The sequence below is a fragment of the Pseudomonas moorei genome (assembly GCF_008801475.1).
In the GTDB taxonomy this organism is placed as follows: Bacteria; Pseudomonadota; Gammaproteobacteria; order Pseudomonadales; family Pseudomonadaceae; genus Aquipseudomonas; species Aquipseudomonas moorei.
On the sequence record NZ_VZPP01000024.1, the window covers coordinates 1 to 53,861 of the forward strand.

60 protein-coding genes and 3 pseudogenes are annotated in these 53,861 nt (G+C 58.4%); 27 read left to right on the plus strand and 36 right to left on the minus strand.

What is annotated here, in order from left to right; all coding sequences use genetic code 11:
* Window positions 1-901 precede the first annotated feature (901 nt).
* Both F7R06_RS29100 and ligD read right to left on the minus strand, forming a co-directional pair.
* The gene (locus F7R06_RS29100; protein ID WP_011005856.1) at window positions 902-1,177 is read right to left on the minus strand and encodes a hypothetical protein; all 276 of its coding nucleotides are present in this window, start codon (window positions 1,175-1,177) and stop codon (window positions 902-904) included.
* A 30-nt stretch (window positions 1,178-1,207) separates the two neighbouring features.
* Window positions 1,208-2,158: a non-homologous end-joining DNA ligase gene (gene ligD, locus F7R06_RS29105; protein WP_011005855.1), complete on the minus strand. Its 951-nt coding sequence runs from the start codon at window positions 2,156-2,158 to the stop codon at window positions 1,208-1,210.
* Between the two features lie 137 nt (window positions 2,159-2,295).
* Here ligD and F7R06_RS29110 point away from each other — a divergent pair, with 137 nt between their 5' ends.
* Together F7R06_RS29110 and F7R06_RS29115 are read left to right on the plus strand one after the other, a co-directional pair.
* Window positions 2,296-2,727: a LexA family protein gene (locus F7R06_RS29110; RefSeq protein WP_011005854.1), complete on the plus strand. Its 432-nt coding sequence runs from the start codon at window positions 2,296-2,298 to the stop codon at window positions 2,725-2,727.
* Window positions 2,717-4,003 (plus strand): Y-family DNA polymerase, encoded by a 1,287-nt coding sequence (locus F7R06_RS29115; protein WP_090315698.1) that lies wholly within the window; start codon window positions 2,717-2,719, stop codon window positions 4,001-4,003. Before F7R06_RS29110 ends, F7R06_RS29115 begins: the two co-directional genes overlap by 11 nt.
* Window positions 4,004-4,019: 16 nt before the next feature.
* Here F7R06_RS29115 and F7R06_RS29120 read toward each other — a convergent pair whose 3' ends face one another.
* From F7R06_RS29120 to F7R06_RS29165, 10 genes are all read right to left on the minus strand, one after another.
* Window positions 4,020-4,754, minus strand: coding sequence for a hypothetical protein (locus tag F7R06_RS29120; protein ID WP_011005852.1), 735 nt, complete (start codon window positions 4,752-4,754; stop codon window positions 4,020-4,022).
* Window positions 4,755-4,775: 21 nt separating this feature from the next.
* Window positions 4,776-6,050 (minus strand): DUF1173 family protein, encoded by a 1,275-nt coding sequence (locus F7R06_RS29125; RefSeq protein WP_011005851.1) that lies wholly within the window; start codon window positions 6,048-6,050, stop codon window positions 4,776-4,778.
* Between the two features lie 173 nt (window positions 6,051-6,223).
* The gene (locus F7R06_RS29130; RefSeq protein ID WP_011005850.1) at window positions 6,224-6,733 is read right to left on the minus strand and encodes a hypothetical protein; all 510 of its coding nucleotides are present in this window, start codon (window positions 6,731-6,733) and stop codon (window positions 6,224-6,226) included.
* Window positions 6,723-7,016, minus strand: a complete 294-nt coding sequence (locus F7R06_RS29135; protein ID WP_011005849.1) for a hypothetical protein — start codon at window positions 7,014-7,016, stop codon at window positions 6,723-6,725. The genes F7R06_RS29130 and F7R06_RS29135 overlap by 11 nt, the downstream gene beginning before the upstream one ends.
* A 28-nt stretch (window positions 7,017-7,044) precedes the next feature.
* Complete coding sequence (locus tag F7R06_RS29140) at window positions 7,045-7,599, minus strand: helix-turn-helix domain-containing protein (RefSeq protein ID WP_062378612.1); 555 nt, start codon at window positions 7,597-7,599, stop codon at window positions 7,045-7,047.
* Between the two features lie 456 nt (window positions 7,600-8,055).
* Complete coding sequence (locus F7R06_RS29145) at window positions 8,056-8,691, minus strand: recombinase family protein (RefSeq protein ID WP_011005847.1); 636 nt, start codon at window positions 8,689-8,691, stop codon at window positions 8,056-8,058.
* 282 nt (window positions 8,692-8,973) lie between these two features.
* A complete protein-coding gene (locus tag F7R06_RS29150; RefSeq protein ID WP_011005846.1) occupies window positions 8,974-9,381 on the minus strand; it encodes a hypothetical protein in 408 nt (135 codons plus the stop codon).
* The gene (locus F7R06_RS29155; protein WP_011005972.1) at window positions 9,378-9,728 is read right to left on the minus strand and encodes a TrfB-related DNA-binding protein; all 351 of its coding nucleotides are present in this window, start codon (window positions 9,726-9,728) and stop codon (window positions 9,378-9,380) included. The genes F7R06_RS29150 and F7R06_RS29155 overlap by 4 nt, the downstream gene beginning before the upstream one ends.
* Window positions 9,725-10,669, minus strand: coding sequence for a ParB/RepB/Spo0J family partition protein (locus F7R06_RS29160; protein WP_011005971.1), 945 nt, complete (start codon window positions 10,667-10,669; stop codon window positions 9,725-9,727). Before F7R06_RS29160 ends, F7R06_RS29155 begins: the two co-directional genes overlap by 4 nt.
* 10 nt (window positions 10,670-10,679) lie before the next feature.
* Complete coding sequence (locus F7R06_RS29165) at window positions 10,680-11,447, minus strand: ParA family protein (protein ID WP_062378610.1); 768 nt, start codon at window positions 11,445-11,447, stop codon at window positions 10,680-10,682.
* A gap of 1,005 nt (window positions 11,448-12,452) precedes the next feature.
* Between F7R06_RS29165 and F7R06_RS29170 the strand changes: the two genes are divergently transcribed.
* The 15 genes from F7R06_RS29170 to F7R06_RS29240 are packed head-to-tail and all read left to right on the plus strand — an operon-like array spanning window position 12,453 to window position 24,344.
* On the plus strand, window positions 12,453-12,914 hold the full coding sequence (locus tag F7R06_RS29170) for a TrbC/VirB2 family protein (RefSeq protein ID WP_011005968.1): 462 nt from the start codon (window positions 12,453-12,455) through the stop codon (window positions 12,912-12,914).
* Between the two features lie 8 nt (window positions 12,915-12,922).
* Window positions 12,923-13,219 carry a VirB3 family type IV secretion system protein gene (locus F7R06_RS31635; RefSeq protein WP_011005967.1) on the plus strand — a complete coding sequence of 99 codons (297 nt, stop codon included), beginning with the start codon at window positions 12,923-12,925 and terminating at the stop codon, window positions 13,217-13,219.
* 28 nt (window positions 13,220-13,247) lie between these two features.
* Complete coding sequence (locus F7R06_RS29180; RefSeq protein WP_082060712.1) at window positions 13,248-15,890, plus strand: VirB4 family type IV secretion/conjugal transfer ATPase; 2,643 nt, start codon at window positions 13,248-13,250, stop codon at window positions 15,888-15,890.
* Window positions 15,887-16,579: a TrbJ/VirB5 family protein gene (locus F7R06_RS29185; protein WP_062378606.1), complete on the plus strand. Its 693-nt coding sequence runs from the start codon at window positions 15,887-15,889 to the stop codon at window positions 16,577-16,579. The genes F7R06_RS29180 and F7R06_RS29185 overlap by 4 nt, the downstream gene beginning before the upstream one ends.
* 28 nt (window positions 16,580-16,607) lie before the next feature.
* Window positions 16,608-16,820, plus strand: coding sequence for a hypothetical protein (locus F7R06_RS29190; protein ID WP_011005964.1), 213 nt, complete (start codon window positions 16,608-16,610; stop codon window positions 16,818-16,820).
* Window positions 16,813-17,205 carry a hypothetical protein gene (locus F7R06_RS29195; protein ID WP_011005963.1) on the plus strand — a complete coding sequence of 131 codons (393 nt, stop codon included), beginning with the start codon at window positions 16,813-16,815 and terminating at the stop codon, window positions 17,203-17,205. Before F7R06_RS29190 ends, F7R06_RS29195 begins: the two co-directional genes overlap by 8 nt.
* The gene (locus tag F7R06_RS29200; protein WP_011005962.1) at window positions 17,193-18,056 is read left to right on the plus strand and encodes a TrbL/VirB6 family protein; all 864 of its coding nucleotides are present in this window, start codon (window positions 17,193-17,195) and stop codon (window positions 18,054-18,056) included. Before F7R06_RS29195 ends, F7R06_RS29200 begins: the two co-directional genes overlap by 13 nt.
* Window positions 18,056-18,721, plus strand: coding sequence for a VirB8 family type IV secretion system protein (locus F7R06_RS29205; protein WP_062378604.1), 666 nt, complete (start codon window positions 18,056-18,058; stop codon window positions 18,719-18,721). The genes F7R06_RS29200 and F7R06_RS29205 overlap by 1 nt, the downstream gene beginning before the upstream one ends.
* A gap of 25 nt (window positions 18,722-18,746) precedes the next feature.
* Window positions 18,747-19,532 carry a TrbG/VirB9 family P-type conjugative transfer protein gene (locus F7R06_RS29210; protein ID WP_011005960.1) on the plus strand — a complete coding sequence of 262 codons (786 nt, stop codon included), beginning with the start codon at window positions 18,747-18,749 and terminating at the stop codon, window positions 19,530-19,532.
* 2 nt (window positions 19,533-19,534) lie between these two features.
* Window positions 19,535-20,800 carry a TraB/TrbI/VirB10 family type IV secretion system protein gene (locus F7R06_RS29215; protein ID WP_011005959.1) on the plus strand — a complete coding sequence of 422 codons (1,266 nt, stop codon included), beginning with the start codon at window positions 19,535-19,537 and terminating at the stop codon, window positions 20,798-20,800.
* 9 nt (window positions 20,801-20,809) lie between these two features.
* Window positions 20,810-21,841, plus strand: coding sequence for a P-type DNA transfer ATPase VirB11 (gene virB11 / locus F7R06_RS29220; RefSeq protein WP_011005958.1), 1,032 nt, complete (start codon window positions 20,810-20,812; stop codon window positions 21,839-21,841).
* Entirely contained in the window at window positions 21,825-22,742 is a 918-nt protein-coding gene (locus F7R06_RS29225; protein WP_062378601.1) for a lytic transglycosylase domain-containing protein, read from the plus strand. The genes virB11 and F7R06_RS29225 overlap by 17 nt, the downstream gene beginning before the upstream one ends.
* Window positions 22,743-22,770: 28 nt before the next feature.
* Complete coding sequence (locus F7R06_RS29230; RefSeq protein ID WP_011005956.1) at window positions 22,771-23,106, plus strand: TrbM/KikA/MpfK family conjugal transfer protein; 336 nt, start codon at window positions 22,771-22,773, stop codon at window positions 23,104-23,106.
* 22 nt (window positions 23,107-23,128) lie between these two features.
* Entirely contained in the window at window positions 23,129-23,698 is a 570-nt protein-coding gene (locus F7R06_RS29235; protein WP_090315695.1) for a phospholipase D family nuclease, read from the plus strand.
* Window positions 23,699-23,711: 13 nt separating this feature from the next.
* Window positions 23,712-24,344 (plus strand): KfrB domain-containing protein, encoded by a 633-nt coding sequence (locus F7R06_RS29240; protein ID WP_011005954.1) that lies wholly within the window; start codon window positions 23,712-23,714, stop codon window positions 24,342-24,344.
* A gap of 113 nt (window positions 24,345-24,457) precedes the next feature.
* Here the strand turns inward: F7R06_RS29240 and mobF are convergent, their stop codons facing one another.
* The 3 genes from mobF to F7R06_RS29255 are packed head-to-tail and all read right to left on the minus strand — an operon-like array spanning window position 24,458 to window position 29,339.
* Window positions 24,458-27,394: a MobF family relaxase gene (gene mobF, locus F7R06_RS29245; protein ID WP_011005953.1), complete on the minus strand. Its 2,937-nt coding sequence runs from the start codon at window positions 27,392-27,394 to the stop codon at window positions 24,458-24,460.
* Window positions 27,395-27,405: 11 nt separating this feature from the next.
* A complete protein-coding gene (locus F7R06_RS29250) occupies window positions 27,406-28,956 on the minus strand; it encodes a type IV secretion system DNA-binding domain-containing protein (RefSeq protein ID WP_011005952.1) in 1,551 nt (516 codons plus the stop codon).
* Entirely contained in the window at window positions 28,956-29,339 is a 384-nt protein-coding gene (locus F7R06_RS29255) for a hypothetical protein (RefSeq protein WP_011005951.1), read from the minus strand. The genes F7R06_RS29250 and F7R06_RS29255 overlap by 1 nt, the downstream gene beginning before the upstream one ends.
* 433 nt (window positions 29,340-29,772) lie before the next feature.
* On the opposite strand from F7R06_RS29255, the gene F7R06_RS29260 reads away from it, so the two are divergent.
* From F7R06_RS29260 to F7R06_RS29280, 5 genes are all read left to right on the plus strand, one after another.
* Complete coding sequence (locus tag F7R06_RS29260) at window positions 29,773-30,228, plus strand: hypothetical protein (protein ID WP_011005950.1); 456 nt, start codon at window positions 29,773-29,775, stop codon at window positions 30,226-30,228.
* Window positions 30,225-30,944 (plus strand): StbB family protein, encoded by a 720-nt coding sequence (gene stbB / locus F7R06_RS29265; protein ID WP_011005949.1) that lies wholly within the window; start codon window positions 30,225-30,227, stop codon window positions 30,942-30,944. Before F7R06_RS29260 ends, stbB begins: the two co-directional genes overlap by 4 nt.
* Window positions 30,945-30,947: 3 nt before the next feature.
* Window positions 30,948-31,340: a hypothetical protein gene (locus F7R06_RS29270; protein ID WP_011005948.1), complete on the plus strand. Its 393-nt coding sequence runs from the start codon at window positions 30,948-30,950 to the stop codon at window positions 31,338-31,340.
* Window positions 31,341-31,469: 129 nt separating this feature from the next.
* Entirely contained in the window at window positions 31,470-32,261 is a 792-nt protein-coding gene (locus F7R06_RS29275; protein ID WP_062378597.1) for a SprT-like domain-containing protein, read from the plus strand.
* A gap of 166 nt (window positions 32,262-32,427) precedes the next feature.
* Window positions 32,428-32,913: a hypothetical protein gene (locus F7R06_RS29280; protein WP_062378595.1), complete on the plus strand. Its 486-nt coding sequence runs from the start codon at window positions 32,428-32,430 to the stop codon at window positions 32,911-32,913.
* 365 nt (window positions 32,914-33,278) lie between these two features.
* Here the strand turns inward: F7R06_RS29280 and F7R06_RS29285 are convergent, their stop codons facing one another.
* The 4 genes and pseudogenes from F7R06_RS29285 to F7R06_RS31640 form a co-directional block, all read right to left on the minus strand.
* Window positions 33,279-36,245 (minus strand): Tn3 family transposase, encoded by a 2,967-nt coding sequence (locus F7R06_RS29285; RefSeq protein ID WP_011005944.1) that lies wholly within the window; start codon window positions 36,243-36,245, stop codon window positions 33,279-33,281.
* A gap of 3 nt (window positions 36,246-36,248) precedes the next feature.
* Entirely contained in the window at window positions 36,249-36,809 is a 561-nt protein-coding gene (locus F7R06_RS29290; RefSeq protein WP_001161490.1) for a recombinase family protein, read from the minus strand.
* A 264-nt stretch (window positions 36,810-37,073) separates the two neighbouring features.
* A complete protein-coding gene (gene merR, locus F7R06_RS29300; protein ID WP_090315691.1) occupies window positions 37,074-37,487 on the minus strand; it encodes a mercury resistance transcriptional regulator MerR in 414 nt (137 codons plus the stop codon).
* Between the two features lie 210 nt (window positions 37,488-37,697).
* Window positions 37,698-37,989 (minus strand): annotated as a pseudogene (locus tag F7R06_RS31640) (transposase); the annotation flags it as partial.
* Between the two features lie 59 nt (window positions 37,990-38,048).
* Here F7R06_RS31640 and F7R06_RS29310 point away from each other — a divergent pair.
* A complete protein-coding gene (locus F7R06_RS29310; RefSeq protein WP_023082810.1) occupies window positions 38,049-39,086 on the plus strand; it encodes an IS5 family transposase in 1,038 nt (345 codons plus the stop codon).
* Window positions 39,087-39,201: 115 nt separating this feature from the next.
* On the opposite strand, the gene F7R06_RS31280 is transcribed toward F7R06_RS29310, so the two are convergent.
* Together F7R06_RS31280 and F7R06_RS29320 are read right to left on the minus strand one after the other, a co-directional pair.
* Complete coding sequence (locus F7R06_RS31280) at window positions 39,202-39,330, minus strand: hypothetical protein (RefSeq protein ID WP_023082812.1); 129 nt, start codon at window positions 39,328-39,330, stop codon at window positions 39,202-39,204.
* Window positions 39,331-39,377: 47 nt separating this feature from the next.
* On the minus strand, window positions 39,378-39,737 hold the full coding sequence (locus tag F7R06_RS29320) for a hypothetical protein (RefSeq protein WP_010953870.1): 360 nt from the start codon (window positions 39,735-39,737) through the stop codon (window positions 39,378-39,380).
* 118 nt (window positions 39,738-39,855) lie between these two features.
* On the opposite strand from F7R06_RS29320, the gene mreA reads away from it, so the two are divergent.
* The 3 genes and pseudogenes from mreA to F7R06_RS29335 form a co-directional block, all read left to right on the plus strand.
* Window positions 39,856-40,143 (plus strand): metal-sensing transcriptional repressor MreA, encoded by a 288-nt coding sequence (gene mreA / locus F7R06_RS29325; RefSeq protein WP_010953869.1) that lies wholly within the window; start codon window positions 39,856-39,858, stop codon window positions 40,141-40,143.
* Window positions 40,144-40,153: 10 nt separating this feature from the next.
* Window positions 40,154-41,287, plus strand: coding sequence for a Ni(II)/Co(II) efflux transporter permease subunit MrdH (mrdH, locus tag F7R06_RS29330; RefSeq protein WP_010953868.1), 1,134 nt, complete (start codon window positions 40,154-40,156; stop codon window positions 41,285-41,287).
* A 4-nt stretch (window positions 41,288-41,291) separates the two neighbouring features.
* Window positions 41,292-41,705, plus strand: a pseudogene (locus F7R06_RS29335) (YqaA family protein); the annotation flags it as partial.
* Window positions 41,706-41,847: 142 nt separating this feature from the next.
* On the opposite strand, the gene tnpC reads toward F7R06_RS29335, so the two are convergent.
* Both tnpC and F7R06_RS29345 read right to left on the minus strand, forming a co-directional pair.
* Window positions 41,848-42,210: a Tn3 family transposase post-transcriptional regulator TnpC gene (gene tnpC / locus F7R06_RS29340; RefSeq protein WP_010953865.1), complete on the minus strand. Its 363-nt coding sequence runs from the start codon at window positions 42,208-42,210 to the stop codon at window positions 41,848-41,850.
* Window positions 42,211-42,218: 8 nt separating this feature from the next.
* Window positions 42,219-45,224: a Tn3 family transposase gene (locus tag F7R06_RS29345; RefSeq protein ID WP_023082813.1), complete on the minus strand. Its 3,006-nt coding sequence runs from the start codon at window positions 45,222-45,224 to the stop codon at window positions 42,219-42,221.
* A 154-nt stretch (window positions 45,225-45,378) separates the two neighbouring features.
* Between F7R06_RS29345 and F7R06_RS29350 the strand changes: the two are divergent.
* Window positions 45,379-45,642, plus strand: a pseudogene (locus F7R06_RS29350) (LysR family transcriptional regulator); the annotation flags it as partial.
* A 214-nt stretch (window positions 45,643-45,856) separates the two neighbouring features.
* Here the strand turns inward: F7R06_RS29350 and F7R06_RS29355 are convergent.
* The 13 genes from F7R06_RS29355 to F7R06_RS30925 all read right to left on the minus strand — a co-directional run.
* A complete protein-coding gene (locus F7R06_RS29355; protein WP_011005881.1) occupies window positions 45,857-46,279 on the minus strand; it encodes a helix-turn-helix domain-containing protein in 423 nt (140 codons plus the stop codon).
* Window positions 46,280-46,566: 287 nt separating this feature from the next.
* Window positions 46,567-47,133: an OsmC family protein gene (locus F7R06_RS29365; RefSeq protein ID WP_004574805.1), complete on the minus strand. Its 567-nt coding sequence runs from the start codon at window positions 47,131-47,133 to the stop codon at window positions 46,567-46,569.
* A 14-nt stretch (window positions 47,134-47,147) separates the two neighbouring features.
* Window positions 47,148-47,924 carry an SDR family NAD(P)-dependent oxidoreductase gene (locus F7R06_RS29370; protein WP_004574804.1) on the minus strand — a complete coding sequence of 259 codons (777 nt, stop codon included), beginning with the start codon at window positions 47,922-47,924 and terminating at the stop codon, window positions 47,148-47,150.
* Between the two features lie 59 nt (window positions 47,925-47,983).
* Window positions 47,984-48,568 (minus strand): TetR/AcrR family transcriptional regulator, encoded by a 585-nt coding sequence (locus F7R06_RS29375; RefSeq protein WP_004574803.1) that lies wholly within the window; start codon window positions 48,566-48,568, stop codon window positions 47,984-47,986.
* The gene (locus tag F7R06_RS29380; RefSeq protein ID WP_004574802.1) at window positions 48,565-49,245 is read right to left on the minus strand and encodes a cupin domain-containing protein; all 681 of its coding nucleotides are present in this window, start codon (window positions 49,243-49,245) and stop codon (window positions 48,565-48,567) included. Before F7R06_RS29380 ends, F7R06_RS29375 begins: the two co-directional genes overlap by 4 nt.
* A 703-nt stretch (window positions 49,246-49,948) precedes the next feature.
* Entirely contained in the window at window positions 49,949-50,383 is a 435-nt protein-coding gene (locus tag F7R06_RS29385; protein ID WP_011005879.1) for a hypothetical protein, read from the minus strand.
* 18 nt (window positions 50,384-50,401) lie between these two features.
* On the minus strand, window positions 50,402-50,716 hold the full coding sequence (locus tag F7R06_RS29390; protein ID WP_011005878.1) for a TrfB-related DNA-binding protein: 315 nt from the start codon (window positions 50,714-50,716) through the stop codon (window positions 50,402-50,404).
* A 16-nt stretch (window positions 50,717-50,732) separates the two neighbouring features.
* Window positions 50,733-51,164: a hypothetical protein gene (locus F7R06_RS29395; RefSeq protein ID WP_011005877.1), complete on the minus strand. Its 432-nt coding sequence runs from the start codon at window positions 51,162-51,164 to the stop codon at window positions 50,733-50,735.
* Window positions 51,165-51,224: 60 nt separating this feature from the next.
* Window positions 51,225-52,052, minus strand: a complete 828-nt coding sequence (locus F7R06_RS29400) for a DUF932 domain-containing protein (protein ID WP_011005876.1) — start codon at window positions 52,050-52,052, stop codon at window positions 51,225-51,227.
* Window positions 52,053-52,289: 237 nt separating this feature from the next.
* Window positions 52,290-52,472 carry a hypothetical protein gene (locus F7R06_RS29405; RefSeq protein ID WP_062378630.1) on the minus strand — a complete coding sequence of 61 codons (183 nt, stop codon included), beginning with the start codon at window positions 52,470-52,472 and terminating at the stop codon, window positions 52,290-52,292.
* A 20-nt stretch (window positions 52,473-52,492) separates the two neighbouring features.
* Window positions 52,493-53,035: a single-stranded DNA-binding protein gene (locus F7R06_RS29410; protein ID WP_011005875.1), complete on the minus strand. Its 543-nt coding sequence runs from the start codon at window positions 53,033-53,035 to the stop codon at window positions 52,493-52,495.
* Window positions 53,036-53,059: 24 nt separating this feature from the next.
* Window positions 53,060-53,452: a regulatory protein RecX gene (locus F7R06_RS29415; RefSeq protein ID WP_011005874.1), complete on the minus strand. Its 393-nt coding sequence runs from the start codon at window positions 53,450-53,452 to the stop codon at window positions 53,060-53,062.
* A 170-nt stretch (window positions 53,453-53,622) separates the two neighbouring features.
* Window positions 53,623-53,861: hypothetical protein (locus F7R06_RS30925; protein WP_212613255.1), on the minus strand; the 239-nt coding region annotated here is incomplete at its 5' end.

Genomic DNA, 53,861 nt, shown 5'->3' on the forward strand with positions numbered 1-53,861 from the left:
ACGCGGTAAGCCCGGACTATCCAGAGCCAGGCCGCGTGCAAGGGGTCGTGGAATACCGCAGAGAGCGCAGCGAACAAGGATATGCCGCGAAAGCCCCTTGCAGGCAAGGCCTGGTGGCGGATAGGCCATTGGGGCGTCCGCTTCCTGCCGATGGTTGCTGAGCTAGCCGCAGTGGTTGCCCTGCAACGACCGGCAAGCGGAGCGCGCAGGCGCAGGCCGGAGGCGTGAGGATGGAAGCCCGAAGGGCCAAGACCTGGCGTGCTTTTGGCCAGGGCTTGGTTCACGACAGCCGCCCCCCGAAGGGGGCACGCACTGACACGTTTTGCCCAGTATTTACTGGTGAGTTGCTCAAAAAAGAGTTGCCATGCACGTCAACTTTTGTGAAGATGAACCCAGTCAGATGATCTTTGCGAGACCTGGCAAAGCGGCTACTAACCGCGATGCCGAAAAAAACCGCCCTACTAAGGCGGTTTTTTTTCGCCTTGAGAAAAGTAGAGATTTGCGCCTGCAGTAATGGCACTGCGACAGCCAAGCAGGTAAGATCCGTTCGTCGATGTGACCTGTGCGCCGGGTGGGGTGCTTCCCGTCTAAAGATTCACTTCTGGGGACGCGGGCCTAGTAATCCGCGCGGATTTGATCCCTGGTTAACACCAGCCCTGCCCGCGTCTCGCAAAGATCATCTGACCATGCTCTTGTCGGCGCCATGTGTTCCGGAAAAGCGCTGATAGGGACAAAGGCCCTTACTCGGGAGCCTTGGTATGAAAAAGTACCTGAAGGATCTCTCTATCCAGGTGATTGCAAAATTCCTGGTAGAGCTGATTCGCGATAGTTGGAACGGCTAACACCTGACTGACGGAGAAAACCCGCTGCGGCTTCGGCTAACGCGGGTTTTCTTTTGCTCCTACCCTCCCCGTTCGCCGTCCAGCTGCATCCAAAGCTCGTCCTCGATGAACTCGGCGTACCTGTCCACCAGCTCGGCGCAGCCGTTGCGCCCTAAATCACTGGGATGCCCTTCTGTGTCGTACGCCACACCGGATATCACCCGGAATTCCAGCTCGCGGTAGCCTTGCGCATCCCAGTCGCTCGTCCAGAGTCCTGGGTTAGGTTCGGCCTCGATCACATCCAGGATCTCGCATTGGATGACGCATGACTCGGCATCGATATGCACCTCATACACGCTCGCCTCCCGGCCCACATGGGCCGTGGGTCAAACAGGGTCGGTGTCACTTTCCAGGCTGATTGCGGAGGCGGGCTTATCCTCGCGTAGCGCAATGTAAACCGCATGGCGCACCTTGCCTGCAGGTGTCAGTTCAGCGAATTTCACTTCGCACACCAGCACTGGCTCTGCCCACACCACGGCGCCGCTGAGTTTTGGCGGCGCCTCCATTGCCGGCGTAGTCCGCACCAATGGGCGTAGCCGTTCCTTGAGCCTATCCAGCTCGCGCCGAGTGAAACCGGATCTGACACGACCGGCGTACTGCAGCTGGCCGGCGTCATTATGCAGGCCGATCAGCAGCGACCCGATGCCTGCTGAGCTGCGAGTGAAGCCCAGGATGATGAACTCCTGTCGCTGTACGCACTTGAGTTTGATCCATGAACCGTCGCGCTCGCCGGCGTAGACGCTGCCCAGCCGTTTGCCGACGATGCCCTCGATGCCGAGCGCGCAAGCGCTGGCCAGCAGACTGGACGGGTCTGCATCGAGGGTATCCGAATAGCGCACCTGATCCAGGTCGACCTGCTCCAGCAGGACACGCAACAGCTCTCGCCTTTCCTCGACCGGGCGCGAGCGGAGGTCCACGTTCTCGATGAACAAAAGGTCGAAGGCGAAATAGACCAGATGGTCGGTGCGCCCGGTTGCGAACGCTTCCTGCAGGGCCTGAAACGCTGGCCGGTCCTCCACGTCCTGCACGATCACCTCGCCATCGAGCCAGGCTCCCCTGATCGGTAGTGACCGCAAGTCCTGGGCGAGTCGTGGCATCCGAGCTGTCCAGTCATAGCCGTTTTTGGTGAACAGGCCCACGCCGGCATCGATGCGGGCGAACATGCGGTACCCGTCGAATTTTATCTCGTAGGCCCATTCCCCGGCTGGGGGCCGCGTGAGCAAGGCCACCAATTGCGGTTGGATACGGGCAGGGAGCTGGCTTTTCTTGACGGCCATAATGCACGCGCCTCAGTGGCACTCCATAAGCTGTGGATCATCCGGCAAGCGGAAAGATCCTCCTTTTGTCCAGGCGGCTCTAGCCGTGTCGTACGGCGTGCATTACTGTATATGCAAACAGTATTAACCGGTGCCCCATGAACGTTGTATCAATCCAGCCGCTCCGAGACTCCCGCCAGGTACTCGCTGTCCTCGCCGGATCAGCTGCAGGAGGGTTTCCAAGCCCCGCTGCGGACTATTACGAGCCACCGATCTCCCTGGATGAGTTGTTGAACATCCGAGCGGCGCACGTCTTCATCGTGCGCGTGGAAGGCGAGAGCATGCGTGACGCCGGGATCTTCGACGGCGGGGTGCTGATCGTAGATCGCTCAATCACCCCTTGCTCTGGCCAGATCGTGCTGGCGTATGTCGATAACCAGCCTCTCGTTAAGCGGCTGGCCAAGGCGCCTGGTGATGGTTGGCTTCTTGAGTCGGCCAACCCTGCCTACAAGACCATCACCCCCGACGAATACGCATCGGTCGACGTATTTGGCGTGGTCACGTGGGACTTGACCAAGCATGTGTTCTAAAGACCCTCGACCGATTTTTGGGTTGGTGGATGTCAACTCGTTCTACTGCAGCTGCGAACGCATCTTCCGGCCTGAGTTGAGGCACCGCCCTGTCGTCGTTCTTTCGAATTCGGATGGTTGCATTGTGGCCCGTACGAACGAAGCAAAAGCCCTCGGCTTGAAGATGGGCGACCCCTACTTCAAGGTGCGGAATTTCCTGGAGCAAAACGGCGTAGCGGTGTTCAGCAGCAACTACACCTTGTACGGGGAATTGAGCCACCGCGTAGGTGTGGCCATCGCCTCCCTGGTCCCTGAGTGGGAGCGATATTCCATCGATGAACTGTTCGTGAAGCTCGATGGCCTGCCCGAACCGATCATCGATGTTGGCCGTGCGATACAAGCCCGCGTGCTGCAGTGGACAGCGCTTCCGGTTGGTGTCGGCATAGGTCACACGAAAACATTGGCAAAGGCAGCGCAGCACGCATCGAAGGTATGGCGGGAGAAGACAGGAGGGGTGGTCGACCTCCGCAAGCCGGATGCAGTCGAATGGCTGCTCCGGCGAATGCCGGTCGATGAGGTATGGGGCATCGGCAGTCGCATGCGTGACAACCTGGCCCGCGACGGGATCACCACGGCATGGGAGCTGTCGCAAGCGGATGCGCGGGCAATGGGCCGCAAATACAGCGTCGTACTGGAACGTACGATACGGGAGCTGCAGGGTGAATCCTGCATGGACCTGGAGCAGACGGTAGCGCCAAAGCAAACGATCTGCTCTAGCAAAATGTTCGGCCAGCGTGTTCACACGCTCCAGGGCCTGCAAGAAGCATTGGCGACGTACATTCACCGCGCAGCGGAGAAGCTGCGCCTGCAGCGCTCGCTGTGCGGTGCCATGCGCATCGGCATTCAGACCTCGTTTCACGGGGATGGTCCGAAATACGCCAACGCCGCCACGTGCATACCTGCCTATCCAACAGACGACGTACGCCAGCTGACCAAATACGCCCTGCAGGCTGCAGAGCAGATCTACCGGCCAGGCTTCGCGTACAGCAAAGCCGAGGTGCTGCTGTTGGATCTGCGCAAGCGCGGGGAGTACACGCAAGATTTGTTCAGCCCGAGCCAGCCTGAGCGCTCCGACGCGCTCATGGCCACGATGGACAAGATCAACCGGCGATGGGGGCATGACTGCCTGCGAACTGCAGCGGTGCCACTGACCCCTGACTGGGGCATGCGTCGTGCACTGCTGAGCCCCAGTTACATGACCAGCTGGGACCAGCTGTGGAAGGTGCAATGCCGGTAATTCTCGCGTGCGAGAATCACCGTGTGGCGGAAGCAATCCCAAGCCGCTGGCGACGGGCGCCGATGCTCGCTCGCGATACGCCGGCAAGCCTGGCCACCAACGCATCGGGCACCTTCCCCAACAAATGGTCATAGCGGGAGGCCACGGATACTCGCGTAAAAGGCTGAATCCCCAAATCCTTACAGCGCTGGAGAATGATTGAGTAAGGCACGCCCACGTGTCGGCTGATCTTTGCCGGAGTCATTGTGCTGAGCAGCGATTCGTAGCCCAGCAAGGGCCCGTGATAATCCGCAATCAGCTGTGGGGGGCTACTGCCTGGCACTGGCGGCACAGGCTCAAAACCCAGTGCCTCGCGAATATCCTGCACGACAGCAAGATCAGCACCGGCCAACTGGGCAATCTCCTGGTCACTCACAAAACCAAAGAGCGGCTTGTAGGGCCGCAAATCATGGTTCAAAGGCAGCGCTTGTTTGCGTGGGACAGGTCGAAACACTGGCAAGATTCCCAACGACTCGCGATAGGCTTTGACGCTCTTGCTGCTGACGCCACACTGGGCGGCAATGGCCCTGTCGGTGGTGTAGCCCAAGAGGTGCTTATAGGGTTCGATCTTCTGGCCGACTGACCAAGGCGCGATTCCCAGCTGCTCCCGGCGTCGGCGGATCCGGTGCGGAGTTGAGCCGATCAAGCGGGCCAGCTCAACATCCTTGAGCTTGCCTAGCTTGGAGTCGTACAGCTCCCAATTAACTGTCAATTACCGGCCTCCTTCTCTTGCTTAGGGGTGTCGAATTGGTGGAAATGGAGGAATATTCATGCCTCGCGGATCAGCGCTGGCATCCCATGACCACCAACCGGTAGGTCCATAGTGTTGGGTGTAGTAAGCACATTTTGCCTGTTTGCGAGCCAGGTACTTCGGATCGTGACGGCCATAGACTTCCATCGGCAGCTCTCTGCCGGCGCCTATATCCATCAACCAGAAATCGGGAAACACCTGCTCTTGCCCAGCATCGAAGCGCATCGGCTTGATGAACCGCCGTCCTTGCTCGCGCAACAGTGCCTCGATTTTGGCCTCATAGCCGGATTCAACGGGTATCCATTCATCACTGACGACCATCAGCGCGACGTTGAGCGCCTGAGCTTTGCCGGGCGCGGTGGGTTGATCCGTCTGGACTATCGCTATTACGCGGCGTCCTTCACGCCACCCGCGCAACTCGGCTGTGTAGCTCCTGGCGATGCGCTGCCAGGTGTCCGTATCCGTAAACAGCCGCGGAACTCCGTGATAGCCGGTGATGGTGATGTAGCGGCTCATCGTCTGCTCGCGTTCTTCCGAGTACGCTGCAAGCGGAGCGATGACGATTAGGCGACGGTTGTTCCTGATTGCGCTGGTCACCTTCTGACTATTGGCTTTGGCCTGCTGGCCAACTGCTGAACTTGTAGCAATGACCAGTGCATCACCGATGCGCATCCGCGAAGCGAGCATGCGGTCGGCAGCTTGCTGCAGAAGGCTGTGAATCAGGCCGAGGCCACGCTTGCCCGCCATGCCAGGCACCCAGTGGTTAAGCCCGGCCTCGCTCCAGAGCAAGTGCAACAGGCCACCCAATGTCATGGCCGGCTTCGTTGGCTTGCCACCCGAAGGGGTAGGGGATGTGCCCTCCATCGGCTGAACGTCTGCAGGATCCTTCTTGCGCAGCGAGAGGGTGAGCTTGACCTTGAGGTCACCGTCCTTAGTTTCTTCGACCACGCCTTTGCTGTAGCCGCCTAACCCCGACTTGTCGGGGTCCGGCGAGTAGTACAGGCAATCAAGGGCATGCTCGGCGCCGGTATGGGGATAACGCGAGAGGTGAAACGAATCACTGTCCGACCTGTGCCGTACGGCCAAGCGTCTAGTGCCCTTTCCCGGGCACAGGCAGCGGACCAGGCCTACGCGGTGAGCCTTCTGCAGTACCCCTTTCCACTGCAGCGCATATCCCGGCTGGGTCTGATAGGCCTCGGAATACTGATTAACGTTCTCCCCAAACCCGATGCTTACCGCGTACCGTTGATCGGCCATAGCTGCTTCCTCCGTGTCGCTGTGAAATCTCCTGCGCTCGATGTACAATGAGCGCGTGGATTTTTGCTCCTTCGCAAAAACCTAGAAACCCGCAAGCATTGCCGTGCTGCGGGTTTCGTCTTTCTGGCGTCCAGTCAAACTTTGAAGCAGCCCAGCTCGATGACAGGCGAAGCCTAGGTAATGTCGATCTGCGTTGTACTACCATCCGCTTTGCGAAATTCCATGTTCATCGGCTGCGCCTCTGCTACGTCCTGCAGCTGCGCCACGCAGCGCTTGTTCAACAGTTCAAAAAGCCATTCAGCGTCATTGACCGCATCCACTGGATCACGCGGCAATGCCTGCTGCAGACTTTGCTTAAACCAGTGGGAGGCGGTGGGGTCAGCCAACGCGGCCGCAATCTCGCCATCTGCTTCACTGGCCACCAGCGCCTGGTCGACCGGCTTGGTCGTGGCTTTGATCGCCAGCTGATCAATGGCCCGCAGCTCTTGAATGGTCGCCTCGTCCAGACCACTGTTGAAGTGGACCAGCTGGGTGAGCCCAGTCAATTGCCACCACGCCGACGAAATCCCCTCGTCGCGGTCCGAGCCGATAGGCAACGCCAACGCGCCGGTCAAGTCGACCAGGTGCTGCTTTGCTGAATCGATCAGGGATTGCTGCAAGCGTGCATAGCGTTCATCCGACATTTTCAACCTCTCCTGTCACCTGCACCCGATTCGCGTCTAGGGCCTGGATCACAGTGCAATGATCGAGGGAAACAGCCCCTGACAGGCCGTCAACAAAGATCACAGCCTGGCCACACATGACCCACGCCTTACCTCGCGTCTCGGCGCGGTGTGTTTCCCCTTGGCCGAGCAGTTCCTCGTAGCTGACCAAGGCACCTTTCGGGTAGTCACTGTTCCAGTCGTAGCACTGCGCCTTGGCGTGTAGTTCCTGTTCTTCAAACGTCCTGTTGCTTGGCTGTGGCATCGGATATCTCCCTGAAATGAGGTTGGCGTTAGCTGTTGTGTGGAATCGAAGGCATATCGGGCAGCAAGCCTTCGAGCGATTCCTGGGCGGGTGGATCCATGCCAGGGCCTGCTGGCAGCTGAATGTCTCCGTCCGCCATCGTCGGCAACTGCTTGAGCTTTGCGTCGCCCAAGTCGGCCTGGTCTTCTGTCGATACCAAAACCCGTGCATTGAAAAGGGCGAACTGCAGGTTGTCTCGTTTATCGGCCCATGCAATTCGACTGTTCACGACATAGGCCAGCGTGCCTCCACGTTGGCCACCGACACTGATGGTCTGAATCCAGTTGTGCTTGGTAAGAATGGCGATAGCGCGTTTTGTGGTTGCGACGGAAGTATCCATCAGCTTGGCCAGCGTGGCCTGGCTGATGATCAGCGCCCCCTGCTTATCCATGTGCTGCACCAGAATGTGCATGAGCTGCGCAGCTCGGGGCGCCTGTGCTGTCAACGCGGCCCACGCTTCATGGCCAGCGCGTTCAGTCTGTACCCAAGTACCGCGCTGGGCAGGCTGCGCGTAGGCGCGGATCTCGTTATTGTCACTGGCCATTGGGCCTCCTACAGTGATGTTGCGTGAACGATATCGAGCAAATTTGTTCGATATCGTTCATCTGTCATGCCATACCCTAGCTCATCTGGTGAGCGATGGGTAGCTCATCCGTGCACGATATCTTCCAAATCTTGTGAGATATCTCTCACACATGAGCTAGGGGTAGCTCATGAGGGGGGGGTAGCTCATAGGGTGAGCTAACCTAGCTCACAGATGATGAGCTAGGGGTAGGTCATAGATCGTGAGCGATGGTCGCTCATGGATCATGATCTGAGGGTGGTTCACATTGTGAGCGGGGTAATGCTCTGGAGCCCGCGAATTACAAGGCTCGGTAAGTCGTCCTTCTTATGATCTCCTAACCCCAGCTGAATTTGCCTTGGCTGTAGGTCCTCAAAGTCGCCTGCCGGCGGCGGCCAGCCGTGAATGGGTGACAGACTCCGGCTGCGCCTGCGCTAGTCACCCATTCCCGCCCGGCTCGACAGACAGCTCATCACGAATACGCATCACGGTCGTAGTTGAACAGTTCGCATGCCTGGCGGTGGCGCGGATCCCAAGGTTTGCTCCCAGTAGCTCACGCACCCGCTTGCGCAGTTCCTCGTCCACTGGCCTGCCCTTGTACACACCTGCTGCTCTTGCTTTGACGATGCCCTGACTCTGCCGCTCCCGCCGCTGCTGATAATCCTTACGGGCAATTGCCGCCATCATGTCGATCATCATGTAGTTGATGGCCGACAGCATCCGGTCAGTGAATTCATCGTTGGTGGGCAGGGTCATGCCCTGGTGACTGGTAGGCAGATCGATAGCGACGATACGTAGACCTCGCTGATCAATCGCGCCCTTGAGTTCCCGCCAATCCTGATCACCCATGCGCGATAGTCGATCAATACTCTCCACCAGCAACACATCGCCTCGCTTGGCGTCTTTCAGCAAGCGGATGAGTTCTGGCCGGTTGGCGTGCGAACCGCTGGCGTTCTCCATGTAGCTGGCGGCGATGGCCAGGCCGAAGCTCGAAACGAAGGTTTCCAGTGAGTCGCGGGCGCGGCTGGCATCTTGGTCATCAGTTGAAGCCCGCAGATAAGCGCGGATGAACATTAGGATTCCACCTGGTTTTTGAACACTTGAGGGGCCACCTGGTAACCCGACCGTATCAGTTTGGGTGTATTCAACTGACTGTATCAGTATGGGCGTTTTTTAATTAGGGTGCCTGAGTATTACAGCCAAAGAGCACCCGTACCATTTCAGGTATACCCATTTGTGACGGACGCCTGCCCGGTCCCCGAAGTGACGAATTCAAATCAAGCATTAGTGCAGGTTCCCCCATTACCGCAGGAAGTGGGGTTTCAATTCGTCACTCCAGGGACCGGTGCGGATTGATCAGCCCTGCAGCTTTGAAAATTCCCGGAACAACCGCGACAGAATAGGTTGGGCGGCTTCCAGTTCATTCAGCTCCGCCGAGGTGACTTTGCGGTGTTCAAGCGCACGGATAATAGGTTCGGACAGTTTCTTGGCTTCGTCCTCGCCGTGGTCCTTCACCAGCTGGTCATAGCCGCCTGGGTAGCGACCCATATCGCCAGCCTGATGAAGGTCAAACAGGGCCTGGTCATCCTTTTGATGGGCTTGCTTCAACTTTTCCGTCCAGTTCTTCCGGTCGTGTTGCTCAGGGCCAAAGGTTTCTAGCAGCCTGAGATCGGCAAGCGTCCGAAGCGAACGGTTGATCCCCGCCAAGCTTTCCTGCAGTGGCTGCAGAAGCTGGGCGAGGTCTTTATCGGTTGAGGTTGTCATGGGTCAACGTCCTTGGTGGTCATGGAATGGGTCTGCCAGTACCGCAGGCGCTCGGCGTCGGCCTCCAGCACGAAGCGATCGATCATTTCGGCTGGTGCGCAGATCTGCGCGCACCGCCAGCCCTCCGGGGTCTGTGTCAGGTAGCTGGAATAGATCTTGTCGCGTATAGCCAAGGCGCGCTGCTTGGTAAGACCGTGCGCATTGGCGACCGCGACAAGGCCCTTGCCTTCGACCAGGATCTCGAAGGCTACGTCGAGGCTGCGTGAGTGCATTTTCGACTTGGTGCGGATCCGCTCGAATTCCTCTCGCGGTATCCGCAGGTCCTGGTCAGGATGCCGGGCGGTCATTCAGGGTTTTTCCAGTGCTCGGCCAGCTGCGCACGGGCTTTCTCCAACTCGGCTTTGAGGTAGGTGTTTTCCGAGGTGAGCGTTTCAACCTGTGCCGACAGCACAGTGTTTGCCTCGCGCAGTTTTCCTAACTGATCATCGAGCAGGGTTTGCTGGGTCGAGTTCGTCGAAGCGACTTTGTCCGATCCTTTCTTGGATCCACCGTTATGCACGCGGAGGGCTTTGGTGTTGCGTAATGTCGTGCGTACCTCCTGGCGGAGGTTCAGATCTTCATTGCCCTCTGCGCGCTCCAGTAGATCCGCAGCGGCTTGCGGGTCAAGTTTGTCGAGGCGGCTGATATCGTTGACGGTAGAGATATCCGCAGTGATGCCACGGGCGACTGCTTCACGACCTGCGCCATCTTTGGTGACGTTGACCAGGTAGGCGAGTCGTTCAGCTACCCAGTTGAGGCCTTTTGACCATTCCTCTGCAACCTTGTCCAGCGTGCCCAGACGGTCCTTGTCTTCCTGCAAGGCTAATGCAAGCTCCAGCTGGGTCAGGTTTTCGCTATGAACGTTCTCAGAACGCTGAATGCGCTTGGCCTGGGCATCTGTTAGATCTTTAACCGTTGCCTCGACCAAAACACCGGCGATGATGCAAGCTCGGTAGCGACGTTCTCCGGCAACCATCAGATATTTGAAACCAGACTCCGGGTTAGGGTGTGGTCGCAATACGCAGGGTTCAATCTGGCCATTTACCAGAATGTCATCGGCCAGCTCCCGAAGCGATTCCTCAGAAAAACCAGGGTTATCTTGGCTCCGAATCTGCTTCACGCACTGGATTTCACCAGGGCTGATCTTTTCAATGAGCCCGCCCTCGTTGGCAGGGCGCTTCTGGAAGTCGGACAGTTTCTTGGCGGTGGTGGCGAGTGCCCGCCCAAATGAGTTTTTCTTCTCCGTCATGGCTTAATCCTCACTCCGAAAAGACCTTGCTGAGTACAGCCGCGCAGGCCCGTTTCATTTCCTTTCCCGCATCCCGCTGACTCCCGCTGCGAGCTTTACGCCACACAGGATTGCCTGCTGCCAGAGATTTGTTGATGCAGGGGCGGTGGGTGATTTGTTCGTTGAACATGGCGTCGCCGTGTTCCTCGCGAAGGCTCGGCAGGATCTCCAATTCTTCGGTTGAGCGGCTATTGATCAGGTTTGGCAGGAAACCGAGAAACCGCAGATCAGGGTTGTACTGATCCTGCACGGTTTCGATAGTGGCCATCAGCTTTGGCATGCGTGCGAGGGTGAAGGCACTGATGTTGAAGGGCGTTACAACCGAATCTGATGCTGCCAGGGCGGCGATCATGCGGCGCTGCAGGTTGGGCGGGGTATCGATCAAGCAAAGGTCGAACTCGTCATTAAAGCGGTCCAGAGCCTTGCCGAGGTTGGTCACAACATCCAGCTCCATATCGTCCACATCCAGCAGCGCTACGTCGGCCTCGATCAGCCAGATGTTGGGCGCTACCTGGCGCGGGATGAAGCCGGCGTGTTCGTCAGTGAAAAGCTGACTGGCCATGAGGTAGGGCGTATCGTCGCCATCCTCTATGGGGGGGAAGAATTGCGACAGGTCGCTTTCGTCCAGGTCAAGGACAAGCACCCGTTTACCTTGCTCGGCTGCATAGCAGGCCAGGTGGGCTTCCAAGGTGGTTTTGCCCACGCCACCCTTTTGGTTCGCAACGGCTGTGCGTTTCATGGTGACCTTCCTGTTGTCTCCGATGGAGCGGTTGGTTGAAAGTGGGATCATGCTTACATCAGTAAACCCCGTAGTCAACCCCAAAAAAGGGTTTACTAGAAATTCTCGCATGCGGGAATTGATATGGCTCACAGGATCCGCGTGAGAATTTCTCGCACGCGAGAATCGCAAACCCTGGCTTGCTACACTGCGCCCCACGTCAGCATGTGTCGTGCGGGTTGGTTTCCTTGCGCACCGTTCTTGTTGGCCAGGGTGGGCAGCTTGGGCGGCTCCCGGCTGCTCGCCCGCATCCCTTCTAAAACGCGGGTTCCGACCGCTTGTCGGGAAGTTTGAGCAAACTCCGTTTTCTACTGTCTTCTGCGCGTGGTGTATCGCCACTGACACACCTTGTTACCCGGCATGGAGCCGGCGACCTAATGCATTGCAGATGCAGAAATATGGACATTTCCCTTTCAAATCAAAGTGTTAATCAAATCACACCCTTACCAGGCATCAGCCAGGGGCTTGGCCGTTCGTCGCCGAATGTGATGGATCCGATATTTCTGGAAGCGAAACCTTGATTTCGTGAAATGAAAGGCCTATCTTAAATCACGAAACACGGATTTCATGGATCAAAACTCGAAAGAGGGAAGAAATGCGAGGTGGGATCTAGAACAAAACCGAGTAGGACTCCAGTATCGCCCCTGACTTTAGCCAAGAGCTGCCCAGGGGAAGAGATGCAGAGCCTAGAAAAGAAAGATCTGGCGGTTTTCGCCGTCGCCCAGCCGGATTACCGGGTGTTTTTAAATGAACGCCAGGAAAGCGACGGTCGAAGATGGGAATTAATCATTGAGAGTCCATCGACGGGACAACGCTTCACCGTAGTAACCTCGTTAGGGAAGACCAGATTATTCAAGAATGCCGATACTGCTATCGACTTCATAAAGGATACCTGCCCTAACAATCCTAATAAGGCAATAACCGTAACGTACGGGGGTTCCCCGTCATGATCAAAGAGGCAATGGTATGCAACTCTCTGCTCGCAACTCTGGACAAAACGTAGGTACTAACGACAAACAAACCTGGCGCACTTGGCTCAAGGACAAAGCCAACGCAACTTTGAAACAAGTTCTCTCGCAAAAGACTCCATCGCACAAAGCAATGATGCGCGATGACTGGATGGCCAAGGCCACCAAATTCGCAGTGTTGGGGTCGTTCATTTCCTTCGCAATTCTCCCTGAAATTGCCAATGCGGCAATGGATTTCAGCGGCCTGAAAAACCTGGCCAAGGACGTCGTGTCCTTCCTCATCTTCGATATCGGCTACTACCTGGGCATCGCAGCCATCGCATTCTGCGGCTTCCAGGCCAAGTCGGGCCGTATGTCGTGGGGGCAATTCGGCTGGGCCGTCGCTGGTGTGTTCCTGGTGTTCTTCTCGCCCAACCTGGTCGATACCATCAAAACCGGTGCGCAAACCGCACTGAAGTGAGGTAAGCGATGGCCGAGTACGACGACCTTGAAGAAGGTGAAGTGCTCGTATTGGCAATGGCCCGACCTTCCATGGTCGGACCATTCACACTGTCGAGCATTCTTATAAGTCTGATAGCACCCGTGCTGTTAGCACTGTTGATTCGATCACTGTACCCGTTGGGGCTTATCCCAGTGTTGTTTGTCATTTCGTATTGGATATGCAGTAAAGACGTATATCTGTTCGGTGTGTTACAGGCAGCAAGTAATCTGAAAGCATCACGGTTACGCAAACTTTGGGGGTATCGCAGTTATGCGCCTCGTTGATAAAGCATTCAAAAAACTGACGCGAAACATGGATCTTTCGCTCGGTGTTCAGCATCCCGAGGCTGCGGCGTTGGATGATGATGAAATGCTGGTGAGCGCCATGGTGCCTTACGACGTTCATTACGATGACGAAACCGTTGTCACCAGCGAGGAAGCGCTGGTGCAGGTCATCAAGGTGGACGGCCTCTTGTTCGACTCGCTTTCAGCCGAGCAGATCAAGCGCTTCGAGCAGCAGCGCAACACCGTGTTCCGCACCATCGCAAGCAGTGACCTGACCGTATATGTCACGTTCGTACGCCGCAAGGTGACCGATTTTCCAGACGGCATGGGTGGAACTTGGTTCTCCCAGCAGTTCAACAAGCGGCTGCGCGCCCGCTATGAAAGCCGTGGGTTCTACATCAACGATATCTACATTTCGCTGGTGAGAAGGCGCTTTCGGGCTGGCATGCCTGGCTTGATGGACCGCGCCATCGCGATGCTGACCGGGACCGAGGCCACCAAGAACGAAGCCGAATCACTCGATGCAATGGCTGACTCGCTTTACAAGGCATCTAATCTGGTGCTGCGTAGCCTAGCTGATTACGGCACGCGCCGTCTGCGTGTTCAACGTCTGCCTGAGCCGCGCATGGGCAGGATTGACCGTGAAACGGCTTTCGACGCGGTGAAACGCTTCCAGCTCCAATGGCACGATTTCAAGGCGAACGTTGGTGACCATGAGATCTATCCCGCCGACCTGGTACATGACTTCCTGGGTGAGGAATTCTGCGAACTGAGCAGCTTCTTCAACTACCTGATCAACCTTGAGGATCGAAAGGTGCCGGTGTCGGACCTGCTGATCCGCGAATCGCTGCCATACGCACGGCTGAATTTCCGCGTACTGGCCAATATGTGCGAGATCCGTGGCAGCACCGAGTCGAAAATTGGCGCGATGCTGAGCATGGGGGAGTGGCCTCGCCGTACGCCGTCGCGGATGCTCGACAAGTTCCTGCAGCAGCCGGTGGAGTTCATCATCACCCAGTCGTTCACGTTCCAGAACCGGATCGAGGCCGAGCAGGGAATGCTGGATGAAACCCGCCGCATGACCGTTGACGACAAGCACAACATTTCCGAGGACGACCAGAAGGAACTGAAACAAGGGATCAGCGACCTGCGCCGTGGCAATGCGGTCAATGGCGCGCATCACCTGACCATTTTCGTGCATGTGCCATCGCTGCCGATGACTACCGAGGCAAACCGGGAGATCAACCGCAAGCGCCTGGATCATGCGGTTGGTCTGGTGGAAGGTTGCTTCGTTGAAATGCTGGTCAAACCAGTGCGTGAATGGTTCGCCCTGGAAACCTTCTTCTGGTCGCAACTGCCGGGCCAGAAAGAAGCGCTGATCGGTCGACGCGGCAAGATCAAGTCCAGCAACTTCGCCGGCTTTGCGTCCTTGCACAACTACGCCCGGGGCCGTCGTGACGGCAACCTGTGGGGGCCTGCGATCACCGCCTTTGAGACGGAGAGCTTCACGCAATACAACTTCAATTTTCACCGTGAAATGGAAGGCATGGTAGCGGGCCACTTGGGCATGGCGGCTGATACCGGCATGGGTAAAACCACGCTGCTGACCCTGCTGATTTCCGAGGCAGACAAGGCTCTACCGCTGGTGTTCTGGTTCGATAACCGCTTTGGGGCCAAGGTATTCATGAAGGCTATGGGCGGCGTTCACACCACGCTCTCCCCGCACAGCAACATGCGCTGGAACCCGCTCAAGCTGCCTGACACGCCGGAAAACCGTGCGTACCTGGTGGACTGGCAAGTGCAGATGCGCGAGTGCTACGCCTCGACGCCGACCAGTGCCGAAGACATTACCCGCTTCAAGGCAGCGGTGGAGGAGAACTATGGTCTGCCCCTCGCTGATCGCCGTCTGCGCAATGTGGTCTGGACCTACGGGCAGGGCGATCTAGCCGACGTTATGGCCATCTGGCATGGCGCCAAAGGCGTCATCGGCGCGAATGCCGGTGTGTTCGACAATGCGGAGGATTCCATCGACTTTACCCAGGCGCGGCACTACTGCTTTGAAATGATGGAACTGCTCAAGGGTGGCGAAGCCCGTCCAGAGCTGCCCGTCGTGATGAGCTACCCGCTGCATCGGATCGAGCAGGCCATGAATGGTCGCCCCTTCATTTTGGTATTGGAAGAAGGCCAGAACCTGGTCAAGAACGAGTTTTGGCGCAAGAAGATCGACAACTTCATCATGCAGATCCGCCGTAAGAACGGCCTGATTATCTTCGTGACGCCGGATGCCAAGTATTTCCGCAGCGAAACGGATTCCATCGATAAGCAGACCGTCACCAAGATCTACCTGGCCAGCGACCAGGTGAAAGATGAAGACCATGAAAACCTGACGGTGGCCGAGCGGGAATGGCTGCGCAAGCTCAACCCGAAAGAACACAAGTTCCTGATCCGTCGTGGCCGGGAATCGGTGCGGGCCTGCTTCGATCTCTCGTCGGATAACCCTGATGAGGACCTGTCCGACTTTATCCCGGTCCTGTCCTCGAATGACGTTGGTGTCGCCCTGATGGATCAGATCATCGAGCGCCTTGGCACTGACGATCCAGCGGTCTGGGTGCCTGTATTCATGCAGGAAGCCAAGGCTAAAAACACCCATAACTTGAAGGCGGTTCGATGATGACAACTATTAAGAAACTCGGTTTGGCGGTCGCTATGTCGATGGCTATTGGGAGCCAGGCCATTGCCTCTGGAGTACCAACGGGTGACGCCGGTACCTGGGCAGGCCTCTCGCAGAATCTCATGCAACTCAAAGAGCAGTACAAAACGCTCAAAGATCAGTATGAGGCGCAGACCAACATTCTGAACAACCTGCAGGGTAGCTATGGCCGTGGCGCCATAGGCTTGAACGAGTCCATTAACTCGGCATCGGTCGTCCCCGGCTCCTGGCAGGAAGTGGTTTCCCGGCAAAACTCGGGGGCCTACGGCAGCAAGCAGAGCTATTACGAGCAGCTGATCAACACCCTGCCGCAAGAGCTGTTCGCCGCACCTGACAGCAACCGCGCAAAGGACTACCAGCTCAGTTCCAACTCGGTCGTGGCGGCTCTCTCCGCTGGCGATGCGCTGTACAGCGAAGTGCAGGTCCACCTGAATAACCTGGCCACGTTGTCGTCGCAAGTCGATCTCACAACGAACGCCAAGGATGCTGCCGACCTGCAGAACCGCATCGCCACTGAGAACGGCATGTTGACCTCGGCCCAGTCGAAGCTGCAGGCCCTGAACATGAACCTGCAGGCGAACCTGGCCAACCAGGAAAACCAAGCGACAGCGCAGAACGAGCAGTTCTTCCGCTGGAAAGATGAAAACTGATTCTCGCGTGCGAGAAAGGAGAACCCTTATGAAAGCCCTCTGGCTGATCCTCAAGGTTATTACCTTCCCGGCATGGGGGCCGCTCTGGCTGACCTACAAGCTCGGTAAGTTACTGCTGGTCCTGGTGCTCGTGTCCGCTGCCTCGGGTTGTGTGACCAACAGCGGCGCCATCGACAAGTCGCCATGCGCTTGTGATTTCACCCCATTCGTCATCCAGCACAAGGAGTCCCGCAATGCGTAAGTTCTTCACCCTGACCAATATCATCTGCGTGGGCGTGGCCGGCTTTGCCGTGGCGTCGATCATCTACGTCAACGTCACCAACATCAATTTCAGCTCCGAACCGGATGACGAAGCGGCGCCGGTAGTCGAGGTGCAAACCGGAAATCCTTTGCTGAAAGCAACCAAGGACGATGTAGCAGGCTGGTTCCCTGGGACCTGCTTTGCCGAGATCTATATGCAAAACCCGTCGTACAACGGCGGTCTGGTGAAAGGCTGCATCGACAAAACCGCGCAGGAGATCAAGGCCCAAACCGGAGTTGCCTTGAGTGCTGAGGACTTCCGGTCGCCCGAAGTGATCTCCCACTTCAAGACCGTATACGGGGCCGGGAATCCATGGCGCAGCTGACGTTACAAGGCCTGGTTGGAGCGACTGACGAAGTAACCACCGCGTTCGTAAGTCAAGTCTTCCCCAATCTGGCCAGCATGGTTGAACCGCTAGTTTGGACTTTGGCGGTCGGCTATTGGGTCGCCTTGGGCCTGCAGATGTACAACGGGCATGTGGCGGTGAAAAGCTGGGATATCGTCAAGCGAGCCATGTTGACCGCCCTGGTGTTCACCTGTCTGAACTGGTCGAAGGGCGGGACGATCCTGTATCAAGCCTGGGGTGGTTGGACCGAAGGTATCGCGGCAAAGATCATGAGTGGCGGTGTAAGCACCAACTCCATGCTCGACGCGTTGTACGTAGATATCGGTAAAGTGGCCAGTACGCTGATGAATGTGAGCTGGCGGCAAGTAGCGATGATCATGATGGGTACCGGTTTGTTTGTACTGAACTGCATCCTGTTCATCGCAGCGGTCCTTAACATGCTGATCGCCAAGTTTGGCGCCGCGATCATCATGGCGATCATGCCGGTATTGATTGGTTTCATTTTCTTTGACGCGGTACGACAGTGGGCAATGAACTGGTTTAGCAAGATGCTCAACTTCTCATTGATCTACATCCTTTCAATTGCGGTCGTTCGATTCGGGTATTCCGTATTCGGTGACGCAATCAAGGAAGTTGCCGCAACGGCGACAATTACCGATGCAGCCCTGATTACTGCCCAGCAGTGGGGCCAGCTGGTTATTGTCGAGGGTGTAATGATCATCTGCATGCTGCAGGTGCGCGGTTGGGCTGCGGCCTTGTCATCCGGTGCGACTGTAGGCGGATCCTCGCTGGTACTGATGGCGCTGCGTTCGATTGGAGTACGTCGATAATGGACAAAGATTTCAACAAGGCCGAGAAAGCACGCCGCAAGCGTGAAGTCGAAGGCAACAAAACCCGCCAAGAGCGCAACCGGTCGCTGTTCTTCCAGGGTGTTCAGGCAGCTGCAATCCTCGGCCTTGGCTTCGCCGTGGCCAGCCTGGCCAACTCGAAGACTTACATCCCGGTCGTGACGGTGCTGGGGGCTGACGGGGAGGTTCTGAAACAGCGGGTTATCACCAACGATAACGTAGACCAGGAGCAGGCGATCATCGAAAAAGTCATGTTCGACATGATCCGCGCCTGCGAGACGTTTGATCCCAAGCGTAAACAGCAGCTGTCTGATACCTGCCACACCTATCAGATCCAACAAGTTGCTCGGGAATATGAAGAACTTATCAGCCCGGAAAACTTGCAGAACCCCTATGTGACGCTCGGCGAAAATGATTGGATTGAAGCCCAGCCATATCGGATGAACAAGGTAGGCGATGAATATCAAGTCGCGTTCAAAGCGATAACGCACAAGTGGGGTGACAAGGAACCTACCGAGCGCCGTTATCTCTCGACGGTCAAGGTAGCCCATACCTTGGTGCCCCGCGCTCTTGGGGATCGATGGGAAAACCCATTTGGTACTCTCGCGACTGTATATCGCAAAAGCGAAGAACTGAGCCGCCAGTAATTCGCTGACAGACAAGGAAACTATCATGAAAAAACAGTATGTTTTGCCGACCGCTATTGCCTTGAGTTTGTCACTCTGTGCATTCAGCACGCATGCGGCAAAGTTGCCGAAGGCTCTTTCCAGTGATAATCGGGTCAAGCAAGTGCCCTATGATCCGAACCAAGTTTATGAGTTGGTTGGGACTTACGGCTATCAGACCTCCATCGAATTCGAAGCCGATGAAATGGTCAAGGTCGTGGCGCTGGGCGACACCATCGCCTGGCAGAGCATGCCCTTCCGCAACCGTGTGTTCCTCAAGCCGGTTGAAGATAACGCCGACACTAACATGACGGTGATCACCTCCAAGCGTACCTACTATTTCCAGTTGAACAGCACCAAGGCCAAGTCGGGTCAGTCGTACCTTGTCCGCTTCGTCTACCCGAACGCACGCATCACCTCGTATAACCCCGAAGGTGAAACGCCTGCCGGCAATGCCCCCGTCACCAGCTCGGGCACGCCGGCATCGCCAAACATCAACTACGGCTATGCGGGTGACAAGGAAGCCATCGGCCTGCAGGCGGTAATGGATGACGGCCAGTTCACCAAGTTCTTGATGAAGAAAGGCACGGACCTGCCGCAGTTCTACCGCGTGCTGCCCGATGGCACCGAGGCCATGGTCGATGCTCACCGGGAAGGTGAGTATTGGGTCGTCAAGCGCCTGGCCAGCATGTTCGTCGTGCGCAGCGGCAATGCCCATATCTGCGTCGAGAACCTGGCCAATCCCTACAAGCGCACCGTTACCCGTGGTGCCCGTGACGGCGGGGGGGCATAAGCATGGCCACTGATCCGACCCAACCTCAAGAAAAGACCCGCGACGAAGAACTGCGCGAGTGGAACGAATCCAACTCCATGCTCAAGGGCAAGGCAGGGAACAACAAGCGCAGTGGGATCGCGATTGCCATTGCCGCCGTGGTTGCGTGCGGCTTCGCCTACATGGTCACCCACGGCGATGAGGAAGCAGAAAGCCCGGACACTTTGAAGAATGAAGAACTGGTCGCGGCCAGTCCGCGCAAGGTGATGGATCCGCCCCCACGGCGCGAGGCAGCCAAAGTGGCACCTGTGAGCAACGAGCCAGGCGCGCCGGCTGACACGCCGCGTTCGGTCGTTGACCGGCAGCAGCAACAAGGTGCCGGCATGAGCGATGAAGAACGCCGCCGCCAGCAGCTGGAAATGCAAGCCGAGCTGGAACGCCAAAAAATGCTAGCTGCGCGGCAGCGGTCGGCCATTTTTGCCACCGCCAAGGATGAAGGGTTTGAGCAAGGCGTAGGGCAGGGCGAGGACGGCCAGCAGGCCGGCAGCGGGTCCCTGCTGGGCGGTGGTCGTGCTTCGCAAGGCCACATGAACGCCAACGATGCGTTCGCCGCATCGACCTACAGCGACAGCGTACCGTTCACCGAGGCCCGTGTGATGAAGAACCTGCAGTACAAAGTGCTGCAGGGTGCTGTCATCGAAGCGACGTTGCAGCCACGCGCACAAAGCCAGCTGCCCGGCCAGATCTGCGCGTCGATTGCGCAGGATGTGTATGCCGCCGAAGGCCGTCGAGTGATGATCCCGTGGGGATCCTTGGTGTGCGGTAGCTATAACGCCAGCTTGATGCCTGGCCAAGAGCGCCTGTTCACCATCTGGAACTTCGTTCGCATCCCTCGTAGGGATGGACTGCCACCCATGGAAATTCCGCTTAACAGCGCAGGCACCGACCAGCTGGGGACCGCTGGCCAGGGTGGTGTGGTCGACAATCACTGGGCTCAAATTTTCGGGGTCGCGGCGGCGGTATCGATCATCGGTGCCGGTGCTTCCAACTCCGGCGTTTCGTCGGGCGATCAGGAAAACTCATCGTCGCGCTACCGCAGCGAAGTGCAGGAGGCTGCAGCCGATTCCGCCCAGACCATCCTGGGCCGCTACGCCAATATCCAGCCGACAGTGACCGTACCGCACGGCTCCCGTGTCGTGATCTACCTGCAGCGCGACCTGGACTTCTCCAAGGTCTTCACCAAGCAGGCCGAACGCGCCGAACGCGGCGGCGTCACCTTCATCAACTGAGGACGGGCTATGTCTGAGATTGCATCATTTCGCCAAAAGCTGGGTCCCCTGGTTGGCCTGCTGGATGACCCGGAAGTGACGGAGATCGCTATCAACGGACCAGACAACGTATTTGCCGGCTACCGCAGTAGCCGGTTCATGCGCCCGGTTGCGGTTCAAGGTGTAACGCTCCCCCTGATCAAGTCCCTGGCCAGCCTGATTGCCGCTCACACCAACCAGGAAGTAAGCGCCTACACGCCAATCCTGTCGGGGCGTATCCCAATCAATCTGGACGACAACGTGCCGGAAAACGAGCGGGGCGACTACCGCGTCCAGATCGTCCTGGCCCCGGCTGTTGAGCAGCACATCGGCGGTATCGTCTGCATCCGTAAGCCAGGCCGGAAGCAAATTACCCTCGATCAATATGAGGCTTCCGGTGCCTTCGACTTCATCAACCAGCCGCGTGACCATGGCCAATACAGCGATGATCACCTGGTTGAGCTGTATAGGGCCAAGCGCTGGAAAGAGTTCTTCAAGGGCATCGTCAAAGCGCGCAAGAACATCATGGTGTCTGCCGGTACCAACGCCGGCAAAACCACTTTCCTCAACGAGCTGCTGCAGCATGTGGAGGGCAATGGCGAGCGGATCATCACCATCGAGGACACCCGCGAACTGCGCCCAGCCGGCGAAAACGTGGTGAACCTGATCTATTCGCGAGGTGGCCAGGGCAAGGCCCGTGTCACACCATTTGACCACCTGGAATCGATTCTTCGCCTGACCCCTGACCGGGCAATCATGGGCGAGCTGCGTGGCGGCGAGGCGTTCCCCTTCCTTGAACTGATGAACACCGGCCACAGCGGCACGATGAGTTCCATCCACGCCGACTCGCCGGATCTCATGTTCGACCGCCTGGCATCCATGGCATCGCGTGGCGGTGCCGACATGAGCAAAAACCAGCTGATCGAGTTCTCCCGGCATCTGATCGATGTCGTTATCCAGTGGGAATACGGCTTCGATGGCCGACGCATCATCACGGAGGTTCAATATGCGAAAGCTGCCTAAGTTCACTCTGGCGCTGCTGGCCAGCGTCTGCGCGTCTGGCATTGTCCATGCCGAGGATGCCCAACCGACTCGGTTTTCCGAACTTGCCGCCAAGTGCGCGCCGACCGTTCACCCGTCCACGCTCAAGGCGTTGATCGGTAACGAGTCGACCTTCAACCCTTACGCAATCGGCGTGGTCGGCACCCACCTGCAGCGGCAACCGCAGTCCTTGAGCGAAGCCATCGCCACTGCCGAGCAGTTGGAGCGTGACGGCAAGCGCTACGCAATGGGGCTTGGCCAGCTGTTGGTCACCAACATGCGAGCCCGTGGCCTGAGTTATGAGGACGTTTTCGAGCCATGCCGCAACCTCCAGGCCATCAGCAATCTGCTGGTCGAGTATTACAAGCAGGCGCTTACCACCAGCAGCGACAAGCAAGAGGCATTGTTGAAGGCCTTTTCTATGTACTACAGCGGCAACGAGCTGCGCGGATTCCGCCCGGATCGGCCGGGTGAAATGTCGTACGTCGAGAAAGTGGTTCACAACGCCCTGAACCCCACTGCCGAGGATCCGATTGTGCCGGCTGTAGAGGGTGCGGAAGGCGCTGAGCCGATTGCGGTGGTTGCAGCCAGCGTCTCTGCCCGAAAAGCGCCCCAGCGCGCTCGTAGGGCCTCCGAGCAGCAGGAAGGCCCATGGCTGACCTTCACTGACGACAATGGCCAGGCCGTTGCTGCCGTCAAGACTGAGACGGCCAGCAAGCCGCAGATTCAAGTCCACCTCAATACCGATGCCGAGGCCGATGTTCCGAAACGGGAATTCAAGCGCTTCGATCAGCCAGCGCCGCAACACTTTGAACAAGCCGAGGCGCAGCCTGTTGCGGACCAGCAGCAGGCGACCCCGTCATTTGTCCAGATCATCAACTGATTTCTCGCACGCGAGAAAAGGAGTTCTTATGCGCAAAGCCTTCTTGACTGTATTCGCCGCACTGACCTTCGCCGGCGTGTCACATGCGTCCGACCTGCCGCAGCCGCCGACTGACTACAGCTACGGCTCCAAAAGCGATTCCGATGCCTGTGGTGCCACTCTGTGCCTGCTGGGCATGACCCGTGATGGAGACTGCAACAAGTACGTCACTAAGTATTTCAGCATCATCCGTACCAAGCACGGCAAGTTCAGCCCCTCGCGGACTGCTGAGGCCCGTGGCGATTTTGTGGCGCAGTGCGTTGAAGACCAGAGCAGCGCTAAGTCGGCGAATGACAAGTGGGGGAGCGTGCAACGTGGCTTCTAAGTTCTCAGCCGTAGCATTGGCCATGGCAATTGCCATGGCTTCCCCTCTGTCGTTGGCGAACCAGGCTCCGGCTCGACAGCCGGAAACCTCCGCCGCTCCGGTCGAAATCGAGGGCGCGCGCCGTATCGAAGTCGGCTTTTCCCCGGAGGGGTCAGCTCAAGATCTGGTGCTGCGCACCATTGGCGCGGCGAAAAGCTCGATCCGTCTTTCGGCTTACATGCTGACCAGCCCCGAAGTGACAAAAGCCCTGATCGCCGCCAAGCAACGCGGTGTCGATGTAGCCGTGGTGGCGGATCACCAAGGCAACCTGCAAGGCGGCGCTGCCCGTGCGGGCAATCACGCGCTGACCCTGCTTGCCCGCGCTGCAATCCCAACTCGTACCGTCAAGACTTACGCCATCCACCACGACAAGTTCATGGTAATCGATGGCAAGGCCGTCGAAACCGGTAGCTACAACTACACCGCTGCAGCTGCCAGGAACAATAGTGAGAACGCTCTGGTTGTCTGGAACGATGCGGAACTCGCTGAACAGTACCTAGCCCACTGGCAGAGCCGGTGGGAGAAGGGCCAAGCATTCAAACCAAGTTACTGAGAGGCACATGCACATGGACAAGCAAACTGATCAGACCACCACTTACCAGCTGTTCCAAAAGGGTAGGGAGCCGGAGACGTTCACCGACGCAAAGCAGGCGGGCGCAGCCTGGTTCAAGGCGGAGCTTTCCGATAAATCAGTGATGACCGTGCAGCAGGGCGGGCAAGCCGCTCGTGTGTTCGCGCAGGTGGGCAAGGAGGGCACGCAGTATTACAAGGATCTGCCGTTCGACAACATGCCAGGCGCGGCAGACTTCAAAGCCTCGTTTAAAGAGGCGCTGGAGCTGCGCAAGGCTGAGCAATCTGGCGTTGCTTCGGGTAAGCCTGCAGAAGCTCTAGCCGTAGCAAAACCGATGGATATGCCGGGGCTGAAAAATGCCGAACGCGGCCAAACCTATGAAGGCAAGATCGTGGCCATGCGGGATAACCTGGTGATTCAGGCAGTCATAGACGGCCAGAAAACTTTGCATGTTGCACACGAACGCTCTGCTTTAAGCAGCGCCAAGGCCGGCCTGTTGCATCAGGGCAAGGATCTTTCTATTCGATACCCGTTTGCAGGGGTAGGCATCGTGCAGGAACGCCAGCTGCAGCACGAACGGAAGACACCCTCTCATCAACCCAAAGGGTTCGGGGGCAAGGGTTTCTAACCTAGAGCCGTGAGAGTGAAAAAATCAAAGGAGCCTGTAGGCTCCTTTTTTTATCCCGAGGTTCACGATCAGATACGCCTAAGAAAAACCCCGCTGAGCGCGGGGTTGATTGATCAGATCCTAGCGTTTCCGCTGCTAGGGCCATCCAGTCCGGTACGCTGCTTGCGCTCCAGAGCGCGCCCGTCTGAAACAGTCCGCGGCTGGATCGAATCGCGCCGTTGTCGCTCGCGTTCCTGCTGCAATGACAACGCCGTGGTCTTGTCGTAGCGCTTGGCGATGGCTGCCGGCAGACCTTTGATGGAGTCTGCGTAGACCCTGGCCTCATGCCTCGCACGACTGATCGCCACGTACCATAGGTTCTGCGAAGTCGTGCGGCTTTTGGTGTTCAGCGAGATCATGACTCGATCATTGGTCAAGCCCTGAGCGCTGTGCACCGTTGCCGAATAGGCGTGCTCTAGATGCAGTGGCTTGTTGGTCGGCAGGCTGACAGTCCGCTCCGGCTGACCATTGACCTCCTTGAGTGACGCCAACTGCACCACCCCACCTTCGATGCTGACAACGCGCATACGGTCGCCGTTGGTGAGATCGAGCTTGGGGTCTTGCCGGTTGATTCGGATGAGATCGCCGACGGCGAGCTCCGGCTTTTCCAGCTTGTACACGCTGAGCTTGGTGGCCTGTCGCGGGTTGAATTCAAAGCGGTTACCGCTGCGGTCCTTGACCACCAGCACGTTGCCAGGCAGCGCCTGGTCGACCACGTACAACTCGCCTCTGACCAGGCCGGCGCGCTTATAGTCTTTCTCTGGCTGAATGATCATGCCTTGCTTGTAGCTGGGCGCGTACCGACGCTCTGCATCGGTCGAGTCCACCCGGTTCAGCGTCTCAAATTCCTTGCCCTTCCCGAACAGCCCGAGGGCCTGCCGGGCCATCGTGTTGATCTCTTTCCGGTCCTTGTTGGTGCCGGCAACGATCAGCACTTCCTTGCGCTGGTCGGGAGTGAGCGCCATGTAGTCACGCACAATGGCTTGATGGCGGTCGCTGGCCGTGCGCAATTCCTCAACGTGTTTCAGGTGTTCGAGCGACTTGGTGGGCTGGCCCTCGGCCGCGTGCTGCACAGCCCGTTTCAGTTCGGGATCCTTCTGCCGCTGGATCTCTTTGATGCGCGCCGTCTGCATGCCGCTTTGCTGCAGTTGCGCAAACGGCTTGCCCGCTTCGATAGCCTCGGTTTGCTTGGTGTCGCCCAGCTGGATCAGGCGGGCACCAGATTGCTCGATCTCGCGCATGAGCCGTTCCATCTGTCGTGCGCCGACCACGCCGGCCTCATCGAGAATGACGATGGTCTTGGCATCCAGGCCCTTGTTTTTGGTGTGGAAGAAGCTGGCCAGCGTATGCGCATCCAAGCCCTCATTTTTTAGCGCTGTCACCTGGTTACCGTAGGGGGCCAGGGCTACCACGCGATAGCCAGTAATGTCCTGGGGATTGTTGGTGGCCATCGCGGCGTTTACCGAATCGATCAGTTTGACGGCCCGGTCCACGGAATAGGTTTTCCCGGTACCGGCATCACCTTGGATACCTACAAACCGGTTGTTGGTGCTGACGATTACTTCAACGGCCTGGAATTGGCCAGGGGACAGCGTGGAGCCTTCCAGCGCCTTGGCCACCTGCTCTTTGGTCATCAGCGGTGTGACCTGGCCACGCCCCGTTCTCTCGATTGCCAGGATGGCTTTCTCGCGCTTCAACGCCTTTTGGGTGGTATAGCGCTTTTCAGCGGGTTCCAAAGAGCCGCGCTTGATGGCCTTGTCGACATACTGGCGCGCTTCTTTCTCGCTCCAGCCTTTCAGTTCCTGCAGGTGCGCACGCCACCCTGCAGGGGATAGTACCGGCGAGTCGAGATCACCGTTGGGCATGCGATAGGTTGGCGGCGACTCGATCAGCGTCCCCTGTTTGACCAGGCGCCTGATTTCGTCGTTGACCTGATCCGGTGTCGCTAGGCCGACAGCACGGCGCAAGGCGACGGTGCGCAGGTCGTTTTCTCCCACGACCTGCTCACGTTCGGTTAAATGGTTGATGGCGTACTGAACGACGGCCTGGCCAGGTGTAATGCCTTGCGGCAGGCTGTATTCAGCAGGGCCACCATTGCGCGGCGCATACTCGCGGTTATCCAGATGGCTGCGAGCGCCAAAATCAATGCCCAATTCGCGGGCTTTGGTGACCCAGTATTCTTTGACCAGGTGTCGGTCGCGTTCGTCCTTGCGGGGCCGGGTGGCCATCGCAATGATCTGTTTTTCGAGCGGCGTGGCGTCGGCACGGGTTTTTCCGTCCTTGGCCAGCGCGTCCTCGATGACCTTTGACCGGCTGGAAAAGGCCTCAATCTGATCTCGCGATATGTGAGCCAGTTCGAAGTTGCCCTGGTTGTCCAAGACGCGGATCTCATACCCCAGCGCACGCAGCTCCTGGGCCAAAATGCCCTTATACATGGCATCGACCTGCGGCTGGATCTTGTAGATATCGTCGTTGCGCAAGGCTCGCCATTTGCCATCGGAGCGCCTGGTCATGTTCATGACCACGGCATGCGTGTGCATCTGCGGATCCTTGGCCCGGCTCATTTCATGACGAAACTTCCCGATGACTAGATTGCCGGAGCGCTCAAGCATGGTTTTCCCGTTCACCTTCAAGCGTGTTTGAGCCAGGCGCTCGACTTCCTCCATGCTCTTGGTAACGGCGCGGTCATGCGCGGCCATCACATCCTTGTCCCCGGCGATCAGCGCCTGCATGGAAACAGACTTCGGCGCGGAGAACGTGAGGTCCAGGCCCATACGCCGTGTGCCTGTTTCCTTGTCAAAGGTCTTGGCCATCCGTTCGCCGTTGGGCAGCTTGCCGTCGAAAAGGCGGGCCAGCTCCTTCTGGTCGATGGCACCTTCCAGGCCTAGCAGCTCGGCACCGATACCTTGCCACTCGCCCGGAGCCTCCTTGGCGTAGTAGTCATCGGCATTGGAGAAGTACCCCGCCGCCGCGTACTGGTTGTCACCTTTGATGAGCGTCACGTTGAACATCGTTTACCCCGTCAAGCAGCTTGGCCAATGACGATTGCCGGCGCCCGTTCCTTGTAATCGACGTAAGGCGTTTTGATCTTGGTGATGGGGAAGTCCTCGGCAAACTTGACGTAGGCTTCCAGGTCATTGAGGTTCGAGATCTCCGAATCCATCACGACCGGTTCAAGCTTGATTTCCTCGGCCCGCGTCATGCGCCCTGCGGTCCACGACTTACGGAAGCGCTTGACCTCATGGTTGCCCAAGATCTCCTTGGCCATATCGGCGTTCTTGGCGTTTGCCGCTGCCAGGATGACGTAGTTACGGAAGCACGAAAGCAGGGTTTCGGCATCGTCGCGGCCATAGCTGGCGTTGAGCTGCGACCAGTCCTGCAGGCTGCCGACCATGCGCAGGCCGTGTTTCCGCCCCTTGGTCGCTGCAGGCACAAAGCTTTCCAACTTGCCCAGCGACTGCAGTTCATCGAGGAACAGCCAGAGACGCTTACCTGTCATCGGTTCAGAGCTGAGGATGGTTGCGCAGATGGTGTCGATCCAGGTGGCCACCAGTGGGCGCATGGTGTCGCGCATGTCTTCCCGCCAAGTGATAAACAGGTTGCCGGCGTCGGGATCGTTCACCCAGCGATAGATGGAAAAATCGCCTTTGCCCATGTAGCGCAGGGGTCGGATGTACTTGTTCATCATGAACTGGATGCTGGCGATGGCCTTTTCCGCGTTGTCGCGGAAGTAGCCTTCGGAGTCGGTGTTGGCCAGGAATGCACGGATAGTGTCGCCGTCTTCACGAACCAGCAGGTTCACCAGCGTGTCCTGGTTGGCGTTGCCTGTCTCCATCAGCTTGCGCATGGTGTCGGACAGCACGTCCCTTGCGTACGCACACCACTGCTCATCGCTGGGGTCCACCTGTGGCGGAATAATCGACTTGGCCATCCTGTTGAAATCGTGGACGCCACGGATCTCGTTGAAGATCGTCCATCCTGCGGAGCGAGCGTCAAATGGATTGAGGATGTAATCGCCTTTGAAACTGAATTTCGAGTAAAACGTACCGTTCGGGTCGACCACTGCCATGCGGTCGTTGCGCCGGAGTGCCGAGGCGATCATGCCTTCCATCGTCACGGACTTACCGGCGCCGATGGATGCACAGATCATGGTGTTGCGGTCTTCCAAGTGCAGAGGCATCGGCAGCTTGCCGATCATGATTGGCTCGGCCTTTTCCTGCCCTTTTTTGCGGCGTTCACGGTTAGTCTTGGCATTACGGGCACTTACTTTTCGCTCCACGAAATGCCAGTTGCGGATCCGCGAGCCACGCAGCCATTGCTGGAAACGTTCACCTCGGAACCCGTCGTCGCAATACTCGTACAGGTAGTAACAGAGCCCAGCAGCCGCGACGGACGCAGCGATGGTCATGCCCAGCACCATCGGTTCCTGCCAACCGTTGTGCAGAGTCTCTTTGAATGCTGCCGGGAAAGGAGCCAGCGGCAGCTGGGCCAATTGTGTGCCGGCCAACCAGCCAGCGATCGGTAAACCAAAGCCCGCCGTCATGGCGGCTGAATCAACCTCTTGTTTGTGCATCAGTCCTCTCCTGATAGACGCTCAATGTCCTCGGCCAGGTCGGGTAACAGAGTCGCAAGCGCATCCTCGCTGCTGATCAACTGCTGCAGGTCTGCACGCAGCTTGTTGATCGTCCCCTTCGTTGTCCCTTGCTGCAGCAGATAGACCGTGATGGCTTGAATGGTTCTGCTCCTGGCTTGTTCCTGGGTGATGTTTTCAAGCAAGCCAAGCAAGCGCTGCTGCTCGGCCCAACTGTCCATATCTACCTGCCTGCCCCCTTTGTCCGGGGCTAAAACCCGGTCGCGGATATAGCTCGACAGGTGCTTGTAGCCTGCCAGCGCGGCAGCTTCTTCGACCCTGGCCAGCTGCTCCGAGTTGAAGCGGATGGGTACTGTTTTGCCCACGTTGTTCCCTCAAATTCCCCTGGAAAAATGGTGTCTCGCATGACCCAAGGTAACGCAGATTGCTTGTAATGCAAATGTATTACACGTAATGCTTGATTCCAAAGGTCTAAACAGCTACTTTGTATTACAAGCGTATCACATCATAAAAGAAGGCAATACTCCGCAAGCTCAGGCACAGCGCGGCTTCCACCTCCCGCAAGGGAGGTGCGTGTTGTGTATTGAGACTTTGACCCTGTTAAGGGTCGAAGTTGATGCTCTTGTTAAGGGCGTTTTTAGGGCCTAGGCCGAAGGCCGTAGCGAGCGGAGGACAAGGGGTAGGCAATATGGGTGCAGTATGGCTGTAGATTGAGTGCAGAAGGGGTTTAGCTTGACTACTGGTAGGGGGTGAGTAGGATGCAGGGTAAATGCAATGTAGGTGCAGGTAGGGTGCAAAATGGCAGGCAAGGATATTGAGGCAGCACTGATGGCGGTAGAGCCAGTGACCAAGGCAGCGAAAATACGCCAGGTCATGCCAGTGATCGAGAAGCAATTGAAGGCTGGCGTGAGGCGCCAGGCGATTCTGGATGTGCTCAAGGCTCAAGGCATCGAGGTGAGCATGGACACGCTCAAGAGCTACCTGTATCGGTATCGCAAAGCCCAGCGCGGGAACAGCCCGAACGTGGCAAGCCCAGCACCGGCACCGCTCACTACAAAAGAACCAGTGCGGCAGAACGAGCCGCCAATAGAAGGAGGTGTATCGTACGATACAGACCCGAGCCATGACGCGGATGAACGGTCCCATGTGGGGCCGGCAGAGTTGAGCAGGCTCATGAATCCCGGGGACGATCAAAACGCCTCGGACTTGGATCGATATGAGAGCGCAGCGCGCAGCAGAAGGAAACGCACATGAGAACCGTCACTGTGAATTTCACCGGTAACTCCGGTAAAACCACTCTTTCCGATAACTTGCTCTGGCCACGGATCGGAGGCCTGCGGTTTGCCATTGAAACGATCAACGCCGGTGCGTCCGATACCGCCGCCGAGATCGAACGCCTCAAAGGCAAGCAGTTTGGCGAACTGTCTGAGGTTCTGCTGACCGAGGAAAAGGTCGTGGTCGACGTTGGCGCGTCCAACGTCGAAGACTTCTTCAAGTTCATGGGCCAGTACGACGGATCCCACGAAGATATCGATTACTTCGTGGTGCCGGCTGTACCGGAGAAAAAGCAGCAGGTCGACACCATCAACACCATCAAGACGCTCGCCGCCCTGGGCGTGCCTGCGAAAAAAATCCTGGTCGTCTTCAACAAGGTTCAGATCGATGACGCCGACGATATCCCGCAGACGTTCGCGGCGCTGTTTGGCTTCCATGAAGTCGAGAAGAAATTCACGCTCAAGCGCGATGCGGTGGTGTATGCGAATGAAATCTTCGAGCGCCTGCGCCCTTTGAAAATGAACGTCACGCAGGTGCTGGAAGATACCAAAGACTATCGCGCACAGCTGCGCGACGCGAAGGACGAAACCGAGAAAGACCAGGCACTGCGCATGATCTCCGCGCAGCGCCTGGCCAAGTCGGCATCGCGCAACCTTGACCAGGTTTATGCCTCGCTGTTCGGCAAGGGGAAGTGATCGATGGCCAAGGACCCGACCACGGCCCGCGAAGCGATGGTCGCGCAAATGATGGAGGACTTCGACGCCATCGTGCGCCGGCTGGAACAGGTCGACGCTGACCTGGCGGCTAAAACGTCCGAGGCCGTACGCGATGCAGCAGGCAAAGTCCTGCTGCAGGCGCAGCTGAACTTCGAATCCATGATGGAAGAACAGCGCAACGCACTGGTCCAGGCCGGGCGCGAAGCAGCGGCGAGGATCGGGAATGAGATCAACCGGAGTGCGGCCAGCCTGGTGACTGCTCAGGCCGAGCGCCGGGCGCTTGGGTACTCGGCTCTGCTTCTGCTGGTCGGTGCGGCGCTTGGCGCCGCCATCGTGTTCGCCGCCTTTGGAGCTGGGTACTTCGTAGGACGATGAGGGGGCTTGCCCCCTTTTTTTGAGGTGTAACCTGTATCGTACGATACAGGTTACAATGGCTGTATCGTTCATTCCCCCCCGCCGAGTGATCAGCAAGGGGGGTTCTCGCGTGCGAGAAATGGAGGCCGCATGTCCGCAACCCCAAGCCAGCTGCTGTATGACGAAATCGAAGGCGCGTACGACTTTTTCAATGACAAGCTTTATGGTGGCCAGCTTCCCGGCTGCATTTTCACGTTGCAACGCAAGGCCAACACATTCGGCTACTACTCGCCGTCACGCTTCCTGCGCCGGAACGGCTCAGGCAAGAGCGATGAGATCGCGCTGAACTGCGCTTACTTCGCGCACCGTAGCATCAAGAAAACGCTGTCCACGCTTGTGCATGAGCAGGCCCACCAGTGGCAGGATCACTTCGGTAAGAAGTCGCGCAACGGGTACCACAACAAAGAGTGGGCCAACAAGATGGAGTCCATTGGCCTGATGCCATCGCACACAGGGGAGCCTGGCGGGCGGCGGTGTGGCCAGCAGATGACGCACTACATCATAGAGGGCGGCCCTTTCGATGTTGCGTGTGACGAACTTCTGGCCACCGGGGCGATGATTTCCTGGATCGACGTCATCACCCAACGGGTGCCAATGTCTGCAACGCAGCTGTACGGGCCAGGCGGCGAGCCAGTGCCGCAGCCCGAGGATCCAACAATCGACATTACAGCGCTGACAGTAGCTGGCTTGATTCAGCCGGCTACCCCGGTGGAGGATCCAAAGAACAAGCGCAAGTACACGTGCCCCAGCTGTAAGCTGAACGTGTGGGGGAAACCTGGTTTGAGCGGTCGCCTTGAGTGTGTGGATTGCGAGGTTCGATTCGTGGAGGCGGGGGAACTGGTGGAGATACCGCCCGAAGCTGAGCCAGCCGGGGCTGCCTGACAACCGGAGGGCATCAGGTGGGCCAGGCTGGCCGCTGCCGGCCAGGCGATTTTGAGTGAGTAGGCCCTAACACATATATGCCTTAGGATGTCGATTGGGCTGTGTGCTATTCCGATCTGTTGGACCTAAAATATATATGTGTTAGGCCATTCACTGCCGGTGCCCCATGTACATACCAAGCCGCGAAAAATTGCTGCAGCTGTACGAAAGCGATGTTCGCTCGGCGTACGCTGACCGCCTCGATGGATATAAGCGTTACCTCGAAACACGTGAGGGCAGCCTTCGCGCCATGGCCAGCCACTGTGGTGCTGAGTTGGGTGCAGCCCATAAGCGCTGCAAGCGCGACCTGGTGTTCTCTTACTTGCTTGCAGAACGACAGAACACGGGCTTGGACATAACCCCGACCCTGGCTGAAAACCTGTGTGCCAAGCTGATCGGCAGGGGGGTGGACCTTCGCGTCGCTCTTGAGATGTTTGGTACGCCTGGCCGAACCGCTGCCAACAAATCCAAGGTCACCCAAGAGACCCTGGATGAACTGGAGGCCGCGCTTGAACCGATGGTTCAATCCCTGGTCTCGGCCATGCACGAAATAAGGATTCGATACCGCGACGATTATGATGACCGGGTGGCCAAGCGAAGGTTTGAGCCATGAACCTTTGGCCGCGTGGGGCTTGGCGAAGCCGGCGTGCGGTTCCAAGGGTGCAGCCCTTGGTCGCCGAAGGCGCTTCTGCGTTGCAACTCCGGCCACGTGCAAAATCGACCAGCGAGCGGGCCCCAACAAGGGCCAGAGCGAGCGATGCAGTTGTCCACGGGCCAGGCAGTTTTATCGCCTGGACGGTGGGCAACTGCAGGGCGATTTCCTGAGTCATGCGCTTTGTCAGCTGGCCGGGGTTGCAGCGCACCGGTCGTTAGACCGGCATGGGTTCAGAAGCCTAATACATATATGTGTTAGGGCTTCCACCCGTGAATGAGTTAAGTCATATAGGGGAGCCCGCAGAATTCGGAAAAAATCGTACGCTAAGGTTTTCCGGGCAACCGTAGCGGCCTGAACTTCCCGTCCTCCAGCCTGCGGCTCTGCCGCCAGACGTAATCGCCGGTCAGGTTGATGTGTTCCCAGCCCAGCGGCGACAGGTATTGCAGCAACTCACCGTTCACCGGCTTGCCGACCTCGACCAACCCCTGAGTGGCGCGCTCCAGGTACACCGTGTTCCACAACACAATGGCGGCCGTCACCAGGTTCAGGCCGCTGGCCCGGTAGCGCTGCTGCTCGAAGCTCCGATCCCTGATCTCGCCGAGGCGGTTAAAGAACACCGCCCTGGCCAGGGAGTTGCGCGCTTCACCCTTGTTCAGTCCAGCATGCACGCGGCGGCGCAGTTCGACGCTTTGCAGCCAGTCGAGGATGAACAGGGTGCGTTCGATCCGGCCCAGCTCGCGCAGGGCCACGGCAAGGCCATTCTGGCGTGGATAGCTGCCGAGCTTTCGCAGCATCAGCGAGGCAGTGACGGTGCCCTGCTTGATCGAGCTGGCGAGGCGCAGGATGTCGTCCCAATGGGCGCGGACGTGCTTGATGTTCAGGGTGCCACCAACCATTGGGCGCAATGTCGGGTAGTCCTGGACGCTATTCGGCACATACAGCTTGGTTTCGCCGAGGTCGCGGATGCGCGGTGCGAAGCGGAAGCCCAGCAGGTGCATCAGGGCGAAGACGTGATCGGTGAAACCGGCCGTGTCGGTGTAGTGCTCCTCGATCCGCAAGTCGGACTCGTGGTACAGCAGGCCGTCGAGCACATAGGTGGAGTCACGCACGCCGACATTCACCACGCGGGTGCTGAACGGTGCGTACTGGTCGGAGATATGGGTGTAGAACAGTCGCCCCGGCTCGCTGCCGTACTTCGGGTTGACGTGCCCGGTGCTTTCGCCCCGGCCGCCCGCCCGGAAGCGCTGGCCATCGGAGGATGAGGTGGTGCCGTCGCCCCAGTGGGCGGCGAAGGCATGGCGGTACTGGTGGTTGACCAGCTCGGCCAGGGCCGCCGAATAGGTTTCGTCGCGGATGTGCCAGGCTTGCAGCCAGGACAGCTTGGCGTAGGTCAGGCCGGGGCTCGACTCGGCCATCTTGGTCAGCCCGAGGTTAATCGCATCGCCCAGGATTGCTGACAGCAGCAATGTCCTGTCTTTGGCCTCGGCACCGTCCTTCAGGTGGGTGAAGTGGCGGCTGAAACCCGTCCAGTCGTCCACATCCATCAGCAGTTCGGTGATCTTGATGCGCGGCAACAGCTGACTGGTCTGGTCGATCAGCGCCTGCGCGGTATTGGGCACCGCAGAATCCAGCGGGGTGATCTTCAGCCCGGACTCGGTGAGGATGGCATCGGGCAGCTCGTTGTCCTTGGCCAGCCGGGTTACGGTGGCCAACTGCTCGTCCAGCAGCTGTAAGCGCTCTTCCAGGTACTGGTCGCTGTTCGGGTTGATCGCCAGGGGCAGGGCCTGTTCCCGCTTGAGCGCGGCGAACTTCTCTGCCGGCAGCAGGTAGTCGTCGAAGTCGCGGAACTGCCGTGAACCCTTGACCCAGATGTCACCGGAGCGCAGGGCGTTCTTCAGCTCGGACAGCGCGCAGATTTCGTAGAAGCGTCGGTCGTGGCCTTCCGGGGTGATCACCAGCGGCTTCCAGCGCGGCTTGATGAAGGCGGTAGGGGCATCCGCCGGCACCTTGCGCAGGTTGTCGGCGTTCATCTCGCGCAGGGTCTGCACGGCCGCCAGCACGCCTTGCGCGGCCGGTGCAGCGCGCAGTTCCAGCACCTCCAGCAGGGCCGGCGTGTAACGGCGCAGGGTGGCGAAGTTCTCGCCGACCAGGTGTAGGTGGTCGAAGCCCTCCGGCCGGGCCAGCAGCTCGGCCTCGCTGACGCTCTCGGTGAATTCGTCCCAGGGAATCACCGCCTCGATGGCGGCGTACGGATCGCTGCCGTTTTCCTTTGCCTCCAGCAGAGCCTGGCCGATCTTCGAGTACAGGCGCACCTTGTCATTGATCGCCTTGCCCTGCTTCTGGAACTGCTGCTGATGCTTGTGCTTCGCGCCGCTGAACAGCTTGACCAGGATGCGGTCGTGCAGATCGACCAACTCATCAATCACAGTCGCGGTGCTCTCCAGCACTACGGCGGCCAGGGTCGCGTAGCGCCGCTGCGGCTCGAACTTGCCAAGGTCTTTGGGCGTCATCTGCCCCCCTTCGCGGGCCAGCTTGAGCAGGCGGTTCTGGTGGATGTGCCGGCCCAGCCCTTCGGGCAAGTCCACCAGCTGAAATGTCTTCAGCCGCTCGATGTGCTTAAGCATGTGCCGAGAGTTGGGTTTCAGCGGTGCCTGGCGCAGCCAGGTCAACCAGGTGATGCTGCTGCCGGCCTTGAGCTTCAGCAGTTCGTCCAGCTTGGCACGGTGCGAGTCCGTGAGTGGTTCGACCAGGGCGCGGTAGACCCGCCGATTAGCCCGCGCAATGGCCTCCGAGCAGGCCCGATCAATTACGCTCAGCGCCGGCAGGATGCGCCGCTTCTGCCGCAGGCTCTCCAGAGCCTGGCTGGCCAGCAGCAAGCCCTTGTCGGTCTGCTGGGCCAACTCGGTCAGCTCGCGCACGAGGTTGCGGAAGTCGGACAGGCCAAACGGGGCCAGTTGCAGGTAGGTGCGCAGTTCATGGGCGTGCTCGCGGCGGGTCACGTCGCGTTCGCCGTACTTCGCCCAACTCGCCGGGTCGGCCTGAACCTGCTTGGCCACCCACAGGATGACCGGCTCGGGCGGCTCGCTGTCGGTGCCCAACGCATAGCCGGGGTAGCGCAGCAGGCTGAGCTGCACCGCGAAGCCTAGGCGGTTGGCGTCGCCGCGCCGCTGGCGGATCAGCGACAGGTCGGAGTCGTTGAAGGTGTAGTAGCGGATCATGTCATCCTGGCTTTCTGGCAACGCAAGCAGGGTGTCCCGCTCCGTGGCCGAGAGGATCAAGCGACGCGGCATGTATCAGTCGTCCGTGCGGAGGTACTGGTAGAGGGTTTCCCGGCTGATGTTGAACTCGCGGGCAAGCTGCGCCTTGGGCTCGCCGGCCGTCGCTCGCTGCCGCAGGGTAGCAGCCTGCTCATCTGACAGGGCTTTCTTGCGGCCTCGGTACGCGCCACGCTGCTTGGCCAAGGCGATACCCTCACGCTGCCGCTCGCGGATCAGGGCGCGCTCGAACTCGGCGAAGGCACCCATCACCGACAGCATGAGGTTGGCCATCGGCGAGTCCTCGCCGGTGAAGACTAGGCCCTCTTTCAGGAATTCGATACGCACGCCGCGCTGGGTCAGCTTCTGCACAAGGCGGCGCAGGTCATCGAGGTTGCGCGCCAGGCGATCCATGCTGTGCACTACCACTGTATCGCCTTCGCGGACGAAGCTCAGCAGCGCTTCGAGCTGGGGGCGCTGGGTGTCCTTGCCCGATGCCTTGTCGGTGAACACCTTGCTCACCTGTGTCTGTTCCAGCTGGCGTTCCGGGTTCTGGTCGAAGCTGCTGACCCGGACGTAGCCGATGCGGTGCCCCTGCACGATGTCTCCTTGGTTGAAGGCGGCTTAAGTGCTCCTTCTGTTCCGTTGTGCCTCAAACCCCGTTTCTGTCAGGCTGAAATCTATGACCTTCGCAGGCATGTGTCAAAAATGCGAAAGATGACTCTATTCTGACTAAGCGGCGCGGCTGTCACTTTCAGAAGGCGACAGCACGAAATATCAAAAGTCGACCGCACGGTCTTTTCTGACGTTGGAGTCGCCTCAGAAAACGGAAAATAAAGCACGCTAAGGCGTAGTTCCCTCGGGCTACACCGCGTCCGCACTGCGCGGTTCTTTCTTCCCTTGCAGTGACGCAATCAGCGGGCAGGAAACGTTCCCCTTCCGCGCATGGCAGGCGCACACCAAATCAGACAGCACGGCCTCCATGCGCGCCAGGTCAGCCATTTTCTCGCGCACGTCCTTGAGCTTGTGCTCGGCCAGACTGCTGGCTTCCTCGCAATGGGTGCCATCCTCCAGCCGCAGCAGCTCGGCGATCTCATCCAGGCTGAAGCCCAGCCGCTGGGCTGATTTCACGAACCGCACGCGCGCCACATCGGCGTCACCGTAACGGCGGATGCCGCCATAGGGCTTCTCCGGCTCAGGCAGCAAGCCCTTGCGTTGGTAGAACCGGATGGTTTCCACATTGACCCCGGCCGCCTTGGCGAATACGCCGATAGTCAGATTCTCCTTTTATTTTAAGTCTCGTATAGCTAGCAACCGCCATGCCATTGCTTATACCGATCCCCTTATTTCATCTAAATTATTGATTTTCTTTGTAAAAAAGAAAGGGGGGGTATGAGAGAAAATCTACAGCACGCTGGCTGTATTTGAGCAAATCATCAATCGCGCATAACCACCTGTCGATTTGATCAAGGCAGCGATAAAAAAGGTTCATCGCGCTTTCCCGGGGAAGACAGCCTTGACTTTCAGGAAGAAGTAGTCCGAGCCCCGGAAACCATAGGCCATGCGCTTGATCACCTTGATTCGGTTGTTCACGCCCTCCAGCAGGCTGGTATGCATGGGAAAACGGGCGCTGGCGAGGATGCCGCGGATATAGCGCCTGAGGTTTTTGGCGAAGCGCTAAGCCCCTGTCACGGGCATGCCGTAGCCAGGCCCGCCAGCGTTGCCAGCCTTCCCATACGCTCGGGGCGTAGCAGACTTCCTTCAGGGCACCTCGAAAAACCTCGGCCCCCTGCGATTGGTAAAATTGCGTTGTCCTGATTTCGTTCTCTGACACCAGCCATGAAGAAGCGCACTGCCATCAAGACGGACCTGTTCGCTGACGAACATCATCGGAAGAAGATCGACACGCTTGGAGATCCGCTGGCCCAGATCGAGTCGTACATCGATTTCGCGGCACTTGCGGCGGAAGTCGATCGGGTAGCGCCGCGCCCTGTCAGCCCTCAAGGCGGTCGCCCGCCGTATCCGACGGAGACGATGGTGCGGATTCTGGTGCTCAAGCGGCTGTACAACCTGTCGGATGAACAGATGGAGTACCAGTTGCTTGACCGGATGAGCTACAAGCGATTCTGCGGGTTGGCCAGCGCGGTCAATATTCCGGATCGAACGACCGTGTGGACGTTCGAGAACCGCATCGGCGACGCCGGCGCGAAGGTCCTGTTCGACGGTGTCACGGCCCAACTGCTCCGGCACGGATTCATCGCCCGCGGCGGCCAAATCGTCGATGCCACGCTGGTGCCTGCTCCCAAGCAACGTAACAGCCGTGAGGAGAACAAGCTGGTCAGGGAAGGCGCGATGCCGGCTAACTGGAAGCCAGCCAAACGGCGCCAGAAGGATACGGATGCCACCTGGACGCAGAAGCACGGCAAGAACCACTTCGGCTACAAGCTCTCGGTCAACGTGGACAAGAAGTACAAGATCATCCGCAAATTCGAGACTGATACGGCCAGCGTCCATGACAGCAAGCACTTCGATGCGCTCATCGACCGGAGCAACACGAGCCGCGATGTCTATGCGGACCGAGGCCACACCAGCGCAGACCGGGAGGGCTGGCTCAAGGATCACGGCTATCGTAATCAGATCCAGAGGAAGGGGTACCGCAACAAGCCCCTTTCCGAGTGTCAGCAACGGCGCAACCACCGCATCGCCAAGACGCGTGCCCGAGTGGAGCACGTGTTCGCGAGCATCGAGCAGATGGGCGGCAAGTTGATCCGTACCATCGGACAGGGGCGCGCGAACTTTGCGATGACGATGATGGCGGCCTGCTACAACTTGAAGCGGCTGGTGTACTTCCAGAAGGCGGGAATCAAGGCCTTCTGACGCCCGGAGTGGGCCGAATCGCCGCTGCAGAGGGCGATTCGGAAGAAAAACGGGGCGACACCGCCCAGAAAGCGGTGATTCGCCGCAGAAATCGAACCGAATTCGATCATGGCCATCATTTGGCGGTCGGATTCACTGAAAACCTCGCGTTATTCGAGGTGCCCATAAACAACAGCAGCAGTAATAACGAGCGATTCGGACGCACGACAAATGCGCCCATTGCGCTCATGGATAACGAATCCATGGTTGAGTCCTGAGTTAAAGGGGTCTTGGGCCGCACAGCAGCCTATGTCAGAGCACGAATGTGGCGCGCGGTGGCCGTTCAATCAGGAAGATCGGGCTTGGAGGAATGGAGTAACGAGGGGCGGGTATCGGCTGCGTACGTTCAGGCAGCGTGCTGATGCTGAGCAGCGTGGTCAGGTGCGGTGTTTCATGCACATGGTCGGCGGTCAGCGGTGAGTGGCAGTGATCCCCGTATGCAGCACAGGCGAGCGCCTCGTCACCATGGGTATGCGAATGTGCGCCATTGTTGCCACTCCCGACTGGCTGACTCGAACCCATAAAGAGCGCAGAGGTGTGCCCGGCCCAGGCTATCAAGATGGCCAGAGCAAGGGCAAAAATCACCTTAGTGCTGATGGGGTTGCTGAGCATGTCGTGTTTCTTTTGATGCCTAAGCGGATGGTTGTTCTGAAGGGGTAGTTGGTTTGACCATATCCCCCCCAGGGGGATAGGATGCGAGCGTAATTCATCGATGCATGAGACTCAAGGCATGAGCGATCACGAACACGGCCATCAGCACCAAAGTCATAGCGATATCATCAAAAGGTTGAAGCGTGCGGAGGGCCACCTGCGCAGCATCGTCAGCATGATCGAAGACAGCCGGGCCTGCGTCGACATCGCTCAGCAACTGCATGCCGTGGAAAAAGCCGTCTGCCAGGCCAAGCGTGTGCTTATCCAAGACCATATCGATCACTGCCTGGAACACACCGTCGAAGCACTCGCGACAGGTGAACGCGCATCGCTCGAAGACTTCAAGCAAATCACTAAGTACCTCTAGGCCTTTTCCCATGTCGAGCTTCGCTGAACTGCTGCAACAGGGAGCCTCGCAGGCCTGGTTGTACTTCCCCAGTGCCATCCTGCTGGGAGCCTTGCATGGCCTAGAGCCAGGGCATTCGAAAACCATGATGGCGGCGTTTATCGTGGCCATTCGCGGCACGGTGAAGCAGGCTGTTCTGCTGGGACTGGCCTCAACGCTTTCCCACACCGCAGTGGTTTGGCTGGTGGCCATGGCCGGCATGTACCTGGGGCAGAACCTGAATGCCGAAACCACCGAGCCGTATTTCCAGCTTGCGTCCGCCGCCATAATTATCACCATCGCCCTGTGGATGCTTTGGCGCACCTGGCGTGGCGAGCAGATGTGGCGCTTCGAGGAAGGCGATGATCTTCAGCATGACTATCACCACCACGATGAAATGCAGCGCATCGACACCGGGCATGGGCGCATCGAACTGTCGATCTTCGAAGAGGGCGTCCCTCCGCGCTGGCGACTGAATATCTTGACTGGCCATGCCTGGTCGGCAGCTGAAATGAGCCTGCTGACGACCCGCCCCGATGGCCTGGCCCAGCAGTTTCGCTTCGTCGACCGAGGTGACTACCTGGAGTCAGTGGACGAGATTCCCGAACCCCACGAATTCACAGCGCGCCTGAGCCTCGGCCATGCCGGTCATTCTCACGACTATGATCTGGAGTTCCACGAGCACGGCCACGGTCATGGCCATGATCATGCAGAACTGGAGGGCCTGGAGCTGTCGTTGGAGGGCTACCAGGATGCCCATGAGCGGGCGCATGCCAACGATATCCGCAAGCGCTTTAGCAATCGCAACGTCACCACGGGCCAGATCATCCTGTTCGGTTTGACGGGCGGGCTGATTCCTTGCCCGGCAGCGATCACCGTGCTGCTGCTCTGCCTACAAGTGAAGGAAGTCGCGCTGGGAGCCGTGCTGGTGTTGTGCTTCAGCATTGGCCTGGCCATCACCCTGGTTACCGTTGGTGCTGCCGCCGCTATCGGAGCACGCCAGGCGTCCAATCGCTGGCCCTGGCTTGGTGCTGTGGCGCGTCGCGCTCCGTACCTGTCCAGCCTATTGATCATCGGTGTGGGGATTTACGTGGGTGTCCATGGCTGGATCGGCCTGAACGCCTAGCCTGATGTGCGAGTTATCCGGCTATTTCGGCCTGTTCCTCGCCGCCTTCGGTGCCGCCACGCTGCTGCCCATGCAGCCGGAAGCGGTGCTGGTCGGCTTGCTGCTGACCGACCCCTATGCCGCCTGGACACGGCTGGCCGTGGCGACCACGGGCAATGTACTGGGCTAAGCACTGAACTGGCTGTTGGGCCGTTTTATCGAACACTACCGACACAAACGCTGGTTTCCCGTCAGCGAAGAAAAACTGGAAAAGACCCAGCAGGCTTATCACCGCTTCGGGCGCTGGTCGCTGCTGATCAGCTGGGTACATATTATTGGTGATCCACTCACAGTAGTGGCTGGCGTCCTGCGGGAACCCTTTTGGAGCTTACTGTTGATCGTAACGCTGGCCAAGGCCACTCGCCATCTGGTGCTGGCCCCTGACGCTCGGGTGAGACAGGTCAAGTTCTTCGGCTGGTCGCTCGATAAGTATTGGATTGCCGCTGTCGAAGATTTAATCCGGCAAGAGATGGTCTTTCCTCAAGCCTGCGCATTTACAATATAGGCACTCTCCCAAGTGCTTACTGTTCGTGGTCGGGCGCTAGATTGACCAAGGGGATTATTCCAGCTTGAGCAGAGCGCACCCACCCAGCGAGGGTCTCGAGATTCTGTTGCAGCGACTCAGCCTCCGTCCAGATGCAGGCATTCTCAGTAGGTACTGTCAGTGGCACACCCTCTACAAGGGTTAGGGCCATCGCATGAAGCTTCAGCAGCTCATCTCGGACAGCCACAACTCCACCTAACTCAGCCAGACAGGCATCGAATTGGTCAACCAGTCGCAGAAGCTGGGAGGTGTCGAAGCTGGCTCGCAGCTTGTCCAGTGCTACACCATCCACTTCTCCGTAGGGTGTGACTCGAAAAGTCGCGGGAGGGATCTCGATCATGTTGCCTCCTAGGCACCGGTCTTGCTGGCCGTGTTGGCTCGAAGCGAGCCGGCGGCCTGTTGGAATACCGAGTCCTTGATCCAGGGCTCCGGTGGCCTATTGAGCTTGAGGTTGAACTCACCGAAGCGCTTGACGTTGCTGGTCAGGTAGGGGCTGAGGAACGACACGTCCTCATCGGTGAACTGCCAGCCCTCGCGGGCCAGTTTATGCAGGATGCGCATCATGTCCACAGTGTTCTGCAGGATCACCGACGAGGCCACCATGTCGTTGTAGCGCAGCCGTTTCTGCTGCTCGTCCGGATCGTTTTCAGCAATCACATCGCCGCCGAAAGATAACCACTTGGAGAAACCGTTGTAGGACTCGATCTTGTTGGTGTTCGCGGTGACCTCCTGGCGCAACTCGCGACTGCCGATCCAGTTGAGCAAGAAGATCGTACGGATCACGCTGCCCAGTGCCTGAGCCGCATGGTAGAGCTTGTTGCGCCGGCTGTAGGAGCCGAGTTTGCGCAGCAGCATGGGCGAGGAAATCTTGCCGGCCTGGATCGACAATGCGACCTGCATCAGATCCTGCCAGTGGGTTTCGATCAAGTTCCAGTCGGCAGTGTCGGTGAACAGGCGGTTGATATGCTTGTACGAAGCACCGCGATCCGGCCGGCACATCACCAGGTCGCGCCAGTTGCGAATACGTGGCATCAGATTGATGCCCAACAGATGGGTGAAGGCAAACACCGTGGCCGACTGCCCTTGGGTATCGGAGTACACCGTGTCAGCCTCGACGCTGAGATCAGCCTTGAGCAGCCCCTCGATCACGTAGATCGCCTCCCAGATGCCCGGCGGGATGAAGTGCTGGAACACGGCGATGTAGTTGTTGGCCACGTGCCGATAGGCCACGGCTCCCATTTTGCGGTAGCGAAAGTGGTAGCCGGCCAGCAGGTTGTCATCATAGAAGTCGAACTGCGTGCCGTCCGCAGCCACCGCCTTGCCATCGCCCCAGAGCTTGGGCAGATCAAGTTGAAGGTAGAGTTCCACCAACTCGCGGTTAGCCTTGTCCAGTTTTTCCAGCGAGAGGTGACGGCGATTCGTATAGGACAGCATGTGTGGCGTGACATTACCGGTCAGATGCCGTGCAGCCTGGCTAGGGCCTAGGTTGCAGCCCATGGCGAAGATCGTCATCAGGTAGCGCTCGGCAGGCTCTTTGAGCTTCGGCTCGTTACCGGACATGGGCCCGAAATGCCGCGTGAACTGAATCCAATGCTCGATGTTAGCCATGATATCGAGCACATGCCTGGCCGGCATGCGCTGCATAAGCGCCGTCTGCAGCGAGATGGCCGAAGGGGGGATGTCCCGCGCCGCTACTCGGCGCAACACCGGTTCTCCAGCTTCGTTAATCGATACGTCCCCTCGGCATGATGGGAATTTCTCGTCCAGTTGTTGCGCGGTTTCCTCCAACTGGGTCTTGAGAGAGGCAACAAACTCCTTCGCTGTGCCAGGCAGCCCCATCTTTTCGCAGTAGGCCGGTAGTCGCTGGAGACATTCCTCCCAGGGTAGCAACTGCTTGCGATAGTCGGCGAAGGATACCGACCCTTGTACGCACATGTCGCCGGATCGCAGCTCGCTGGCCAGGTAGGAGAAAACGCAAACTTCCAGATAGCGCCGGTTGGTCGGTGGCCCCTCACTCGAAGGGCGACGAACGACCTTGACCCAGCGCTCCGACGCAAACGACAAATCGACGTGCTCGTCGATCCATTCGCGGTGTAGATTCTCGCTGTCCTGGATCAGTTGAAGTGCCTGAGTCAGCGACCGATCCTGAGTCGTGGGCTCCAGTTGGAGAAGGTGACTGAGACGGAACAACAGCGAGCGATGGGACCTGAAGTGCTTCCAGATCAACGGCAGGTAGTTATTACCGCCGGTAGCTTGGACTTCGGCGCAAGTCTCACGCAACCGATCCAGATTGCCATCAGGGGAGAGGTATTCCCGAATCAGGCTGCCAGCTTCCTGGTCATCCGGTTCTTGAACCAGAATCTGCACCACGCCGTCCAGGGTCGCCGCCAACTGCTCCAGCTTCTGGCGTTGTCGCGCCTGGATTTGTTCCAGCTCCTCCTTGGCGCGTTTATGGATCGTCGAAATCCGCCGGATGAACATCTCGGCCAGGTGGTCCCGAGTTCGCACACGCATTCGATATATCAAGGCCAGCATCAGCGTGTGGCGCTTCGGCAGCGAGCAGTCCTTCAGCTCGGAGACGTCCGCCGCCGCGGCTTGGGCAGCAAAGTGGCGAATCTTGGCATCGACGATCCCCTCAAAGATGGCCTCCAGGTCCCCGAAGCTCTCTAGCCAGGCCAAGTGGTCGATCAGCACCTCCAGGTGCTTGCGAGATGGCTTCTTGGGTGCCTGTTTCAGCGCATTGAAATCGCTCTGGCGCCGGCCGAAGTCGGTGTCGAGCAGCTCCTTCAGCTTGTAGATCACCTCGATTGGCGCTCGAGTCACGACTAGGTTGAAGGTAACTTCCTGGGCACTCGCCAAGGCGGTTTCTGCGAGGTTGTTGAGCGTCGAATAAGCCGGAAGCTCATAGCCACGCTGAATCAGCTCATCAAGCATGGCATTGATGAGATCGACTCGCTGCTCAAGAACTACAGCGCAGTCACGTGCGATCTGCTCAGTGACCGCTAGCCCGTCGCTGCTGTAGAAGGGGGTAACCTGCAGGTACTGCCGTACCGCTGCTTGGTGCCGGTAAAGGGTGCGGGGATTGCTATAGCGTGGAGCTATTCGTGCGCCGTAGCGGAGGCATTGCCGGACATGACTGATGAGTTCCTGAGGAAGCTCCTCGAACGGAACGAAATAGTGCAGCTGCTGAAACACCTTTAACTGGATTGCCAGCCCAATCGAGAGCGCTGGACTCTTAGCGGTGTTGTTGACCCATTCGATCTCTGAATCAGACAGGGAATAGCTTCGATGAAGCTCCTTGGCCGGTAGCTGACTGGGCAAGATAGGGTAGGCTGTTCTTTCCACCGATGCCATTGAACACATCCCCCAAGCGAGGCAAAAGCATCAGCATAGACGGCTAGCCAGACGGTGGATGACCAGCAAGCCACGGCCTCTCGAATAACCTTTTAAATCATATATTTACAGAACGAATGTCCTAATTTTTGCCTTATCTCGGCATAACCCCAGCATGAACATACGCCATCTTCGCTGCTTCATCGCCGTGGCAGAGGAACTGCACTTCGGCCGAGCCGCTCGACGGCTGCACATCGAACAGTCTCCACTGTCGCGCACGATCCACCAGATGGAGGCGGATCTAGGGGTGTCGCTGCTCGACCGCTCGCCACGCGGTGTTCGTCTCACATTGGCGGGACAGGTCTTCCTAGAAGAAGCCCGGCGCGTACTGCTGGCCTTCGAGCAAGCTCGGACCAAGGCACGCGCCGCGGCAAAGGGGTTTGGGGAGCAACGGAACAGAAAGTGCACTTAAGCCCAGCGCCTGCCCGCAAACCCTTGTGGCGTCTGGTTAGTTCGGGAAAACCATCCTTTTGTCGAACCCTGGCAGGCACTGACGCCAGGCCGTCCAAACGCATGAAAAGCAGTGCAGAAAAGTCGTTCAGTAAAACAAAGTCTGGATAACCGCCCCTATTTTCGGCAGCGGTGAACTCTAGCTAAGCCTTACGTTGGTTTTTGGTTCCACTGCTCCCCAAACCCCTTTTGCACGCCTGCGCGACTTCGCGGTGGAACGCCGCCAGGCTGCGTTTCTGCTTGGTCAGGAAGCGCTTTTGCAGCAGCTCGCGGATGATGCGCTCGACCGGTTCCGGCAAGCGCCCCTTGCCTTTGCCGCCGCCGGATCGGCCGGGCGTCAGGTCTGTTACCAGGCCAGTACCCTGCCGGGCGCGACGGATCAGGACATATACCTGTCGCCGGGACAGGCCCAGCGCTTGGGCTGCCTCATCGGCGGCTTCATGCCCGACCACCTCAAGCGCTGCCAGTGGCCCGATGATTTCCGTCCGGTGCCGGGCTTGCGCCCATGCCTCGTCGGGCAGGGTGGCCACGCCTTGCGCGGCAATCGGTGGAGTGTCTGATGTCATGCCCAAACCTCGCTTTGGTGCACACGAGTATTGAGCATAGTCGAGATTGGTGCAGACGACTCCTGATATTGGGCTGTCAGGAGCCGTATGCACACCAGGCGTTACATCCAGTCGGATGGTGCGGTCGTCTTCTGAAAACGACAGCGGCCCTGCCTGACATCCAGTTAGGGTATACCTCAAATTGACACTGCGTATTCCAGAGAACGTGATGACGGAAGGTTGAACCTTCCGTCATAGCGCATCTGGTTTGGCCTCCCGTCAGCCAACCACGGGAAACACTGACTCGATCATTGGAGAATGGTCAGCTTGGCCTTGAGATCAATGGCTCTCGCGAAGTTGTGGTAATTCGGCGATGTTCGCTGCACCTGCGCGTGCAATGCTTTCAGCGCCGCCGAATCCGCCGACGACTCCATTTCGACCTCATACTCGACCTGGTCGTACCCTGGATTGATCCCAGGATCGATTCCAAGAAAACCTCTCAGATCGAGGCTTCCCTTCGTGCGGATAGTCAGCGATTGCAACTCGATGTTCATTGCCGCCGCATTTGCCGCGTAGGTTGCAGTCATGCATGCGTTCAACGCAGCCAGGATCAATTCTTGTGGATTAGCGGCCGTGTCGGTACCGAGCAATTCTGCCGGTTCGTCCGCGTCGATGACAAAGCCGCGCGCCAAGGCCGTGTCACCTAGTACGAGCGGCATGGTTCGCGCACGCGTCCGGGTGCCACCCTCCCAGGTTGTCACGACGCCGAACGTCGCGATGCCTGCGGCGGGCTTTGCTGCGACCTGATCTGCAAACTCACGCAATGCGCCGACGTTGATCCCGTTGCCGGGAGTTCCTTTAATGTTTGTGTTCATTTCTCGTTCCCCCATTATGTGTTACGCCCGGCCATCACGCCGCCGTCAACGTCCCAGATTGCGCCCGTCACCCATGCTGCCTTGTCCGACAACAGGAAGAGGATGACCTCGGCGACGTCTTGTGGCGTCCCAACCCTGCCGATTGGGTGGAAGCTGTTGAATCCCTGTAAGGCGCCATGAACCTCGGCCTTGGGTATGAATCCCTCGTAAATCGGCGTTTCGACAACCGCCGGAGAAACGGCATTGACCCTGATTTGTTTGGATGCCAGCTCCATCGCAAGGTGCTGGGTCAGCGAATGCAAACCTGCTTTTGCCATCGAATACGCGGACGACGGCGTAGCCGCAATCGCCTGCTTGCCCCACATCGAGCCGATGTTCACAATGGCGCCGGGACGCTCGCTGGCCACGAGATTGGCCACGACTTTTTGTGTGATGAAGAAGAACGCTTTATTCAACGTCAAATATTGTTCGTAATCACTTTCCGTGTGCTCAAGAAACGCCTTCGGGAAGAACACCCCAGCCGCGTTGACCAGAAGATTGATGTCCTTGTGGTGTTCATCGATGGTATGCAGGAGTCGCTTCACATCTTCGGCTCGCGAGAGATCGGCAGTCAGGGCGGTCACGGTGCCCAACGACGACAGCGCCTTGCGGGCCTCTTCGGCCTTGTCTTCACGGTGACCGACGATGACGACGCTTCCGCCTTGCTCAAGAACCATGCGGGCAGTTTGCAGTCCCATCCCGCTAGTGCCGCCGATGACCAACAACTTCTTGCCATTAAATTCAGTACTCATAATAATCTCCTTAACTACCAACTAAATGGTAGGGTTGTGTTGCAAAAAAAGTGCCGACCTCAGGTCAACACGGTGGAAAGAAAAGTGTTTCCAACTTCGGCCGGTCCGCGTGACGACCGCATGCCACGGCCCACCATCATCGAGCCTTCCAACGCGCACAAGAATGCCTCTGCGAGAGCCTCTGGGGTGGAATTCGAGGTGATCAGCGCGGCACGCTGACCATCGGCAACGACAAGAGTCAACCAGTCGAGATTGACTTTAAAGAATCGCTCGACCTCGCTCACAACGGCGTCCGGCAGCGAGTCCGACTCGGCACCCAACATGCCGCAGACACAAAGGCGCCGGTCCTTGGCGAAGGTGCGTTCGAAAAGTGCCGCATACGCAGTTAGCCTGTCAGGCGCTTTCGCATGCTGCCCTTCGATGCTCAGCAACTCCTCACGAAACCGGTGCGTGTAGCGCTGTGCGACCACGGCCACGAGTTCACCCTTCTTGGGAAAGTGGTGGTGGATACTTGGTTTTTTGATGCCTACCAACTGGGCCACGTCGTCGTATGAGAAGCCGTTGTAGCCGTGCTGCTGTACCAACCCTTCAGCGGCATCGACCACCCGCTCGGCGGTCGGCGAGATTTCGGAGAAATGCTTCATGCAAGCGCCTCATTTGATTCGGCGACTGGCAGGTGGCCTGTCTTGACCAGGATGGTGCAGCCTGTATTGCTGAAGGGACGGTGAGCACTCAAATGCGGACTGCGCATCCATGTGCCGGTAGGGTAGCTTCCGAACTCATCCTCAAAGACGCCTTCCAACACATAGATTTCTTCACCGCCGTAGTGACGATGCGAATTGAATCGTGTCCCCGGGGCCCAGCGCACCAAAGCCGTATGTTGTGTGTCGAACTCAGAAAGTGGCATCACCGACAGACCCGGCACGAGGCCTGGAAACCAGGGGCCGTTACGGGTGTCGACCACGGTGCGTTGGCTGTCGGCTAGATCAAGATGGCGCAGCTTGACGAACAACGTGCAACCCGTCGCGGAGCTCGGTGCATGCGAAGAACCTGGTGGATTCTTGATGTAAGTCCCAGGCCCGAAGGTCCCGGATTCGTCGCTGAATTCGCCGTCCAGGACCAGAATCTCCTCGCCCAAGTCGTGCTTATGATTTTCAAAAGCGGAGCCCGGCGCGTATCGCACGATCGAGGTGGCACGCGCCACTTCGTCGCCATCACGCTCCAGTAACTGGCGTTGAATCCCGGTCGCTGGCGAATCGACCCACTGTAAGCTTGAAGGCTCGACGACAACACGCTGCGAAAGATCTGAATTGAGTTTCATGGCTTTATTTCATCTACCGACTACTTGGTAGGTAAGTTATAAGATCCCGATTTGTTTGTCAAATAGCTTTCGCCATTTTCTTTCATCCATTGAAAAAACAATGAATTGGTTACAAGAACTCGCGAAGCTTAGCGTACGATTTTTTCCGAATTCTCTATCGTCCCCATATATGCGTTAGGGCTCACCAGCGCCTTGAGGCTTTTGGCGTGCGGATCCAAGGGCGCAGCTCTTGGTCGCCGAAGGCTGCTTTTGCGCTGCAGCAGCTCGCGCCCCCTAAATCGTCCCGTGAGCGGGCCCCAACAAGGGCCAGAGCGAACGGTGCGGTTGTCCACGGGCCAGGCGCGCTTTATTGCCTGGCCGGTGGTCAACCGCAGGGCGATTTCCTGAGTCATGCACAGCCTTTGCCGCGAGCTGCTGCAGCGCCCGGCCTGCTGGCCGGTATGACCTCAATCATGATTGCCCCCGGGGTGGAAGGGAGCCCGGGCGTGAGGCCGGGCCGAAAGTAAAACCCTGGGCCGTACGATACAATTGGCAAGCGGAGCGCGCAGGCCGTAGGCCGGAGACGTGAGGATGGAAGCCCGAAGGGCCAAGACCCGGCGCGCTTTTGGCCGGGGCTTGGTTCACGACAGCCGCCCCCCGAAGGGGGCACGCACAAGGGAGGGAATCAGTTTGTGGGCTGGCCTGGCCAGCTCACAAGGCGGGTTCAGGCGTCGTTTCCGACTGGTTTGGATGGCTTAGGCGGCAAGTTGGTGTAGGCCGTGAAGGCGTAGAAGGCGGTGACGCCACCAGGCACGACGTACATAACCAGCTTTGCCAGGAACATAGTCATGGCAGCTACGTTGGCGGCTACGTCTAAATTAGAGGTGGCCGGCTCCGCGTAGGCATCAAAACCAATCGCCATCACCAGCACGATGGCCAAGAGGAAAAGCAGCATCCATTTCCAGTATTGCCGCGCAGGTTTCGAGAACGTTAGCAGGGCGCCGCTTACGAAAAGCGACAGTGTGTAATAGCGGTAAGTCCAGACAGTGAAGCCAAGCGAATCAGAACCGGCGCCCAGTAGCTGGCTGAAAACAATAACAGCGCACGCCAGTGCAAAACCGGCCATCACCGACCAAAACAAACCTACGATGGTTTTCATATCAAACTCCTTTTGTCGTTACTTCGGTTTTTGCGGCGCCGGTTGCGGGTATGGCTTGGCCATTTCCCGTACCTGCTCCGCCAGATCAGGGGGCAGCCACACCAAGACGGGTACCAGCTCGCCGGCGCCGTGGTCCTCTAGGATCTTTCGCACACGCTTAACCGCTGCGTGTGCGGTCTGCTTGCTTATCCCCCTAGCCTCCGCTACATCCGTGATGCGCTGGCCATCGACTAGAACAGCCTTGGCCACCTCTACGGTCGAGATAGCCAGGCGTTTGGAAGCAAAGAGGGGCGCAACCTTCTTCCATTCTTCTTTGGTGTACATCGGCTGCATTCATCAGCTCCTAGGGTCAGTGTTCAATCAGCCGCGGCCCCCCAGCCTCGCTGATGCGTTGCCAGATCTCGCAATGCGTGATCGTGGGCAGTGCAAGGAACGACCAGTAACAACCGCGTGAACGGGCGTACACGCGCACCAGGTCGCCAATCTCGGGGGCCTGCAGTATGAACGAATCGCCGGCCTCGCCGGCTTGATAGTCGAGCACTTGAGCACGGCTAAGCGCGAAGTCGTACCGGGTTTCGGTAATGCGCGCCGGCTGGGTGCCATGGGCGGCTTCCTGAGCTTTCAGAAAACCGATTTCATCCCCCAGCACAGCGCCGGGGTGTCTTACCTGGATCTCTGGCAGCATGAGCCAGGTTCCGCGCGCGGCCCAAGCATTCGGGCCGATCTCACGGGCATAGTCGATGATTGCGGTTTGGCCGGGTACATAGAAAACTTTTTGCATGGCTGCGATCTCCTTGCACTTGGTGCAGACCGGGCGCGCACGGCGCCCGGCCTGGGGCTGTTAGGCGGCTTGGCGCAGGTGCTGGGCCAGAACCCACAGGGCGCGATTGAGTTTCACGTCCTGGTCAATGCCGGAAACGGCACGGGTGCTGGTACGGCGCCCTTGTTTGTTGCGGCCTCGCAGCCCTCCTTTGATGGTGTTTTCCTGTACGCGGTTGAAGGTCGACCAAAGGTCATTGGTGGCGTCTTCGCGGCGACGCGGTGCCAGCAGCTGGCTTGCAGTTACCGGCGCTGGGCCGTCCGCTGGGTCATAGCGGTAGGCAAGTGCTGCCTCGGCGAAAGCGTGCTGCAGGTCGTTGCCCAGCTGGATGCCTTTCATGGTTTCGCGCTGATCCTCGATCAGCTCGAATTGATTCAGGACTTCATACGCGCCCTCGATCACATCCCCGATAACATCCTGGCGACCGCTGTGGCGCACTTTCTGGTCCATCGCGGCCTCGCCCAGCACCAGGCCGTTGGCGCATACGAAACGGAAGCAACCGCCCATCATTTGGTAGCTGCTGGTGCCGTCGTGGCTGTTCAGCAGGATGATTTCGTTGGCTTCCTTGGCCACGATGGTATTGGCGTGACGCAGGCGGATCATGTGCTTGGTGTGTTCGCGCTTGTCGGTGTTGCGCACGCGAGTTTGGCAGGCCATGAACGGCATGAACCCCTCACTGCGCAGCGCTTCGAGTACGTCGACGGTGGGAATGTAGCGGTAGCGATCGGAGCGGCTTTCGTGCGCTTCCTCGGCAAAGATCGAGGGTGCTACGCGGGCGATCTCGTCATTGCTCAGTGGGCTGTCGCTGCGGACCATGCAAGGGTTACGGAAGTTGCTGGATAGACGCATTTTTGAATCTCCTTCGCGATTTGCCTGGCGCGGTTGCCGCCGCTGGTTCCAGGCTGTCGAGGCGGGATTGCTTCGACGGGGTTAGTATCGCAAAGGGTCGAACCAAAGTCAACTAATAGTCAATTCCAATTTGACCACTTGTCGACAAAAAACCCGGCCATGCGCCGGGTTCTCATTATTCCCTCCTTCAGTCGCCGGCCTAAGCCCAGCGCAAGCCAGGCTTAGGCACCACCTCCTTTAATCCTTGCCGCGAATGCGTTTGAGCAGGGATCCCCAGTACAGGCTTACCACGGCCAAGACCAAGCCCAGCAAGATGAGGGCCACTGCCCATTTAGGTGCTGGCTCGCCGTTGAAACTGGAAAGAAGCAGCGGACTAGATACCAGGATTAAAACGGCAGCGAGTATATGAAATTTGCTCATTGATCAAATCCTTATGATGGTTACTGTAGGTGCCAGTTGAAGCGGTACGGATCCATGAACGGTATGTCGTCATCGAAGCTGTCGAAGTCTGCGGCAGGCTGCGCCGGCTGCTGAGGTGCAGGAGGCTGCTGTGGGCGCTGCTGACGCGGGGCTTGTTGGCGGGGTTGCTGGTTGCTGCCGCCCTGGTTGTACGGATCTCCACCTTGTTGCTGGTTCTGCGGGCGACCGCCGAGCAGCTGCATCGTGCCTTGCATGTCGACAATGATTTCGGTGGTGTAACGCTTGATACCGTCCTTCTCCCACTCGCGGGTCTGCAGCTTGCCTTCGATGTAGCATTGCGAGCCTTTGCGCAGATATTCGCCGGCGATCTCGGCCACCTTGCCGAACAGCGACACACGGTGCCATTCGGTGCGCTCGACCTTCTGACCGGTCTGCTTGTCGGTCCACTGCTCACTGGTGGCCAGGCTGAGGTTGGTAACGGCGTTGCCGTTGGGAAGGTAGCGGACCTCGGGATCCTGCCCGCAAGTACCGACCAGGATTACTTTGTTTACGCCACGGGCCATGATGAATCTCCTTTTCCGTCTGGGTTAGTCGTTCTCGAAGCAACCGCAAGGGCAAGTCATGCTGTCCAGGCCATGACTGCAAATGCCGTTGTCGGCGTCTTCCTGGCGTTGCGCCTCGCGTTCACTGGCCGACATATAGCCATAAGCATCGCGGGCGTACGCAAAGACTTCTGCCACTCCCTCGGCTTGCTCATCGGTGCCAAACGCCGCGTCCATGCTTGCACAGAAGGCGTTTTGAACCATGGTGTCATAGGTGGGATAGCGCTTGCATGCCGCGCCGTAGAGTTCGTCAACCTTGCGCTCCATCGCCTCGATGTTCGATTCAGCGACCGGAGCCCAAATCTTTTTGGCGAAGTTCAAGAAGTCGCCAGGGGTGAGCCAGTTGCCGAATGCTGGGGCTTGCGCGGTGATAGTCATGGGTAGCTCCTTCGCGGTTTACCTGGCGCGGTTGCCGCCGCTTGATCCAGGCCGTCAAAGCGGAATTGCTTCGACAGAGTTAGTATCGCAAAGGACTGCACCAAAGTCAACTATTGGTCAAATCCAAATTGACCATTTGTCGAGATTCTCGCACGCGAGAAAATACCGCTTCAAATGTGCGCCATACGCTTGACTGCTCTGCCGAGCTGCTTTAATGCCGAGTGTTTGGGCGCGGGAAACAAACGCTCTTCAAAGCAGCAGCCGCGCAGCGGATGCCGCCTCGCTCTTTGGGAATGGAAGCACACCACCGCTGGGTGGATCTGCTCGGCAGCCTTCGGTAGGACGCGGTAAGCCCGGACTATCCAGAGCCAGGCCGCGTGCAAGGGGTCGTGGAATACCGCAGAGAGCG

Coding starts and splice junctions, on each gene's coding strand:
- F7R06_RS29380 (WP_004574802.1), bottom strand. CDS start 49,245: ATGAAACTCAATTCAGATCTTTCGCAGCGTGTTGTCGTCGAGCCTTCA.
- tnpC (WP_010953865.1), bottom strand. CDS start 42,210: ATGATCGAGATCCCTCCCGCGACTTTTCGAGTCACACCCTACGGAGAA.
- F7R06_RS29410 (WP_011005875.1), bottom strand. CDS start 53,035: ATGGCCCGTGGCGTAAACAAAGTAATCCTGGTCGGTACTTGCGGGCAG.
- F7R06_RS29110 (WP_011005854.1), top strand. CDS start 2,296: ATGAACGTTGTATCAATCCAGCCGCTCCGAGACTCCCGCCAGGTACTC.
- mreA (WP_010953869.1), top strand. CDS start 39,856: ATGAGCGATCACGAACACGGCCATCAGCACCAAAGTCATAGCGATATC.
- F7R06_RS29205 (WP_062378604.1), top strand. CDS start 18,056: ATGGACAAAGATTTCAACAAGGCCGAGAAAGCACGCCGCAAGCGTGAA.
- F7R06_RS29280 (WP_062378595.1), top strand. CDS start 32,428: ATGTACATACCAAGCCGCGAAAAATTGCTGCAGCTGTACGAAAGCGAT.
- F7R06_RS29195 (WP_011005963.1), top strand. CDS start 16,813: ATGCGTAAGTTCTTCACCCTGACCAATATCATCTGCGTGGGCGTGGCC.
- F7R06_RS29135 (WP_011005849.1), bottom strand. CDS start 7,016: ATGCCACAGCCAAGCAACAGGACGTTTGAAGAACAGGAACTACACGCC.
- F7R06_RS29180 (WP_082060712.1), top strand. CDS start 13,248: ATGGATCTTTCGCTCGGTGTTCAGCATCCCGAGGCTGCGGCGTTGGAT.
- F7R06_RS29160 (WP_011005971.1), bottom strand. CDS start 10,669: ATGACGGAGAAGAAAAACTCATTTGGGCGGGCACTCGCCACCACCGCC.
- F7R06_RS29320 (WP_010953870.1), bottom strand. CDS start 39,737: ATGCTCAGCAACCCCATCAGCACTAAGGTGATTTTTGCCCTTGCTCTG.
- mrdH (WP_010953868.1), top strand. CDS start 40,154: ATGTCGAGCTTCGCTGAACTGCTGCAACAGGGAGCCTCGCAGGCCTGG.
- F7R06_RS29400 (WP_011005876.1), bottom strand. CDS start 52,052: ATGCGTCTATCCAGCAACTTCCGTAACCCTTGCATGGTCCGCAGCGAC.
- F7R06_RS29200 (WP_011005962.1), top strand. CDS start 17,193: ATGGCGCAGCTGACGTTACAAGGCCTGGTTGGAGCGACTGACGAAGTA.
- F7R06_RS29370 (WP_004574804.1), bottom strand. CDS start 47,924: ATGAGTACTGAATTTAATGGCAAGAAGTTGTTGGTCATCGGCGGCACT.
- F7R06_RS29230 (WP_011005956.1), top strand. CDS start 22,771: ATGCGCAAAGCCTTCTTGACTGTATTCGCCGCACTGACCTTCGCCGGC.
- F7R06_RS29345 (WP_023082813.1), bottom strand. CDS start 45,224: ATGGCATCGGTGGAAAGAACAGCCTACCCTATCTTGCCCAGTCAGCTA.
- F7R06_RS29235 (WP_090315695.1), top strand. CDS start 23,129: ATGGCAATTGCCATGGCTTCCCCTCTGTCGTTGGCGAACCAGGCTCCG.
- F7R06_RS29140 (WP_062378612.1), bottom strand. CDS start 7,599: ATGGCCAGTGACAATAACGAGATCCGCGCCTACGCGCAGCCTGCCCAG.
- F7R06_RS29130 (WP_011005850.1), bottom strand. CDS start 6,733: ATGTCGGATGAACGCTATGCACGCTTGCAGCAATCCCTGATCGATTCA.
- F7R06_RS29260 (WP_011005950.1), top strand. CDS start 29,773: ATGGCAGGCAAGGATATTGAGGCAGCACTGATGGCGGTAGAGCCAGTG.
- F7R06_RS29170 (WP_011005968.1), top strand. CDS start 12,453: ATGCAACTCTCTGCTCGCAACTCTGGACAAAACGTAGGTACTAACGAC.
- F7R06_RS29150 (WP_011005846.1), bottom strand. CDS start 9,381: ATGACAACCTCAACCGATAAAGACCTCGCCCAGCTTCTGCAGCCACTG.
- F7R06_RS29215 (WP_011005959.1), top strand. CDS start 19,535: ATGGCCACTGATCCGACCCAACCTCAAGAAAAGACCCGCGACGAAGAA.
- stbB (WP_011005949.1), top strand. CDS start 30,225: ATGAGAACCGTCACTGTGAATTTCACCGGTAACTCCGGTAAAACCACT.
- F7R06_RS29285 (WP_011005944.1), bottom strand. CDS start 36,245: ATGCCGCGTCGCTTGATCCTCTCGGCCACGGAGCGGGACACCCTGCTT.
- F7R06_RS29225 (WP_062378601.1), top strand. CDS start 21,825: ATGCGAAAGCTGCCTAAGTTCACTCTGGCGCTGCTGGCCAGCGTCTGC.
- F7R06_RS29405 (WP_062378630.1), bottom strand. CDS start 52,472: ATGAGCAAATTTCATATACTCGCTGCCGTTTTAATCCTGGTATCTAGT.
- F7R06_RS29385 (WP_011005879.1), bottom strand. CDS start 50,383: ATGAAAACCATCGTAGGTTTGTTTTGGTCGGTGATGGCCGGTTTTGCA.
- F7R06_RS29155 (WP_011005972.1), bottom strand. CDS start 9,728: ATGACCGCCCGGCATCCTGACCAGGACCTGCGGATACCGCGAGAGGAA.
- F7R06_RS29355 (WP_011005881.1), bottom strand. CDS start 46,279: ATGACATCAGACACTCCACCGATTGCCGCGCAAGGCGTGGCCACCCTG.
- F7R06_RS29210 (WP_011005960.1), top strand. CDS start 18,747: ATGAAAAAACAGTATGTTTTGCCGACCGCTATTGCCTTGAGTTTGTCA.
- mobF (WP_011005953.1), bottom strand. CDS start 27,394: ATGTTCAACGTGACGCTCATCAAAGGTGACAACCAGTACGCGGCGGCG.
- F7R06_RS29115 (WP_090315698.1), top strand. CDS start 2,717: ATGTGTTCTAAAGACCCTCGACCGATTTTTGGGTTGGTGGATGTCAAC.
- F7R06_RS29395 (WP_011005877.1), bottom strand. CDS start 51,164: ATGCAAAAAGTTTTCTATGTACCCGGCCAAACCGCAATCATCGACTAT.
- F7R06_RS29190 (WP_011005964.1), top strand. CDS start 16,608: ATGAAAGCCCTCTGGCTGATCCTCAAGGTTATTACCTTCCCGGCATGG.
- F7R06_RS29270 (WP_011005948.1), top strand. CDS start 30,948: ATGGCCAAGGACCCGACCACGGCCCGCGAAGCGATGGTCGCGCAAATG.
- F7R06_RS29390 (WP_011005878.1), bottom strand. CDS start 50,716: ATGCAGCCGATGTACACCAAAGAAGAATGGAAGAAGGTTGCGCCCCTC.
- virB11 (WP_011005958.1), top strand. CDS start 20,810: ATGTCTGAGATTGCATCATTTCGCCAAAAGCTGGGTCCCCTGGTTGGC.
- F7R06_RS29145 (WP_011005847.1), bottom strand. CDS start 8,691: ATGTTCATCCGCGCTTATCTGCGGGCTTCAACTGATGACCAAGATGCC.
- F7R06_RS29125 (WP_011005851.1), bottom strand. CDS start 6,050: ATGGCCGATCAACGGTACGCGGTAAGCATCGGGTTTGGGGAGAACGTT.
- F7R06_RS31635 (WP_011005967.1), top strand. CDS start 12,923: ATGGCCGAGTACGACGACCTTGAAGAAGGTGAAGTGCTCGTATTGGCA.
- F7R06_RS29310 (WP_023082810.1), top strand. CDS start 38,049: ATGAAGAAGCGCACTGCCATCAAGACGGACCTGTTCGCTGACGAACAT.
- F7R06_RS29240 (WP_011005954.1), top strand. CDS start 23,712: ATGGACAAGCAAACTGATCAGACCACCACTTACCAGCTGTTCCAAAAG.
- F7R06_RS29375 (WP_004574803.1), bottom strand. CDS start 48,568: ATGAAGCATTTCTCCGAAATCTCGCCGACCGCCGAGCGGGTGGTCGAT.
- F7R06_RS29185 (WP_062378606.1), top strand. CDS start 15,887: ATGATGACAACTATTAAGAAACTCGGTTTGGCGGTCGCTATGTCGATG.
- F7R06_RS31280 (WP_023082812.1), bottom strand. CDS start 39,330: ATGGATTCGTTATCCATGAGCGCAATGGGCGCATTTGTCGTGCGTCCG.
- F7R06_RS29415 (WP_011005874.1), bottom strand. CDS start 53,452: ATGACTATCACCGCGCAAGCCCCAGCATTCGGCAACTGGCTCACCCCT.
- ligD (WP_011005855.1), bottom strand. CDS start 2,158: ATGGCCGTCAAGAAAAGCCAGCTCCCTGCCCGTATCCAACCGCAATTG.
- F7R06_RS29365 (WP_004574805.1), bottom strand. CDS start 47,133: ATGAACACAAACATTAAAGGAACTCCCGGCAACGGGATCAACGTCGGC.
- F7R06_RS29250 (WP_011005952.1), bottom strand. CDS start 28,956: ATGCACAAACAAGAGGTTGATTCAGCCGCCATGACGGCGGGCTTTGGT.
- F7R06_RS29275 (WP_062378597.1), top strand. CDS start 31,470: ATGTCCGCAACCCCAAGCCAGCTGCTGTATGACGAAATCGAAGGCGCG.
- F7R06_RS29165 (WP_062378610.1), bottom strand. CDS start 11,447: ATGAAACGCACAGCCGTTGCGAACCAAAAGGGTGGCGTGGGCAAAACC.